This is a genomic window from Haloferax mucosum ATCC BAA-1512, assembly GCF_000337815.1.
In the GTDB taxonomy this organism is placed as follows: domain Archaea; phylum Halobacteriota; class Halobacteria; order Halobacteriales; family Haloferacaceae; genus Haloferax; species Haloferax mucosum.
This window is the reverse complement of sequence record NZ_AOLN01000010.1, coordinates 115344-173014: the sequence shown is the minus strand read 5'-3', so window position 1 is coordinate 173014 and position 57671 is coordinate 115344. Positions and strand designations below refer to the sequence as shown.

Annotated in this window: 47 protein-coding genes and 1 pseudogene (1 of these 48 only partly in view); 20 read left to right on the top strand and 28 right to left on the bottom strand. The window is 58.4% G+C overall.

Annotated elements, in window-relative coordinates:
- Positions 1-133 precede the first annotated feature (133 nt).
- Together C440_RS06430 and C440_RS17690 are read right to left on the bottom strand one after the other, a co-directional pair.
- Entirely contained in the window at positions 134-736 is a 603-nt protein-coding gene (locus C440_RS06430; RefSeq protein ID WP_008319445.1) for a TetR family transcriptional regulator C-terminal domain-containing protein, read from the bottom strand.
- Between the two features lie 96 nt (positions 737-832).
- The gene (locus C440_RS17690) at positions 833-985 is read right to left on the bottom strand and encodes a DUF7535 family protein (RefSeq protein ID WP_008319443.1); all 153 of its coding nucleotides are present in this window, start codon (positions 983-985) and stop codon (positions 833-835) included.
- Positions 986-1291: 306 nt separating this feature from the next.
- Here C440_RS17690 and C440_RS06425 point away from each other — a divergent pair, with 306 nt between their 5' ends.
- The 4 genes from C440_RS06425 to C440_RS06410 all read left to right on the top strand — a co-directional run bounded on the left by C440_RS06425 (position 1292) and on the right by C440_RS06410 (position 4753).
- Entirely contained in the window at positions 1292-2029 is a 738-nt protein-coding gene (locus C440_RS06425; RefSeq protein WP_008319441.1) for a sporulation protein, read from the top strand.
- 121 nt (positions 2030-2150) lie between these two features.
- Positions 2151-3161 (top strand): aldo/keto reductase, encoded by a 1011-nt coding sequence (locus C440_RS06420; protein WP_008319439.1) that lies wholly within the window; start codon positions 2151-2153, stop codon positions 3159-3161.
- A 222-nt stretch (positions 3162-3383) separates the two neighbouring features.
- The gene (locus C440_RS06415; RefSeq protein ID WP_008319437.1) at positions 3384-3767 is read left to right on the top strand and encodes a hypothetical protein; all 384 of its coding nucleotides are present in this window, start codon (positions 3384-3386) and stop codon (positions 3765-3767) included.
- 158 nt (positions 3768-3925) lie between these two features.
- Complete coding sequence (locus C440_RS06410) at positions 3926-4753, top strand: sugar phosphate isomerase/epimerase family protein (protein WP_008319435.1); 828 nt, start codon at positions 3926-3928, stop codon at positions 4751-4753.
- Between the two features lie 102 nt (positions 4754-4855).
- Here C440_RS06410 and C440_RS06405 read toward each other — a convergent pair whose 3' ends face one another.
- Positions 4856-6484 (bottom strand): alkaline phosphatase family protein, encoded by a 1629-nt coding sequence (locus C440_RS06405; protein ID WP_049915443.1) that lies wholly within the window; start codon positions 6482-6484, stop codon positions 4856-4858.
- Positions 6485-6740: 256 nt separating this feature from the next.
- Here C440_RS06405 and C440_RS06400 point away from each other — a divergent pair, with 256 nt between their 5' ends.
- Positions 6741-8105 carry a hypothetical protein gene (locus C440_RS06400; protein ID WP_008319431.1) on the top strand — a complete coding sequence of 455 codons (1365 nt, stop codon included), beginning with the start codon at positions 6741-6743 and terminating at the stop codon, positions 8103-8105.
- A gap of 214 nt (positions 8106-8319) precedes the next feature.
- Here the strand turns inward: C440_RS06400 and C440_RS06395 are convergent, their stop codons facing one another.
- Positions 8320-9339 (bottom strand): lipid II:glycine glycyltransferase FemX, encoded by a 1020-nt coding sequence (locus C440_RS06395; protein ID WP_008319429.1) that lies wholly within the window; start codon positions 9337-9339, stop codon positions 8320-8322.
- A gap of 543 nt (positions 9340-9882) precedes the next feature.
- On the opposite strand from C440_RS06395, the gene C440_RS06390 reads away from it, so the two are divergent.
- Positions 9883-10275: a pyridoxamine 5'-phosphate oxidase family protein gene (locus C440_RS06390; RefSeq protein WP_008319428.1), complete on the top strand. Its 393-nt coding sequence runs from the start codon at positions 9883-9885 to the stop codon at positions 10273-10275.
- A gap of 134 nt (positions 10276-10409) precedes the next feature.
- On the opposite strand, the gene C440_RS06385 is transcribed toward C440_RS06390, so the two are convergent.
- From C440_RS06385 to tenA, 3 genes are read right to left on the bottom strand one after another with little or no spacing between them, the layout of a single operon-like run.
- A complete protein-coding gene (locus tag C440_RS06385) occupies positions 10410-11939 on the bottom strand; it encodes a sodium:solute symporter family transporter (protein ID WP_008319427.1) in 1530 nt (509 codons plus the stop codon).
- Positions 11933-12697 carry a TenA family protein gene (locus C440_RS06380; protein WP_008319426.1) on the bottom strand — a complete coding sequence of 255 codons (765 nt, stop codon included), beginning with the start codon at positions 12695-12697 and terminating at the stop codon, positions 11933-11935. Before C440_RS06380 ends, C440_RS06385 begins: the two co-directional genes overlap by 7 nt.
- Positions 12694-13359 carry a thiaminase II gene (gene tenA, locus C440_RS06375; protein WP_008319425.1) on the bottom strand — a complete coding sequence of 222 codons (666 nt, stop codon included), beginning with the start codon at positions 13357-13359 and terminating at the stop codon, positions 12694-12696. The genes C440_RS06380 and tenA overlap by 4 nt, the downstream gene beginning before the upstream one ends.
- A 250-nt stretch (positions 13360-13609) precedes the next feature.
- Between tenA and C440_RS06370 the strand changes: the two genes are divergently transcribed.
- Positions 13610-14176: a TATA-box-binding protein gene (locus tag C440_RS06370; protein WP_008319424.1), complete on the top strand. Its 567-nt coding sequence runs from the start codon at positions 13610-13612 to the stop codon at positions 14174-14176.
- A 605-nt stretch (positions 14177-14781) separates the two neighbouring features.
- Positions 14782-16014, top strand: a complete 1233-nt coding sequence (locus C440_RS06365; protein WP_008319423.1) for a Cdc6/Cdc18 family protein — start codon at positions 14782-14784, stop codon at positions 16012-16014.
- A 484-nt stretch (positions 16015-16498) separates the two neighbouring features.
- Here C440_RS06365 and C440_RS06360 read toward each other — a convergent pair whose 3' ends face one another.
- Together C440_RS06360 and C440_RS06355 are read right to left on the bottom strand one after the other, a co-directional pair.
- On the bottom strand, positions 16499-16885 hold the full coding sequence (locus C440_RS06360; RefSeq protein WP_008319422.1) for a hypothetical protein: 387 nt from the start codon (positions 16883-16885) through the stop codon (positions 16499-16501).
- Entirely contained in the window at positions 16882-17745 is an 864-nt protein-coding gene (locus C440_RS06355) for a ParA family protein (protein WP_008319421.1), read from the bottom strand. Before C440_RS06355 ends, C440_RS06360 begins: the two co-directional genes overlap by 4 nt.
- Before the next feature lie 615 nt (positions 17746-18360).
- Between C440_RS06355 and C440_RS06350 the strand changes: the two genes are divergently transcribed.
- The 7 genes from C440_RS06350 (at position 18361) to C440_RS06320 (ending at position 26722) form a co-directional block, all read left to right on the top strand.
- Positions 18361-19056 (top strand): hypothetical protein, encoded by a 696-nt coding sequence (locus C440_RS06350; RefSeq protein ID WP_008319420.1) that lies wholly within the window; start codon positions 18361-18363, stop codon positions 19054-19056.
- A 116-nt stretch (positions 19057-19172) separates the two neighbouring features.
- On the top strand, positions 19173-20942 hold the full coding sequence (locus C440_RS06345) for a spermidine synthase (RefSeq protein WP_008319418.1): 1770 nt from the start codon (positions 19173-19175) through the stop codon (positions 20940-20942).
- Position 20943: 1 nt separating this feature from the next.
- Complete coding sequence (locus C440_RS06340) at positions 20944-21438, top strand: DUF2617 family protein (RefSeq protein ID WP_008319417.1); 495 nt, start codon at positions 20944-20946, stop codon at positions 21436-21438.
- A 105-nt stretch (positions 21439-21543) separates the two neighbouring features.
- A complete protein-coding gene (locus tag C440_RS06335) occupies positions 21544-22497 on the top strand; it encodes a hypothetical protein (protein WP_008319415.1) in 954 nt (317 codons plus the stop codon).
- 139 nt (positions 22498-22636) lie between these two features.
- Positions 22637-24943, top strand: coding sequence for a pentapeptide repeat-containing protein (locus C440_RS06330; RefSeq protein ID WP_008319413.1), 2307 nt, complete (start codon positions 22637-22639; stop codon positions 24941-24943).
- Between the two features lie 175 nt (positions 24944-25118).
- Positions 25119-25829, top strand: a complete 711-nt coding sequence (locus C440_RS06325; protein ID WP_008319412.1) for a helix-turn-helix domain-containing protein — start codon at positions 25119-25121, stop codon at positions 25827-25829.
- 152 nt (positions 25830-25981) lie between these two features.
- On the top strand, positions 25982-26722 hold the full coding sequence (locus tag C440_RS06320; RefSeq protein ID WP_008319410.1) for an aspartate/glutamate racemase family protein: 741 nt from the start codon (positions 25982-25984) through the stop codon (positions 26720-26722).
- A 166-nt stretch (positions 26723-26888) separates the two neighbouring features.
- Here the strand turns inward: C440_RS06320 and C440_RS06315 are convergent, their stop codons facing one another.
- The 8 genes and pseudogenes from C440_RS06315 to C440_RS06285 form a co-directional block, all read right to left on the bottom strand.
- Positions 26889-28067 (bottom strand): ABC transporter ATP-binding protein, encoded by a 1179-nt coding sequence (locus tag C440_RS06315; RefSeq protein WP_008319408.1) that lies wholly within the window; start codon positions 28065-28067, stop codon positions 26889-26891.
- Between the two features lie 3 nt (positions 28068-28070).
- Positions 28071-28958: a carbohydrate ABC transporter permease gene (locus C440_RS06310; RefSeq protein WP_008319406.1), complete on the bottom strand. Its 888-nt coding sequence runs from the start codon at positions 28956-28958 to the stop codon at positions 28071-28073.
- A gap of 3 nt (positions 28959-28961) precedes the next feature.
- Complete coding sequence (locus C440_RS06305) at positions 28962-29855, bottom strand: carbohydrate ABC transporter permease (RefSeq protein ID WP_008319404.1); 894 nt, start codon at positions 29853-29855, stop codon at positions 28962-28964.
- Positions 29856-29950: 95 nt separating this feature from the next.
- Positions 29951-31366 carry an ABC transporter substrate-binding protein gene (locus tag C440_RS06300; RefSeq protein ID WP_049915441.1) on the bottom strand — a complete coding sequence of 472 codons (1416 nt, stop codon included), beginning with the start codon at positions 31364-31366 and terminating at the stop codon, positions 29951-29953.
- Positions 31367-31599: 233 nt separating this feature from the next.
- Complete coding sequence (locus tag C440_RS06295) at positions 31600-32508, bottom strand: ABC transporter ATP-binding protein (RefSeq protein ID WP_008319400.1); 909 nt, start codon at positions 32506-32508, stop codon at positions 31600-31602.
- Between the two features lie 27 nt (positions 32509-32535).
- Complete coding sequence (locus C440_RS06290) at positions 32536-33432, bottom strand: ABC transporter permease (RefSeq protein WP_049915439.1); 897 nt, start codon at positions 33430-33432, stop codon at positions 32536-32538.
- A 183-nt stretch (positions 33433-33615) separates the two neighbouring features.
- Positions 33616-33750 (bottom strand): annotated as a pseudogene (locus C440_RS17060) (IS6 family transposase); the annotation flags it as partial.
- Positions 33751-34368: 618 nt separating this feature from the next.
- A complete protein-coding gene (locus C440_RS06285; RefSeq protein WP_008319396.1) occupies positions 34369-35499 on the bottom strand; it encodes an ABC transporter ATP-binding protein in 1131 nt (376 codons plus the stop codon).
- A gap of 171 nt (positions 35500-35670) precedes the next feature.
- On the opposite strand from C440_RS06285, the gene C440_RS06280 reads away from it, so the two are divergent.
- The 3 genes from C440_RS06280 (at position 35671) to C440_RS06270 (ending at position 38101) form a co-directional block, all read left to right on the top strand.
- A complete protein-coding gene (locus C440_RS06280) occupies positions 35671-36897 on the top strand; it encodes an aminotransferase class V-fold PLP-dependent enzyme (RefSeq protein ID WP_049915436.1) in 1227 nt (408 codons plus the stop codon).
- A gap of 49 nt (positions 36898-36946) precedes the next feature.
- Positions 36947-37654 carry a PIG-L deacetylase family protein gene (locus tag C440_RS06275; protein WP_008319393.1) on the top strand — a complete coding sequence of 236 codons (708 nt, stop codon included), beginning with the start codon at positions 36947-36949 and terminating at the stop codon, positions 37652-37654.
- Positions 37655-37726: 72 nt separating this feature from the next.
- Positions 37727-38101 carry a Rid family detoxifying hydrolase gene (locus tag C440_RS06270; RefSeq protein WP_008319391.1) on the top strand — a complete coding sequence of 125 codons (375 nt, stop codon included), beginning with the start codon at positions 37727-37729 and terminating at the stop codon, positions 38099-38101.
- Positions 38102-38250: 149 nt separating this feature from the next.
- Here C440_RS06270 and nagZ read toward each other — a convergent pair whose 3' ends face one another.
- The 4 genes from nagZ to C440_RS06250 form a co-directional block, all read right to left on the bottom strand.
- The gene (nagZ, locus tag C440_RS06265; protein WP_008319389.1) at positions 38251-39840 is read right to left on the bottom strand and encodes a beta-N-acetylhexosaminidase; all 1590 of its coding nucleotides are present in this window, start codon (positions 39838-39840) and stop codon (positions 38251-38253) included.
- Positions 39841-40001: 161 nt separating this feature from the next.
- The gene (locus tag C440_RS06260; protein WP_008319387.1) at positions 40002-40913 is read right to left on the bottom strand and encodes a carbohydrate ABC transporter permease; all 912 of its coding nucleotides are present in this window, start codon (positions 40911-40913) and stop codon (positions 40002-40004) included.
- A gap of 1 nt (position 40914) precedes the next feature.
- Complete coding sequence (locus C440_RS06255) at positions 40915-41892, bottom strand: carbohydrate ABC transporter permease (protein ID WP_049915432.1); 978 nt, start codon at positions 41890-41892, stop codon at positions 40915-40917.
- 120 nt (positions 41893-42012) lie between these two features.
- Complete coding sequence (locus tag C440_RS06250; RefSeq protein WP_008319383.1) at positions 42013-43329, bottom strand: extracellular solute-binding protein; 1317 nt, start codon at positions 43327-43329, stop codon at positions 42013-42015.
- A gap of 150 nt (positions 43330-43479) precedes the next feature.
- Here C440_RS06250 and dgoD point away from each other — a divergent pair, with 150 nt between their 5' ends.
- Both dgoD and C440_RS06240 read left to right on the top strand, forming a co-directional pair.
- Positions 43480-44631: a galactonate dehydratase gene (dgoD, locus tag C440_RS06245; protein WP_008319381.1), complete on the top strand. Its 1152-nt coding sequence runs from the start codon at positions 43480-43482 to the stop codon at positions 44629-44631.
- 47 nt (positions 44632-44678) lie between these two features.
- Positions 44679-45422: an IclR family transcriptional regulator gene (locus C440_RS06240; protein WP_049915430.1), complete on the top strand. Its 744-nt coding sequence runs from the start codon at positions 44679-44681 to the stop codon at positions 45420-45422.
- A gap of 18 nt (positions 45423-45440) precedes the next feature.
- On the opposite strand, the gene C440_RS06235 is transcribed toward C440_RS06240, so the two are convergent.
- The 7 genes from C440_RS06235 to C440_RS06205 form a co-directional block, all read right to left on the bottom strand.
- Positions 45441-46511, bottom strand: a complete 1071-nt coding sequence (locus tag C440_RS06235) for a glucose 1-dehydrogenase (protein ID WP_008319378.1) — start codon at positions 46509-46511, stop codon at positions 45441-45443.
- Positions 46512-46866: 355 nt separating this feature from the next.
- Entirely contained in the window at positions 46867-48291 is a 1425-nt protein-coding gene (locus C440_RS06230; RefSeq protein WP_008319376.1) for a PKD domain-containing protein, read from the bottom strand.
- Entirely contained in the window at positions 48288-49730 is a 1443-nt protein-coding gene (locus C440_RS06225) for a PKD domain-containing protein (protein WP_008319373.1), read from the bottom strand. The genes C440_RS06230 and C440_RS06225 overlap by 4 nt, the downstream gene beginning before the upstream one ends.
- Positions 49727-51430 (bottom strand): glycosyl hydrolase family 18 protein, encoded by a 1704-nt coding sequence (locus C440_RS06220; protein WP_008319371.1) that lies wholly within the window; start codon positions 51428-51430, stop codon positions 49727-49729. The genes C440_RS06225 and C440_RS06220 overlap by 4 nt, the downstream gene beginning before the upstream one ends.
- A 288-nt stretch (positions 51431-51718) precedes the next feature.
- Positions 51719-53341, bottom strand: a complete 1623-nt coding sequence (locus C440_RS06215; protein ID WP_008319369.1) for a glycosyl hydrolase family 18 protein — start codon at positions 53339-53341, stop codon at positions 51719-51721.
- A 960-nt stretch (positions 53342-54301) separates the two neighbouring features.
- The gene (locus C440_RS06210; RefSeq protein ID WP_008319367.1) at positions 54302-56146 is read right to left on the bottom strand and encodes an IucA/IucC family protein; all 1845 of its coding nucleotides are present in this window, start codon (positions 56144-56146) and stop codon (positions 54302-54304) included.
- On the bottom strand, positions 56143-57671 hold the 3' portion of the coding sequence (locus tag C440_RS06205) for a lysine N(6)-hydroxylase/L-ornithine N(5)-oxygenase family protein (protein WP_008319366.1). The gene runs 31 nt beyond the window's last position; only the last 1529 of its 1560 coding nucleotides appear in the window; its start codon lies beyond the right edge, outside the window — the gene reads right to left on this strand; it ends in the stop codon at positions 56143-56145. The genes C440_RS06210 and C440_RS06205 overlap by 4 nt, the downstream gene beginning before the upstream one ends.

Sequence of the window (57671 nt, the reverse complement as noted above, 5' to 3'; positions counted from 1 at the left end):
GCGTGCCATAGGTTGTTGAATATTTTGTCAGTGTATAAACTGTGGAGTGGGTGTCTGCTATTCTAGAATCGATAGGACGCGGGAGTAAAAATGAGTGCCGCGAGGGGGGAGCAGACCCAAGCGGGTCCCGGGGTCACACGCGCTCTTTGGCGACGATGCTATCGACGTATTCTGCCGCCGTCTCCCTCGCTACGTCCAGTTCGTCCGGGTCGTCGAGCACGACCGCACGAGTTCGGCCACCGTCGATGATGCTCATCAGCGCGTGCGTGGTGTGAGAGGGGTCTCGCTCCTCGAACACACCTTCGTCGATGCCGTGGTTAATCGCCGCCTTGAGAGTGTATTGAATGTACTCGTCGTTCTGTTTGAACCGCTCGCGGAACGCCTGGTTGTGTGGTGTCTGACTTCGCATCGCCAGCAGTGCGCCCAGAAGATGGAGATGGTCTTTCGGTTTGCAGAGCAGTTCGTCGAGCAAGAGTTCCAGCCGTTCCCGTGGGTCGGTCGTCTCTATCTGGTTGATTTCATCGACATAGAGTTCGATGAGGTAGTTGAGAAATGCGACGAGAAGGTCGTCTTTCGTCTCGTAGTAGTAGTGAACCGCGGCGGTCGATTTGCCGTACTCCTCGGCGATTTGCTTGATAGTGAGGTTCGTATAGCCCTCTTTCCGGAGTGCCCGATAGGTCGCCCGCATGATTTCCTCGTTCGGAGTCGCGGGGGTCTCGCCTGCTGAATCGGTCATTACCAACAACTACTCCGTGACTCGGATAACAGTTCGCAACGCGTTCGGCTATGTGGAGTCTAGTGCTCTATAGACGCCGTCGGTCGGCCGTCCCGATCAGCCCGAGAGCTTCTGTTTGAGCAGTCCGAGGAGGATAAACGGGAGGAGCGGAATGGACAGGACGAACAACCCTGCGACGATGAACGTTCCGATAAGACCCATCTCGGTGTTCGAGGAGTTATTCTGAACGGGGTAGACGGCTCGTTCCATACGCTACCTAGGTGAACTCAGCGTGATAAACTAATTGGTTAGTTAGTTAGTTTGGTGGATTTCCGTGTCCCCATTTTGACACCCTAGTTTCTAAGCCGTCCTATACCCCATATATAGCTACCTACGTGACTGACTAATTAGTAAGTTAGAAAAATAAGTAATAGGTAGTTTAGGTTATTCAGATAATTCAGAATATATGGATAGTCCGGATTTTTCAGATGATCCCAAAATAATGCACAGTGTGACCGAGCCACAGAAAAGCCACTAAGTACATTACGCCGCTGGACAAACCGTTGGTCTGCAACAATGAAGAAGGTCCTCGCAAGTATTGGAATTGGCAATGCAACCGTTGACACCGTTCTCCCCTCCGACACGGTTCGTCCGGGCGAGACGGTCGATGCAGAGGTACACATCACGGGTGGCACCGTTGAACAAGATATCGGGACGGTTCGGTTCGAACTGGAAACGCGATACCGAACAGACGAGGGCTACCGAGAGGTAGACATCAAACAGTACACACTCGCAGAAGGGCTTACCATCGAAGCCGACGAAGAAGAGACGCGATCCGTCTCGCTCGACATTCCGTACTCGACGCCCGTCACACTCGGGAACGCCGACGTGTGGATCGAAACGGAACTCGACATCAAGCGGGCCGTTGACCCCGAAGACAAAGACTATCTGAACGTCCGACCCGAACCGCGCCTCCAAGCGGTCTTCGACGCACTCGACGAGCTCGGCTTTTCGCTTCACAGCGCCGAGTGCGAGGCCGACCCGCACAGTTACTTCACGTCGAATCGGCGGTTCATTCAGGAGTTCGAGTTCCGTCCGACGTCGGGCGAGTTCAGCGGCGCACTCGACGAACTCGAAGTGATTCCGCGACCGAGCGCCGATTCGCTCGAACTGTTCGTCGAAGTCGATCGCCGGGGCGGAATTCTTAGCGAACTCGGTGACCTCGACGAGCGAACAGTCCAAACGACGATTCGGACCACGGACGTCGCCAAGGTTCGCAACGACCTCGAAACGCTGATTCGGAACAACGCCTGAATCCGTCCAACAGCAATCGGCCTCCGAACGCGACGGACGGGCTAGTGACGCACGTGCGTCACCCGCGTGCTTTCCGGCGACCGAATACTTTTGCGGGGATTTACCGTACCTACGGACGGCTATGACGACGCTCGAAAACATCGAACTGGGATTCGTTCCGCTCGGAGAGACGGGGCTACAGACGAGCGAACTCCAGTTCGGGACGTGGCGGTTCGGAAAAGAGACCGAACAGGGGAACGTCGAAATCGGAGCAGACCGCGCACACGAGTTGCTAGACGCTTACGAGGCCGCAGGCGGTCGTTTCATCGATACTGCGGACGTGTACGGCGGCGGAGAAAGCGAGCGCTGGATCGGAGAATGGCTCGAAGACAGAGACCGAGAGCGGTTCACGATTGCGTCGAAGATTTACTGGCAGATTCGCCCCGGCGACCCGAACAGTCGGGGAACGAACCGAAAGAACATCCGGCACCGAATCGACGCGCTACTCGACCGCCTCGGAACCGACTACATCGACGTGCTGTACATCCACCGCTGGGACGACGACACTCCAGCACGTGAGATGATGAAGACGCTCAACGGACTCGTCGAAGACGGGAAAGTCCACTATCTCGGGGCTTCGACGCTCCGACCGAACGCGTGGAAAGTCGCAATGGCGAACGAAATCGCCCGCGAAGCGGGATGGGAACCATTCACCGTCGCGCAACCCCGGTACAACCTCGTTGACCGCGAAATCGAAGGGAATTACCTCGGAATGGCCCGGTCGTACGGCATCGCGGTCTGTCCGTGGAGTCCGCTCGGACAGGGGTTTTTGACCGGAAAGTACACCCGCGAAGAGGGACTTACCGGCGAGTCGCGGGCCGCCGAATCCAGCCGGTTCGAGCGGACGTATCTCACAGCAGAGAACTTCGACGTACACGACGAACTCGAAGCCGTCGCCGACGAGGTGGACGCGACGCTGGCGCAAACGGCGCTGGCGTGGCTCATGCATCGACGCGGCGTGACGGCCCCAATCGTCGGCGCGCGCACCGTCGAGCAGTTGACCGAGAATCTCGAAGCCGCGACAATCGAACTCTCGGACGAACAAGTAGACCGGTTGACCGAATCGAAGGAAGGTCCGTACGCCGGGCTATAGAGTGAAACGGGAGGCTCTGTTGAAATCCACCTCACGTCTTGCGATTTGCTGAGGAGTGAGTTTCCAACAGGACCCGCGAAAACCTGTGGAAGGGCGACTCCCCACAATATCAACGATAAATGATTCTAACAGAGCCAGAGAGATGAAAAAGGAAGAGAAAAGAGACGAGGAAAAGAGAAGAGAGAGGGAAACAGAGAATAGTAGCGGCGGGGAAATCGAGGTGTGGCGGAGAACACTCAACAGACGAAAATTCGAGTCAGGTTGTTTCACTACCTGCTAATTCTGTTCGTACTCTACCTTCCCTTGGTTCCCTACTGGTACCTTCGTTCGGGACCGACACTCCTGTTGAACCCCATCGAAATGTTGGTCGCAGTGGTCAGCGGGTCGCTTCTCTTGTTTGGAGGAGTATCCCTGATAGAGAGATTCGTAAACACCAGTGCGAAAAGTCTCGTCGCGCTAAACGGGGTTGGGCTTGGATTTGGACTGGGTGCGAGTATCGGCCACTGGGTCGGGATTCCAGAAGAGGCGGCGGTTTTCCCGGGGCTGTTTGGTTCGCTCGTACTCACGGTTGGTCTATTTCACGTCTACGAGCGGTACGTCTTGTAGAACGCGTCAACTGGAACACGGCAGTCAGGGAGTTGCCGTCTAAACTGAGCGTCACAACGTTTTCGGAGAGGAGTGGTTTGCTATTGTGATGGAGCGTTATTTGCTATTGCGATGGCTTACCGATGTATTTTACTGGGTTGGAGGCCAGTCGAGAACCCGTGAAATCGAATGCCGATAGCGGAGACGGCGGAGGAGTCGATATCGACCTCGGGTTTACCGTCGGTCTCGAAATGCCGTTCGGCGAGAGCGTCAGGTGGGCCGCAGACGAGGGATTCGACTATATCGAACTCCTGCTCGACGGGAAGTACGCCCGGGAGCGAATCGCGGACAGACGAGATTCGATGCGGACGGCGCTCGAAGATGCCGGAGTTGATCTCGTCGTTCACCTCCCATTTACCGTTGACCCCGGGTCGCCGTTTACTCCGGTTCGAGAGGGGGCAGTCGCCGAGTTCGTCGCGGGGATGGACCTCGCGGCAGATCTCGGCGCGACAAAGGTCGTGTTTCATCCGTCTTCGGATGCGTGGGACATCGGCTGGTCCGACGCAGAACGCCGCGAGTACATTCACGATAGCGTAGACGAACTCGTCCCTGCGGCGGTAGACCGTGGCGTCGAACCGTGTCTCGAAAATCTCGTCTCCAGTTATTACGACGTGACGACGTTTCCGGCGTTACTGGAGCGCTACTCCGACGCCTCGATGACGTTCGACACGAGTCACGCACTCCTCACCGGGATGGACGAACAAGATATGGCGGGGTTCATTCGTGACCACGCCGGGCGAATCAGCCATCTCCACCTCGTCGATACCCGCGGCGGCGGTGACGAACATCTCCCGGTCGGAATGGGACATATCGACTTCGAAACGGTGCTGTCGGGACTCGCAGAGACCAACTGGTCGGGGACGGCGACGCTCGAAATCGGAACGGAGGATTACGATACGATTGCGCTCGGAAAGAAGCACGTCGAAGACGTGTTGGCGAGGGTGTGACTACCTGGTTGGACGTGTTACCTGCCGAGGTGCCCGAGATGCACGGTTCCAGTGCAGAGAGACACGAGTGGGTGTGTATTCCACTCGGATTTTGTATCAGCCTTATTCGAGGTATCCGAGGTTTGCGAGGCGTTCTTCGACGGCAGAGTTGTTCGTCTCGCTGACGTCCTGAACGTCGGGGTCGGGGTACGCCGTCTGACCCACCGGGTCAACGATAGGGAGCACCTGACCGTCCATTCGGTCGTCGGTCTCGACGCCGAAGGCGGCGAGAATCGTCGGTGCGATATCGAAGAGATGCGCGCCTTCGAGACTCGCCCCCGTGTCGATATCGTGTCCGACTGCGGCTACGATGCCGTAGAGTTTGTGGTTCCACGGTTCGGAGGGGTCACCGAAAACCCGGTCTGCGAGCATCGACGAAAGGAACTGGTCGAAGTTGCGCGGGACGAGGACGATATCGACTGCCGCGTCCTCTTTTGGCCCGTTGAGGTAGGCTTCGCGCGGTGCGACGTCGTCGAAGACCGGGTTCCCATCCGGGTCCGTGACCGCTTGCAGAAGTTCGATGAGTTCGGTGCGAATCGACTCGTAGTCGTCCGGCGGAACGATACCGCTCGGCTCTCTCCCTTCGAGGTTGATTCTGATACCGAGTTCCGTGCGCGAACGGAGATACGCAATCGAACGTTCGAAATCCACCTGGCGGGTGCCGGCGCTGATGATTGCTGTGGGGATACGACTTGCAACGAGTTCGTCGAGACCGACGTATTCGAGAAGCGCGCCGATTCGTTGGCTCGTCAGCCCGGTTCGGGCGAGCAGTTGTATCGCCTTTACGTGAAGACCTTGTTTGACCGACTGGGCGTCCACGCCAGCCCTGAGCTTCGAGTCACGAACAGTCGCCCACGTCGGCATCCCTTGGCCGCCGTTGACGGTTCGAACGTATCCGTGTCGGGAGAGAAATTCGTTGACGCGGAACTCGTATCCGTCGTATTCTCCCATCCCGTGGTCGCTGACGACGAACACGTTTTCGGGGCGGTACGCGTCGAGAATTGCGGCGAGTTGCCGGTCAACCGCGGCGTAGATGTCACGAACCGAGTCGAGGTCACCGGGTCGCTCGTGGAAGACGGTGTCTGTCTGTTGGAACTGAATGAATCCGAAATCTGGCTCGAACCGGTCTAGGAGGTATTGGAACGCGTCACCTCTCATGTTGACGAGTTCACAGTAGCGGTCGCTCGCCGCTTCGTCATCCGGTGACGGGTCTCGGGGGTACACGCGATAGTCACCAACCGCATCGCGCACGTCGTCTACAATTCCTGCAGGGTAGCCCTCCGGGTTCTCGGGGGCGGTGTAACCCGGAACGAGCGCGCCGTTGAATGGACGTGTCGGGTGGGTTACCGGTGCATTGACGACGACGCTCGAATAGCCGTGGTAGTCGAGAATCTCCCAGAGCGTCCGCTCGCGGACGTGGCTTCCGTTGACGACGCTCCACTCGTGTCCCTGAAATGAAAGAAAGTCGAACACCCCGTGTTTCCCCGGATTCATGCCGGTGTACAGTGACGGCCACGCGCTGGCCGTCCACGGAGGGATTTGTGATTCAAGGGGTGCGTAGGTCCCGTTCGTGAAAATCGAATGGAGTGTCGGAATTTTTCCTTCGTCGAACAATGGTCGTAAAACCGGGAGACACGCGGCGTCTAGGCCGACCAACAGTGTGTGTAGTGTTCCTGTCTGGCCGTTACTCATGGTCGTAGAACGATATTGTCGCGTTTTGTTATGTACCGTCTTCAAGAGCGGTCGCAAATCGGAAGTTAACCACTAGTGACCGGGGCGGAATCAAAGTGGCATACTAACCATTGCGGGGGATTTTGGTTCGGGCTCGCTCCATCTCGGGCGGGCACCTAACCGCTGTTTTCAGCCGCAAGCGTCGCTGTGACCGACTGCTGGGTCGCGTAGGGCGCACGTAACAAAGCCGTCAAAGTCTGTCTGTCAACACAGGAGTATGGTACAACGAAGTTCACTCGTTTCCGACCGCAACGTAACCACATACGAGGACCGACAAGCACTGCTTTCGTTCGGTGACCGGTGGTTACCGGACGTACTCGACGCGACGCTCGCGTACGCGCGAACACGAGACTACAAAGGATGGGATTACGGAGACGGGATGAGCAGTAAACTGCTACAGGCGCTCCCGTTCGAAAGCCGGTGGGTGAACCTCGCCATCCAAGAGTTGGCGAAGCGCCCGCCGATAAACATCCGGCCACTCTTACTCATCGAACAGCGGCGCAACTACAAGGGGACATCCCTGTTTGCGCTGGCAAATCTCAACGCCCATCAGTTCGCACAGGAGACAGAGCGCGAGCAGTCAACCGACTACCTGTCGGAGGCGAAAGCACTCGCCGATTGGCTCGTACAGAACCGAAGTGTCGGCTATCACGGATTCTGTGGCGGTCACAAACACGAGATACAACACCTCGAAAAGAAGGGCGTCCCGAACGACCCGGACGTCGTCTCGACATCGTTCGCCGTTAAGGCGCTTTTAGCCGCCGCACCACACGACCCGATTTACGGGCCAATCGCGCGGACGGCATCCGAGTTCGTCGTCGAGGACCTCGACTACAGGGAAGTTGACGGCGGTGCGAAAATCAACTATCACATGAACCATCCGGATACCTACTACACCCTCAATTCCGGTGCGCTCGGTGCCCGACTCCTCGTGGACATCTACGAGCAGTACGGCGACGAGGACGACCTCGAACGCGCGACTGCGATTCTCGACTTTATCGCGTCTCAGCAAGCACCCATCGGTGGGTGGACCTACAGGGTGCCCGCCTCCAGTTCGCACCTCTCGATGGACAACCACCACAACGGGTTCATCATCGATGCCTTCCTCAGGTACAGAGCCGTCACCGGGTCGTCGCGGTACGACGAGACGACCGAACGAGGGCTCGAATTCTATCGAACCGTCCTGTTCGAACCGGACGGCGCACCGAATTGGGACGAGTCGAAGGCCTACCCCCGAGATATTCACGCGTCTGCCACGGCGATAGCGGTCTTTACCGCCGCCGCCGACCTCGAAACCGCATCCCGAATCCTGTCGTGGACGCTCGAAAACCTCTACGCCGGTGACGGTCGCTTCTACTACCGAAAACACCGGTTCTACACCGCCAAGACGACGTTGATGCGGTGGGCGCAGGCGTGGATGGCCTACGCGATGTCCGAGTATCTGAACGCAGTGGTGCGAACCACGGACGGACAACTCAACGTGAGCGACGTCGAAACGAACGACGAGACGGAAGGCGAAAATCGGATAGACCAAATCGGGTCGGTCCGACCAGAGAAAGCGAACTCGAATGGGAGAGTCTGAGGGCGTATTTCCGTCGAAAGACAGTTCTGACGCCAGACGCCTTTTGGCGTCAAAACGGCTATTTCAGACACTGGAACACCTTTTCTGACGGCGAAGTTGATATTCTTGACGCAGGAATATATTTCTCGACGTCGATCAGTCCTTTCTAAGGAGATATCCGCCGGGTGTCGCTCAGCGAGAGTCGGTTCGGACTAAAAAGTAGGGAAACCCGAATCTACACTTTCTGTCGGAACGACCTGTAGAGGTGCGCGAGCGTTCGCATCCCGGCGACGTCCTGTTCGAGACTGTAGAACGGGTGGAGCGTCGGATTGAACTTCGCCTTGTACCGGTTGATACGACGGTTGTTGGCACCGACGAGGTCGTAGGTCGTTCGGCCGCGTTCTATCGCGTCGCACATGATGCGCCAGTCGAGCACGTCGTTGATGGCAACGTCGCTGTCGATATCGGTCCTGACGCCGCCCTGCCAGCGTGAGACCGTGTTTTTGTAGTCTGTGACGAGAATCCCACCTGCGAAGTCGCCGTCGAGTCGGAGCGTGTAGGGTCGGAGCTGGCCGTCCGGAAGCGAGGTGTAGAGGTCTTTGACGAACTCGGGCGACGCGTCGTAGGAGACACCCTGAGATTCGTAGCGGGCGGCGACCTGCTCGATTATCAACTCGATTTCGCGGAGTCCTCCCTCTTCGATAGTGTACGCCTCCTCGGGGGCGTTTCGGATGTTCGACCTCGCGTCGCTACTGAAGCTCATCAACACGTCCTCTTTGCCGCCCGAGAGGTCAACGTGGTACGTGTACAGCGGTGTGATAGTGTAGTCGTTCCACGAGAAGACCCGAAGGTCGTCGTAGCTACCATCGAGTCGGAGGTGCGTGTAGCGCGGCCGAGCCTCTTCTTGGACCCATTCGAGACAGCCGTCGATGAACTCGTGGTGACGCCGCTCGCGCTTCCGCTGTTTCATGTGGTCCATGTTCAGCAAAACCGGTCCGAGATACGCAACCCGGAGGTCGGGAGGCGGAGAGAACACTGTTGCAATCGGTCCTTTCGTGATTTTGAACACGGAAAACAGACCGACGACTTCGTCTCCTTTGCGTCCGACGAGTGGGTACAGTTCCGCACTGGAATGCGCCGCTTGTATTTCGAGGGCTTCGTACTGATGAAACAGGTTCGTGTGTGGAGACTGCGCTACGTACTCGTCCCATTGTTCGATGTCAGATTCGGTCGCACGTGTAATCTCGATACTCATTAGTCAAGTGACTAAACTGTCCCACCGACATGGCTTTGTTATACGCGTATTATCACTCGGATTGAGCCGACAGCGACGCGTTCCGACTCGGACGCAAAACAGCGAGTAGCAGTACTAAAACAGAAATGTACCGATTCGAACAGGAGTTTCGAATTGGAGAAGTGGTATCGAAGACAGCCGAAGAGTGGCAACGTTAGTAACTTTTCTATGGTCAATTCAGGACGGCGGTATACGACGTATAACACCAGATATGTGACTATTTCTGAGACGGAGGAACACGAGTTCCAAGCCAACTGTGAGGAGACGGAAGCAGAAGAACGGAAGCAGAAAACGACAATAGAAAACGACAATAGACGAAGGAAAACAGAAGGTACTTGCGAGACCGAAGAGACGGCGGCCGTCGTACGTAGGGAGTACCCTCGCGGATGTAAAATCATCTGAGACAAGCAGTAGAAGCTCTGTGATCCTGGATTCGAAGATTAAATACAGAGCAGTTGAACGTGCCGAAGACAGAGCTTTGGCCCGCGAACGGGTAGCAACGATATGACTGGATTATCCGACGAGGCTCTCGAACTCGTGACGAGCGAACCGCTGATGGCCCACCTCGCAACCTGCGTTGACGGACGGCCGCACGTTGCTCCCGTCTGGTTTAGTTACGACGCCGCGGCGGAGGGTATCGAAGTGCTGACGACCGGCCGCAAGCTTTCGAATATCCGTGAAAACCCGCGGGTCGCACTCTCGGTGCAGAAGGATATCGACGGGCGAGCGCAGTGGCGAGTGACCATGCTCGGCACGGCAACCGTTGTTGACGACGCCGACAAGAAACGTGAAGCGACGCGACGAATCAACCGGCGGTACGGAGCAGATGAATCCGCGTGGCCCGAAAACGAACTCGTTCGGATTTCGGTTGGGACGGCGACAGTGAAAACGTACTGAGACCATCGTGACCGGTGACCTCGGTTTCGTGGCCGGTGACCTCGGTTCTGGGGGTCGGTGTCAGAATTCGTCGGGTCCGAGGAGACGTATGAAAGTGAATAGTCGCTCCCCGGAAACTGAGAGAGTGGGTAACGTCAGTCGGACGTCTGTTGTTCGGTCGCCGAGCTATCGAGCAGTCGAATCTCTCTGGAGAGGCGGCCGAGGTCGAACGCGGCGTTCGAAAGCCGTGCGGCGATCAGCGACGCGACCATCGAGACGAGAAACGCCCCACCGAAGGAGGTGAGATACAGCGGGTCGGCAGACGGGAGGTGACTCCCGACGAGTGGGATTCCCGTGATTGCTCCCCGGAGGTCCGGGAAGTACGCGAGTCCGACAGCGAGACCGGAGAGACTGCTGGCGAGCGCCCCCGGTCCGGTGATTCGCGTCGAGTACAACCCGTAGACGAGCGGGAACGCGACGGCCGCGCCGAGCAAGTCGGCGAAGAAAAACAGCCGAAGGACGCTCTGGGCGCGCAGACTCACGTAGATGGCCGCGAGCGCGACAACGACGGTGAGTGCGCGGGAGCCAACGGCGAGTTGTCGGTCGCTCGGCGACGACAGTACTCGCGCGATGTCAGCAGTGACGAGGCTCGACAGGGCGTTGAACAGCGTGTCGATAGAACTCATCACGAGTAACAGGGCCAAGAGAACGGCCGCGAGGACGAGCCATTCAGGGAACGCGTCCTGCAGGAGGACGAAGAACGCAACGTCGGCGTTGTAGTTCGAACTCGTGACGTTGGTGACGACATCGGCGTTTCCGACGGCGACGATGCCGAAAAATGCGGTGACGAAGACGACCAGTCCGTTCGCAACCGCCGCACTTCTGAAGCTTCGTTCGACCGTCTGTTCGGAGTCGCTGGCGTAGATTCGTTGCCACCACGTCTGGTTGATGAGTTCCGCGCCGAGGATGGCGAATGCGAGTGCGAGTCCGAACTGGAGTCCGGCGAGCGAACCGAGGTCGAGCAACGCGGGGTTCGTTTCGGTGATACCGTCGAGTGCGGCGGTTGGACCACCCAGTGAAACGAGTGCGCCACCGACTGCGAGAAGCAAGAGGGGGAAAACGACGACTGCTTGGATGGCGTCGGTGGTGATACTGGCTCTGAGTCCGCCGTAGCTCGTATAGAGGAGGACGAACCCGCCGACGAGAAGAGCGGTTTGCCACTGCGGAACGCCGGCGACGAGCGAGAGTGCACCCGCGATACCAGTCAGTTCCGCGGCGAGGAAGATGAACATGTAGAGAGCGCTCACTACGAGGACGAACGCGTACATCGCGGTGCCGTACCTGGCGTGGGCGTACTCAGTCAACGAGTGGCCGTGTGGAATGAGGCGCCGGATTCGCGGGCCGAGTTTAGAGTAAACGAGCATCGGAACCGCCTCGCCGATACCGTATCCGACGACGGCGGCGATGCCGAATCCGGCCCCGGCTTCGGGTGCCGAAAAGAGCACCCAAACGCCCATGACCGAGGCAACGAGGGTCGCCGTCGTTCGACGTTCGCCCATCGAGTCGCGGGCGCTGACTAAGTCTTCGACCGAATCGACACGCCCGCGGGAGACCCACACTCCGATGCCGGTGAAGAGGGCGAGCGTTGCGACAGTCAACCCGAGGGCGACTTCGGTACTCACCATGTAGACTCACCGGATACCTCGGCCGTCGTATCGGACGTTGTCTCGTACGCCGCATCGAAGAACGCGACTTCGAGTTCAACCATCCGGCGGAACAGTCGGTCGAGGCGTTGCTGTCGGCGTGGCGAGGCGACCGCACCCGCTCGGTCGAGTTCGTCACGAAGCCAGTTGACGAACGTCGCAAAGTCGTCGGTCGCGTGAAGGTCGATCCACTCGGCGAGATAGAAACGCGACGGCGACCGATCAGCCACCTTGGTCGCCCATGTCAGGTAGACCCACTCGGCGGGGACGAGCACCGCCAGCGTCTCCGCGTAGCCTCCTTGGTGGGCGGCGCGTTCGAGGAGGTCTTCGAACGCGCGGGTCGTCGGCGTCGTAGACGGGTTTCCGTACGTCGATGCTGGAACGTCGAGCGCGTCGAACGAGCGCAGGAAGTAGTCGTCTTCGTCGTCGGTTAGCGTTCTGAGAAATTCGACGAATTTAGACTTCGCGGCCATCGTCGGGGCTTGCCCGACCGCGTGACCGAAAACGCCGACGAGTGTCTCGACGAATGCGTAATCTTGCACCAGATATCGACTGAACACGTCGGGGTCGATGTCGTCACGTCCGAGTTCGCGCGTGAATCGGTGTGTCGTCGCCGCGTCCCACTGGTCCCCCGCCCGAGCGCGGAGCCAGTCGGTAAATCTCGGCTGGTCCCGACCGGCGGCGTACTGGTCGTACGTTTCTGGAACTGACAACGGTTCCCCCGTGGTCGTGTCCTTCATAGGGGCCACTCCTCTTGTCGCCAAGCGGCGTCCCAAAATTTGTACTCGTACTGTGCGGAGGTGCGGAACAGTTCGCGGTAGCGCTCTCGGGTCGTTGGAGTCGCGGCCGCGGCCACGTCATCCATGAGGGTTTTACACCATTCGGTCAGTTCTGTGAACTCGTCGCCGGTGTACATCTCGACCCACGCGGCGTACTGTTTGTGGTCCGGAATCCCGTTGGCGGCGAGTCGCCGACCGGTTTCGTTGAATCCCCACATACAAGGGAGCAGTGCCGCGACGATATCACCGAACGTCCCGAGTGTGGCTGTTCGAACGAGAAAGTCGGTGTACGCACGAGTCGTCGGTGAGGGAGTCGTTGCCTCTAACTCGTCGGTGCTGATTCCAAACTCGGTCGCATACCCGCGGTGGAGGTCCATCTCCTCGTTGACGGTCGATTCGAGGAGTGACGCAAACGTTCCCATCGAATCGAGTGTTGGAGCCTTCGTCGCACCGAGAGCGAACAGCCGACTGTACTCGACGAGGTAGAGGTAGTCCTGTCGGACCCAATATTTGAACGGTTCCACATCGAGAGAACCAGTACCGAGCTGTTCGACCATCGGATGTGCGACGATAGCCGACCAAAACTCGTCGGCTTCGTCGTGAATCTCGTCGGTGAATGCCATGACAATGAGTCGGTGAATGTGCTGAAAAGAATTATGATGCGGTTGTATTATTTGGTTATTCGATTTGGATTCTAGAACAAGTAATATGATGAATATATAAACGAACAGAGAGTAGTTTATAAAACGGGAGTTGTAGATGAACTGGGACAGTTTGAACGGATTCCAGGATATTTCCGGAATTGAAACGTGTTGTGTACGTACCTAATTAGCCCCGTACTTTAACACAAAAGCCTGTCATATTGTTCACAAGATGTCGCGCGCAAACGTTGCGAGGTCGGTCGAAGTGCAGAATGTCGTTGCTTCGACCGAGGTTAGCTTCGAGCTCGATTTGGACCGCCTCTCACTCGATATGTCCAGCACGGATTACGACCCGGAGAATTTTCCCGGACTCGTCTATCGAACCCACGACCCGAAAGCCGCTTGTCTCGTGTTCCGGTCCGGGAAAATCGTCTGTACCGGTGCAGATAGTGTTACAGACGTAAACGCGGCAATCGAAACGCTGTTCGACGAACTGGACTCACTTGGTGTTCCCGTTCCGGACGACCCGAGTCCAACCATCCAAAATATCGTATCGAGTGCCGACCTCGGTGGAGCGCTCAACCTGAACGCGCTTGCAATTGGACTTGGTCTCGAAGCCGTCGAGTACGAACCCGAGCAGTTTCCCGGACTCGTCTACCGTCTCGACGAACCGAATGTCGTTATCCTCATGTTTGGAAGCGGTAAAATCGTGATTACAGGCGCTGAAGCGGTTGCTGACGCGGAATCGGCACTCGAAGTTGTTGATTCCGACGTTCGTGAGCTGGGACTACTTGGTTGACGTTTTGGTTGGTACTTGACTAGTAGTCGTTAGTTGTACGGTTGTAGCGAAACGGGTGACTAGGACTGCTGTGGGATTTACTCTCGCTTCTTGTAATCTAGTCGATGGTATGGCCTCAGAGTGTACACACACACACCACCTTCGCGTTTGTAACGGCTACGAGAGTCTCTAGAGTATCTGAACACACCCCCCTCGCGTTTGTAAATATAGCGGCAATATCCTCTCCGAAGTGGGTCTTCTGCGAGAACTCTCCTTCACTTATTCGTGTTACAAACGCGAGGGTGGTGTGTCTGAACGGGAACTTCGGCGCTACCGCGTTACAAACGCGAGGGTACTCCCCACCGTGTTACATCCGCGAGGGTGGTCTCCAACGACTACGTTACAAACGCGAGTGTACCCCACTCGTAGTTCTCTTCGGGAGGGTCGGCTTCACGTGTTACATCCGCGAGGGTGGTGTCTGACAGTGTTACTCGCGCGATGCCACTCTGTATTTAGTAAACGTAGATTTTGACATACATCCGTTCAGACGGCCATATCTGCCATAGTTACAAACGCGAGTCCACCCCCTCACTTTTATTATTGGTGAGTATGAATACCGAACCCATATGACATCTGACGAGGCTGGCGGGGGTGGTCGTGATCCCCTCTTTCGATACGATCAACCTATCTTTGCGAACGAGGACATTCTCAAGATTTCACACCTACCTGGCCCGGACAAAATTGTCGGCCGCGACGAGCACATGTCGAAAGTCGCACAGGCGCTCAACCCCGCAATTTTCGGTCGAGAGCCGACTCATCTGTTTATCTTTGGGAAGACTGGTTCGGGGAAGACGCTCACTGCTCGACTCGTCAGTGAGCGACTGCAAACCGAGGCGACACGGGAGGACGTCGAAGTAAAAATCGCGGTTATCGACTGCGGGGAGCAACATACTGAGGCGTCGGTTATCAAGACACTCGCATCGCAGGTCAACGATCCGTCGAAAAGCGGCATGACGATTCCCGAACGCGGGCTTTCGACCGGCGATTACTACAACCGTTTGTGGCAGGTCCTCGACACGTGCTCTGACGTCGCTATCGTCATCCTCGACGAGATAGACATGCTTCGGGACGACGAGGTTCTTCGCAAACTCTCTCGCGCAGGTGAAAACCAGAAAATAGTCGATTCACGGATTGGCATTATCGGCATTTCGAACAAGATCGACTATCCCGAAGAGCTAACTGAGCGCGTCAAATCGAGTTTCGCACACGACGAACTCGTGTTTCCGTCGTACGACGCGAATCAACTCCGGGAAATCCTCGAAAACCGTAAGGACGCGTTCAAACCCGGCGTCCTCACTGACGACGTCATCCCGCTTGCAAGCGCGCTCGCGGCACAGGAACACGGCGACGCTCGGAAGGCGATCGACATCCTCCGAAACGCTGGACGAATCGCCCGTAATGAAAGCGCCGAGACGGTGACCGACGACCACGTTCGAGCGGCGAAAGAAAAAAGCGAGGCGGACCGGTTCAGCGAACTCCTCGAAGGAACCGCCACGCAATCGAAGGCCGTTCTCTACTCGCTCGTGCTTCAAACCGGCGGGCGAAAAACCGCCGAAATCACGACGAACAAAATCTATCGACAGTATCTCACTGTCGCAGATGACCTCGATATGGACCAACTCTCTGAACGCCGGGTCCAAGAACTCCTACAAGAACTCGACTTCCTCAACGTCATTCAGTCGGAGGTACGCGGGCGTGGACGCGGACAAGGCGTTCACGGGACCCACCGACTACTCGAAGACCCGGATATTGTCAAACGAGTGTTGCTTCGGGATAGTCGAATCTCGACACTTGAATAACACTCTCACTGCGTTCGACTCATAGCGGCCGCCTAGTGGCCTGTCGATCCGTCTCTCTTCTGAGCCTTCTCTGATGGCCTTCCTCATCCCTTCCAAATTATCCATAGAATTCAAATTACCCAAATAATCTAAGGAACTCAAATAAGCAAAAGTATTTAAGAGGTTTGAATTATCTAAGTTTCCACCGAATCCACTTGGCCATTGTAATCGACCGAACACAGTTTCTTACCACCAGAAATCATCCTACATATTTTAAATAATCCAAATTATTCCTCTCCGGTACCGAGCCGGCCGCTACTCGATACGACCAATCCACGATTCGAGGCCGGTTCTCGGCTGACTCACCACGACACGACCGTGGCTCACACAACGCTCGCCTGTCCTCAGCACTCGTCTGCCCACTGCACCGTACAAAACCTAAACCAGCTGGGTTATCTATCCAACTTGAATTTCCTCAACCACCAAATTACCCGACTAATCTGCGTTATTCGCTGTCGATACCACGCTGTTCGAGTACCTGCTCAACGATTAGCTCTGGGTGCTCGGCAACGACAGACAGTGCGGCGTTGTGGAGTTCGCTCTTTTTGATGTTCTGTAGTCCGTGGTCTCGCGTGAGTTCGCGCTCCACGTCGTAGGTGATGATATCGTCAAACTCGGTTGCGACCGCTCCGAGAACGTAGAGGGCTTTGTGTACCGTTTCGTCGAACTCGAAGGCCGGGCTTTTCCGTGGGTCTGCGGGTTCGTCGGCTACGTCGGATTCGGTTTCCTCGGCTGTCGGTGCCCCGTCGTCTACTTCGGGTTCAGTGGTGGATTCTGAGTCGCTTTCGTCGCCCATCGCGGCATCGAGGTCACCGAACGGGTCGTCACTCATCGGCTGACAGCTCCGTTTTCGACGATTTGAGCGAGTTCGTCGTAGCATTCGAGTTGGTCGCACGAGCTGTCGTAGTCGCGTAGCGGCATGTGGTCTCGAATCGATGCGTCGATTGCCGACCGATGACGGATTCCAGGCTTTGGCAGGTCGTCATCCCACGTGCCGTTGTCGATCGCTTCGAAGAACGACGGGTCCGTATACGCGAACTCCGGGAGTTTCGAAGCGATATTCGGTTTCGAAACGAGGGCTTCGATGAGCCGCCGCGTCGGTCGGTCGTGGTCGATTCGGTCCCGGAGGTCGGTCGGTACCACCGCGAGAATATCGAGGTCGAAGTGCTCTCGTGCGGGCTGAATCAGACGCTTGACTGTCTTTTCGAGACCGGAGAGCGCCCCGGACTCGGGACGCATCGGCAACACCAGATTTTGCGTCGCATACAGGGCGTTGTCGTTGAGTTTTCCGCGTGCGGCGGGACAGTCCACGACAACGTAGTCGTATTCGTCTCCGAGAAGCGGATTGACGACGCGCTGTTTGAGACGCGCAGAACCCATCATCACGCCGCCGAGGTCTGACTCGACCTGCTCGATGCGGTCGTTCGAGGGCAGGAGGTCGATTTCGAAGTCGGTCTCTAAGATGAGTTCCCGGGGTTCGGTGTCCGCGTCGTCCAAGAGCACGTCTCCGAGATGCGACTCCGAGTAAAATTCCTCGCCGAACCCGAGGCCGGTCGTCGTATGGCCGTTCGGGTCGAGGTCAACGAGGAGGACGTTGCTTCCGCGGTGTGCGAGTTCGCGGGTGAGGTTGATCGAGGTCGTCGATTTGCCGATACCGCCTTTGAGTAGACAAACACTGACTGCGCGTGACATAATGGGCAGGGTATCCGTACTATCCAGATATTCGGCGTTCTTGAAATAATTATGGTTATCCTGGCCCTTTGGATGTCTTAAATAGCCTAAGAAATCTACATAATTTGAATAATTTACTGTTGCCTCGTATCTCTTTTCTTCTGGCACCGTCCAGCTTTCGTCCGCGCTAACACCCCCCTCAGCCATTCAAATAATTTAAATAATTCTAAGAATTTGGATTGTCTGTCTAGTTTGAATATTTACAGCCCCTCGAAAGAGCTGACTCAGTTGGATACCTTGTCAACCATATTATCTTGCTATTATCTTGCTATTATTTTGATATTGTCTTGTCACCTACCTCGTTTGCTCGCGTTCGGGCCACCTATTCCACACAACTCAGCGTATTTGCGTAGTCTCAACTATCTCGGTTCTCTCTAACATCTGGGCTATGCAACTCTCCCGAACTATCTGGGAAATCCAGATAATCCAAAGAATTCTAAAAGTCCAAATTATCTCATTTCATCGAACTTTACTGGGATTTCCCGGACGTTGACGAACGACTGTAACTCTCTCGACGACATTCTGAACCACAAGACTGTTATCCGCGTTATCTGATTGAACCAGATGAATACGAGTATGCGTCGCCGCAAATTCCTCTACACGTCCGGTCTCGGAGCACTCGGTGCTCTGGCCGGATGCCTCGGTAGCAAGTCCCCTCCACCGCGAAAGTCCAGCGTCGTCGCGGATTTTGAGACGAGCGATGGCTCTCTCGTCATCGACCTCGCCGACGAGACGTGGGTCATGTCCCGGTACGAACCAAACCACCAATCGATTTCAGGTGTCAGTCCGATTGGCATCGCCAGCGCCAAAGGAAAAGGCGGCGGTGTCGGCGGGCGAGGTGCCACCGGTCGCGGCTCCGGCGGATACTCGTCGGCCCCGCGAACGAAGCACGGTCACGCGTGGTTCTACGGCGGCGACTACGCCGACGATTGGTATGAAGACCACGGCAACGAAGTGTCTCGGTATGGCGTCGGTATCGCCGCCCTCGGTATCGCCTACCTTGGCTCTACGGAGGCGATGAAAGACGACGCACCGGACGCCGGTCCGGTTGCGTGGGACGAGACGTTCGACAACCCCGACGACACCGTGGCGTACGACCTCACCAGCCGAAACGAGTTCAACCGTGATGGCTGGTATCGCGTCGGTACTCACGTCGTCGGGTCGGACACTGACCACGATTTCCGCTGGGAGTGTTACGACCTCGAAGTCACCGGTCTCGGTGACGAGAAGTTCACCATCGAAGAACAGTGGAAAGTCTCACCGCGGATTTGAACACGCTCGCGGTCAGTGACTGGCCGCGACAGCGCAGTCACCAACTGCCCTGCGGTCGTCATCGCCGACGTCGCAGTCGCAACTGATGGTTCCGTCACCCCGCACGGATTTTCACGATGTCTAACACACGAACTGATACCGGAACGCTCCTGGCGCTCACATTCGTCGTCTCCTTCTGTAGCTTCGCCTACGAGTTCGTCTACTCCGAACTGCTGACGGTGATGTACGGTGGGACCGTGACACAGTACGTCATCACAGTCGGACTGTACTTCTTCAGTCTCGGCATCGGTGCGGCGCTCTCGGATGACCTCGATGCCACGGACCTCGGCGGGAACTTCTTCCGAACCGAGGTGTTCCTCGCCGCCGTCGCACCGGCAGGATTCCTGCTCATCGTCGCGCTCAACAGCGTCCGCATTCCGCAGTCGATTCCGTCGGAAGTCATCTGGATGACGGCCCGCCTTCCAGTCGTGGTCGTCGGCTTCCTCTCCGGCTTCGAACTTCCGTTGTTGACCCACATGGTCGATGAACTCGAAGACGGAGAGGCGACGATGCCGAACTGGCTTCGAAGCACGTGTGGCCAAATCCACGAGATTATGGTCTCGATTCTCGGCACGGTTTGGAATGTCAAACGAACTGACGGACGGCGAAGCGGCCTGTCGCTCGTGCTGGCGATGGACTACGTCGGTGGTCTCGCTGGTGCGGTCGTCTACGCCCGCGTCCTCTACCCGGGTATCGGGCTGATTCCGACGATATTCGTGTTGGCACTACTGAACGGCATCGCCGCGTTGGTCTTCGTGGCTCACTTCGGCGACTGGGCTTGGTGGCCTGTCGGCGGTGGCAAACGGACCTCTCGTGAACTCTCGATTGGTCACGTCTCGAAGACACTTCTCGTCGTCTGTCTCGTTCTCACCGCGTCGTACGCGGGTGTGGTTGCGAAACACGATACCGCAGACGAGCAACTGTCAGAACTCTACTTAGAACAGCAGATAGAAAACCGGTATCCACCGGGTGCGATGCGTGCAACCGTCACTTCTCAGGAGACGACCACGTATCAACACGTCATCCGGTACAACCGAACGTGGACGGGAACCGGTCCGAATCCGTACTTCACCGGCCGGACCGAACAGTGTCTTCGTTTAGGCTCTGCGGTCCAGTTATGTGAGAGCTGGGCGGACAGCTATCACCAGGGACTCGTCGATGTCCCCATGTCGTTGGTCGAACCCGGTCCCAAAACGAACGTCCTCGTCGTCGGCGGCGGCGACTGGATCGCGATTGACCACCTCCGAGAGTACGACGTCTCCGTAGACCACGTTGACCTCGACGGGGAGTTCATGCAACAGGCGAAAACGGACCCGTTCTTCCGGACGTGGCACGACGACGCCTACGAGTACGACAGGTTGAACACGACCACCGCGGACGGCTATCATTACCTTCAAGAGACGAACGAGACGTACGACCTCGTGCTTCTCGACATCCCCGGTGCGACCGACGACGACTTGCTCACACTCTATTCCGCGGAGTTCTACCGCTCCGTTCGAAACCACCTCTCCGACGAGGGTGTCGTCGCCACGTGGGGGTACTCTCCGGATAGTTACCCACAGCACCACAAAGCGTTCGTCAACACGGTCGGAACCGCTGGATTCACAAACCAACTTTCGTATTGGGTTCGTGAGGACCTCGATTCCGACGGCCAATCCGAACGCGTCGAGAAGTTCTACGTGTTCGCGCCTGGTGAGCGCCGACCGCTCACAGGAGACGGCGAAACAGCTTACGTTCGGACTCACGAGCAGTATCGAACCGTCAAATGGCACGCAGTTCCTCGCTACCGTGGCGTGCGAGTGAACTCGATCTTCCACCCGAACTACGACATCCTCGTCGATACCTAACATGCCCTCCCAACCCCACGACTCACCGACTGCACTGTACTTCGGCTACGCCAGCGAGGTGCCGAACCTGGCGTCAGTCGAAGTAAAAACCGTCCATCCGGCGACGTTGGTGGATTCGCCCGCGGTATTCACCGTCATCGGCGAGTCTCACTACGTCGGCCTGCCGTCGCTGGAGTTTCACGAACTCTGTTCGTGTAAGCCGCTCCCGTCAGAACAGACCCACGAGACACCGTTGGTTGCTGACGCCGAACACGAGTTCCGATTCGAAAGTGACCATCTCGACGCGCACACGACGGTCGAGGGGAAATCACTCGACGAGTTCCCCGGCCCGAATGAATCGAGCATCTCGTATCGGTTTGGGCCTGACGCGTGGACCACCATCCGAGTCGAACCGTCGGGGTCCGGATACGAGACGTACCACACCTATCCCGAGTACGACCTCGCGCTGTACACGAGAACCGAACTCGACCCGCATTCGAAGCACCCCGAACCGTAGCCGCAACACTCAATCGAAAGTCGCCCGCCTCAATCCAGTCCATCCAACCCTGCCCAACACAGTCCAACCTGCCCAACACAGTCCAACCCAACTCAAATCCAATCCATGACACAAAACACACAGCCTTCCTACGACGGAGACGTGACGCTCAACGGCTCGGAACAGCCACCGGTCGAACTCCGAGACCCCGCCGACGTGTTCGTCGGCGCTGAAAGCATCGACGGTGACCTCACCGTCCAAAACGCGGAATACGTCTTCACGCACTCGCCCGTAACCGGCTCCAACGCGGTCGCGGACGCCGAAACCGAAATCGCCGGCACCATCGAAGACGGATACGTCCAATCGGTCCCCGGCGACGTGCTCCTTTCGCACGCCGAAGACGTGTTTATCTCGGCCGACGCCGTCGATGGCACAGTCTCTGCTCCCGGTGCGGAAAACGTCTACTCGGACGACACCTCGCTCGCGGCCGATGCTGACTCCTACGACGTTTCGACGTTCGGTTGGGAGCAGTCGGGACGCGCGACCGACCCAGAAGCAGGTGTCTATGCGGTGGGGATGTCTCACGACATCGAGTTAGCTAACGTCCGCCGCGACGTCGAACTCTATCTCGTCGGCCACGGCCACGACGTTCGTGTCGATGGCAAAGGTGCCGAAATTTCCATCCACTTCGTCGGCTACGACAACACCGTCCACGTCGGTCCGTACCTCTCTTCGACTGTCGAAACCGAGACCGGATTCGACAACGATGTCGATGCCGAACCGTACCCGGCCGAAGACCTCGTCGAGATGTCGCGGAGCGAAGCCTACTCGAACGCCGGGTTCGGCCGAACGAAAGTGACGTTTCAGGTGCCGCACGACGGAGATGACTGGTGTTCGAACTGCGGACAGGCGGCCGAGGCCATCATCGAGCGCCACCAGCTGGAGGCGTTTTTCCTCTTCGGCCATCCCGTTTGGACCTTCGACCAGAGCACCAACCCCGCACACGAGTGCGAACACTGCTCGCCGAACGCGATTCGCGCCGAACTCACGGAACGAGAACGACGTACCATCTTCGACTGACTGTCGTCCGAAGATATATATCACACACCCCGGAAAATGAACGAAGTACGAATCTCGAACCGATATTCGAACACGACCCAACGAGATTTCGATAGGAGCCTCCCCACCGATGTCGAGAAATGAATCTACACCCGCTTTGATGTCTTCCTCCACGTGTCGGTACACGTTCGACCCGTCGATACAGACGGACGCACACCTCCAAACGACGTGGGAATGTCCCCACGAGGCCCATCCCGAAAGCGAACACTGCGTGTTCCACATGAGCCGGGACGAGCGGACCTCGCTCGACGTCTCGGGTGACGATATTGTCGAAGAACTCCGGGCGAATCTCCAGTCGTCGGACACCCGCGTCAACGAGTACGTCGGCGCGGACCTCCCGCACCTCTCGCTCACGTATCAGGATGTCAACGGTGAGACCAACCACGTGCTGAACTTCCAGCACGCGACTATCGAAGGGTTGGACCTCACGCACGGCAAACTCGAACAGGGATTGATTCTCCGAGAGGCGACCATCGGCCGGCTCAAGCTCAAGGAGGCGGTTCTCACGGGAACCGTCGATGCACAGCACCTGACCGTCCGAGACGAGATGACGACGAACGAGGCGACGTTCGAACAGGAAGTCTGGTTCGACGACGCGGTCTTTCACGGGGACGTTCACTGCGACGAGACGACGTTCTTGGCCGACACGAGCTTCGCGGACACGACGTTCCACGGCGCGGCGAACTTCCGAAACATCGAGACGAGCGGGAGTAGCCACGTGTTGAACGACCACATCTCGTTCGCCGATACGACCTTTCGCGGCGACGCGAGTTTCCGGCAGGCGACGTTCGATTACGTCACGTTCGAACGCGCGCAGTTCACTGCTGGTTCCGACTTCGAACACGTCAGGTTCGACGGCGACGCCCGATTCGACGACGTGACGTTTCAGGAGATGGCCGACTTCGACGAGGCACGCTTCGACGACGACGTCAGCTTCACCGACGGTCGATTCATGGCGTTGGCCGAGTTCCGCGGCGTCGAGTTCAACGGCGGTAGTCGGACGACACACGACGACGTGACGTTCGAGGGCGCGACGTTCGAAAGCGAGGCTGACTACAAACTCGCTCGCTTCCGGTTTTCGGACTTCAAAGATGCGGTGTTCAAAGGTGCGGTCAACTTCGACCGCGCGACGTTCACGGCGAGAGCGGATTGCCACCGCCTCCGAATCGCCGGCGAACTCAACCTCTCGCTCGCAACGTTCAACGGCGGCGTCAATTTCGACGACAGCACGCTCCAAGACGACGTCGTCGCCGAGGAGACGACGTTCGGCGGCGACGCTTCGTTCGAGGATGTCGCCTTCGAAGCACGAGCGCGGTTCACCGAGGTCAGATTCGAAGAGGACGCACGCTTCCGAAACGCGACGTTTCACGGCCCCGCCGAGTTCCGTGGTGCGCTGTTCGAAGGCGAGATGCAACATCTCGAAGCGAACGCGTCGTTCAACGAAGCCGTCTTCGAGGACGCCGCCGAGTTCGAAGCGGCGAACTTCACGACCGCCTCGTTCTGGGAGACGACGTTCCACGAGCAGTCGGACTTCCGCCGTGCGGTGTTTCACGAAACCGCCCGCTTCCGCGTCCGCAACGGCGAGCGTGACACGTACCTCGATTTCACCGACGCGACCATCTGCGGTGGGACGATTTCGCAGGTCTCCGGCGAGGCGACCCCGTACGACCTCACCCGTGCGACCATCGGCGACCTCCAACTCGAAGGCGACGGCAACGACCACGAACTACTCGACCACTTCAGATTCTGTCTCACCGAGTTCGACTGCTTCGACTTCAGCGACCACCACGGCTATCTCGAACGAAACGACTGGACGATTCACGACTTCGTCGGCAACACCGCGACCGGCCAGTTCGCCGTCGAGATGGACCACGAAATCATCGAGGAGACGTACCGAAAAGCACAGGATAGCGCGGATGCGGTCGGCGACACACCCGCCAGCCGGGAGTTCGAATTCAAGCGCTACTACTACAACCGCAAGAAGAACTTCGACATCATCATCAACGAGTACTCGCTGAACGTGTGGGCTCGCGGTAAGAAGGTCGCAAGCGCGGGTCTCAACCTCCTGATGCAGGTGACGTGTGGCTACGGAAACCGGCTTCCGCGAATCGCCATCTTCACGTTCTTGCTTCCGGCGGTGTTCGGGCTATTGTACGCCGTCGGCGGACCATTTGCGACACAAGCGGGGAGTGTTTTCGAGGCGGGTGCGGTCAACAAGACGGCACTCGAAGTCCTCTTCGACAACGTCTACTACAGCTATATTAGCTTCAGTACGGTCGGCTACGGCGATATCAACCCGATTGGTCCAGCCGCTCGTGTGCTGGCGGCGAGTCAAGGGATGTTGAACGGGCTGTTTTTCACCCTGCTCACGTTCACGCTGTTCAAGCGGGTGCTCGGTGGAAACTAACCCCAGACACACGCGCGAACGCGAGAATCGGTTTCCCACGCGGTCGAACTCCCACGCGGTCGAACGAACTACCGGTCACGCCGTCGGGTGGACCACCCACCACGCGACCGAATGACTGACTGTCCATCGCCGCGCGAACGCTACGTTTTCCTGCTCGGCATGTGTTGACTCGACAATGGCCGAATCGAAACGTGAAAAAGAACTCCTCAACCTCTCTCTCGAAGTCTGGCATCCCGACTGCTGGGGTATCGTCTCCACGGCCGAGGCGGGGAGTGGACTCGTCGGTCATGGCGCGGCGGTCGAGGGGAACTCGGCGTACGAACGCTGTACCATTTACGGAGAGTCACACGAACACGTTACGCAAGCAATCGAAGTCGCACACGAACTCTCATTTATCAACCATATCGAACCGATAGGCGGGGCCGCAAGCGAGACCGCCGTTCCCGCCGCAATCGGCCACGCGACCCAAGACGTGTTCATCGAGTACGTCGCAAACGAGGGAATCGGCTCCGCATTCTTGACGCGCGGCGTGCTCGTCGATAGTTCGTACCGAATCGAGGATGGCGTCGAGACGTGGAACCTTCTCGCGCACACCTCGCGGGAATCGCTGGGCCGACTGCTTGACGAGATCCGAGACGACCGCGACGCGGACATCTCGGTGACGAAAATCTCGCCCGCGTCCGAACCGATACGGCCACCCAAACCCGGCCGAACGGAACTGCTCACCCCACGACAACGCGAAGCGGTAAACCTGGCGCGCGAGCGCGGCTACTACAACTGGCCGAGAGAGGTGACGGCGCGCCAGTTAGCGGCCGAACTCGACGTGTCGAAGACGACGTTTTTAGAGCACCTTCGGAAGGCGGAAGCGAAGCTGATGAGTCGCTGATAGCGTCTGGTTTCTCGACCCTCCCATGGGAGGCGACACCTGATGTGCAAACGAATCGTTTGGTATCGTATGTCAGCACTCTTCGGTGCAACTGACGCTCGAACCGTGACTGAACGTTGTGAACGCTGGCGGCAGAACCAGCGGGTGATTGCATGAGTTGGCAGAGCGACGTGCTCGACGATCCGCGAACTATCGGTATCCTCGGCGGAATGAGTAGCCAATCGACGGTCGAATACTACCGCTATATCGACAGTGAAATCAACGACCGCCTCGGCGGCCACCACGCTGGCGATATCGTGATTAGAAGCGTCAACTTCGCCGATATCAAGGGATTCATCCAATCGGAGCAGTGGGACGAAGCGGGAGCGTATCTCGCCGCGGCCGCCCACGACCTCGAAGCCGCCGGTGCCGATTTCGTACTCTTAGCTACCAACACGATGCACAAGGTCGCACCGTCTATCACCGACGCGCTCGCTGTCCCGTTCGTCCACATCGTCGATGTCGCCGCCGATGCCATCCGCGCCGCCGGTCTCGACACTGTCGGGGTTCTCGGAACGCAAGCCACGATGCAGGAGGACTTCTACCGCGACCGATTCGCCGACCACGGTATCGACCTCGTCGTTCCCGACAAGGAGCACTGTCCGGAAGTGGACCGAATCATTTTCGAGGAGTTGACGAAAGGAGACATCTGTGACGACTCCCGAGACTACTATCTGGACGCCATCGACGCGCTCGTCGCGGACGGCGCAGAGGGTATCGTACTCGGCTGTACGGAAATCGAACTCCTCGTCAACCAGTCCGACAGACCGGAGATTCCGATGTTCGATACGACCGCGCTTCACGTCGAGCGAGCCGTCGAGTACAGTCTGCGTGCCGACGCAGAAGTGCGGTAACCCCCGGTGAACTCGTAACGCTATCGAAAACGGAATTTCCCGGACGAACAGGAATTCTCCGGAGGAACGCTGAACTCCCTATTGGAACAAGGACTCGACAGAGAACACGAAAATTCCCCAGAGAACACGAAACTCCGTCGAACTCCGAGGTAGTGCGCCGCTCGGCTTACTGCTGTGACTGCGACTGAACTGGCTCCGGTTCTGCGACGGTAGTTGCAGAACCCCTCGAAGTCGCTTTCTCCGCCCGCGGCGACGAGTGATACACCGCAGTTCCCTGCTCGTCGAACAGATGCAAGCGGTCTGTATCGACACCGAGGTCGATGGTATCGCCGGGCGAGATGGCACTTCTCGGTTCGGTCTTCACTTTTAGTTCCACGCCGCCAACCTCACAGTGAACGAGGAGCGCTTCCCCCAACGGCTCTGTCACGCTGACGACGGCTTCGAACGTCGCCGTGTCCGCCGGAAGCGACATCGCAAGCGAGATGTCTTCGGGACGAACGCCGAAGTGCGCCGGCGACCCAGCGATTGCTTCGAGTTCGTCCGTGGGTGGAAGTGGTACTTCGAATCCGTCGTGTTGGGCGGCGAAACGGTCGTCCTGTCCGACAACATCGACCGGGATGATGTTCATCGCGGGGCTACCGATGAACTCGGCGACGAAGCGCGTCGCCGGATAATCGTAGAGCAGTTGCGGCGAGTCAACCTGTTCGATTTCTCCGTCGTTCAACACCGCCACGCGGTCGCCGAGCGTCATCGCCTCGGTCTGGTCGTGGGTGACGTAGACGGTCGTCGTCTGCAACTTTCGGTGGAGTTCGAGGAGTTCGGTTCGCATCTCGACGCGGAGCTTCGCGTCGAGGTTCGAAAGCGGCTCGTCGAGGAGGAACAAGTCCGGTTCGCGGAGCAGTGCACGACCGATGGCGACGCGCTGGCGCTCCCCCCCGGAGAGCGCTTTCGGCTTCCGGTCCAGTAGGTCGGTGATGCCGAGCGTCTCGGCGACGTCTGCGACTCGTTCATCGTCGCCCGACCGGTCGAACAGGCCGTTCGAGTCGAGTCCGAACGTCATGTTTTCGGCCGCCGTCATGTGCGGGTACAGCGCGTAGTTCTGGAACACCATCGCCACGTTCCGTTTGTGGGGTGGCAGGTCGTTGACGACGGTGTCGCCGATGGTGAGCGTTCCGTCAGTGATCGTTTCGAGACCGGCGAGCATCCGCAACGTGGTCGATTTACCACAGCCGGACGGGCCGACGAGGACGAGGAATTCCCCGTCGTTGACGGCCAAATCAATTCCTTTGACGGCTTCGACGTCGCCGAAGTGTTTCGTGAGTGTCTCAAGTTCGATGTGTGTCATGCGTTATTTTTGTTGAATCGCAAATGTTTCGAGGAGCGGTCGGTGCAGGACGATGAGAACGAAAAGCGGCGGAAGCAGTGCAATTACTGCGCCGGCCATGATGAGTCCCCACTCCGTGAGTCCGGATTGGCTCGCGCCTTGCAGGAACTTGATGCCGACTTGGATGACCTGTTTCGACTGGTCGCTCACGACGATGAGCGGCCAGAGATACTGATTCCACGCGTAGATGAACGTAATCACGGAGACGCCCGCAATCATTCCCTTCGACATGGGAATCAGCACCTGCACGAGGAAGGCGAGCGGTCCGACGCCGTCGAGTCGGGCGTTTTCGACCAGCGACTCGGGAATCGACGTGAAGTGTTGTCGAAAGAGGAAGACCGCCGTCGCACTCGCAATATAGGGACCGGTAATCGCCAACAGGGAGTTCGCCCAGCCGAGGTCGGCCATCAACTGGAACAGCGGGACGATTCGAACCGGGACGGGAACTAACAGGGTCAACAGGATGAACGTGAAGACGGCGCGCTCGTACGGGAACCGATAGTACACGAGCGCGAGCGCCGCGAGAAGCGAGAGCGTGACCTTCCCGACGACGATGACGACCGACATCACGACCGAGTTCACCATGTACTGCATGAGGTTATACTCGGTCAGTGCCGTCTCGTAGTTCGACAGCCCGGCGCTCCCGACGCCGAGATTCGTCACCTCGTAGATTTCGGTCGTCGATTGTGTGCTCATGATGACCGCGAGGATGAGCGGGAGACCGACGAGGAAAATCGACCCGACGAGCGCGAGATGGACGAACAGGTCACCCTCGAAGCGCGCCGAAAGCGACGACCGCTGTGTCTCTTGGGTGGGTTCGGTGTGTTGTGTGGATTCTGTCTGTGTTGCCATGTGTTAGGCCCCGTAGTGTGCGTGCCGGTCGGAAAACCGGAGTTGGACGTACATCAGAAGCGACACGATACCGAACAGAATCATCGACTCGGCGGACGCTTGTCCGAGACTGCTGAACTCGAAGGCGTCGCGGTACAGTTTGAAGATGAGTAGGTTCGTGGCGTTGTTCGGTCCCCCGCTGGTCATGAGATCGACGAGCGGGAACGCCCCGAAGAACGCGTAGATGGTGTTCATCACGACGAGAAACGTCAGCGTCGGCGAGATGAGCGGGATATACACGCGGTACAGCATCGTGAGTCGCCCGACGCCGTCGAGTTGCGCTGATTCGGTGAGCGTCTCGGGTATGTTGTTCAGTGCGGCGACGAGGAAGATGATGTTGTAGCCGAGTTGCTTCCACACCGCGACGACGACGAGGACGAAAAACGCCAGCGGGCCGCTCGTAAACCAGTCGAACGTGAGACCGGTCAGCGCTTCGAGATAGTGGGTGATGATTCCGAGTGTGGGGTGCAACATGAAGAGGAGAATCGTCCCTGCGACGGCGGTCGGAAGTGCGTACGGCCAGATGGCCGCCAGCAGATAACCCGACGCGCCAGCTTTCACTTCGAACAAGAGATACGAGATGAAAAGCGAGGCGACGAGCGCACCGACGACGACGGCGGCCGCGAAGAGGAACGAGACGAGAATGCTCTTTTGGTACTCTGCGGACGTTGCGAGGGCGACGTAGTTGTCGAGACCGACGAACTGCTGTTTGGTTCCAAGAAGTAACGTTTGGAAGAAGCTCAGCCGGAGCGTCTCGACGGCCGGATAGTACAGAAAGGCGACGAGGACGACCAGCGTCGGAACCAACAGCAGGCCGGCTTGGGTCGCTGAGGTGTATGGTTTGGTGAAATCGCTCATAACGGACGTGGTGATACCGCGGTTGTGTTGGTATACGGTCGAACTGCGATGGTGGTCGAAAGCGATGCGTGGTCGAATCGCGCCGTGCGACCCGCTCAGTTGACTTTCTTGTTGTAGCTGGTGAGGGCGTCTTCGACCTGTGAGTCGATGGTCGCTAACCCGTCGCTGACGCTCTGATTCGAGTTCTGAATCATATTGACGTACCCCTCCTCGACGGTCGTACGGACCTTCGTGAACGTCCCCATGAGCGCACCGCGGGTCGCCGGCGAGTCCTTCGTCTCGCGGAGTTGGTCGATAGCGGTCCGGAAGTTGGGGTTTTCCTCGTAGAAGCCGTCGTCTTCGAGTTGCGAAATCGCCTCTTTGCGGACGGGGAAGTAGCCCGTGTTCGTGTGCCAGCGCTTCTGCTGTTCGGGCTTGGTTAGCCACGCGAGGAACTCTCCGGCGGCGGCTTTCTTTTCGTCCGAGACGCTCTTTGGTGCCCACAGCGACGCGCCGCCGATGACGACGCCTTGGCGCTTGCCGCCCGGGGTCGGAAGTCGCATCGTACCGAGCTCGAACCCGTTTTTCTTCGCACCGTCCGTCATCGGCGCGATACTCGACGTCGAATACCCGAGCATGCCCGTCTTCTGCGTCAGGAACGCTTGTTGTGCTTCGGACCACGCCTCGATGCCAGGGTTGAGATATTGCCCCTTTTCGTAGAGGTCCGTCCACCAGTCGAAGATGTTCTTCGAGGCATCGCTCTCGAAGTGTGCTTCCGTCGCTCGGCCGTCACGGCCGTTGTTGTTGTTTACGAACGGCTGGTTCTGTTCGGCGAACCACTGTTCGACGAACCACGAGTGGTTCGGCCACGTCGTTCCTTTATCGACCACACCGGCGTCGGTCAGTTCGATGGATGCGTCCATCACGCCTTGGTAGGTCGTCGGTGGACTTTCGGGGTCCAGACCTGCCTCTTCGAAGGCGTTTTTGTTGTAGTAGAAGATGGCGTTCGAGGAGTTGAACGGCATCGAGTGGAGCTTTCCGTCGATTCGGTAGTAGTTCAAAACCGAGTCGAGGTAGTTGTCGAAATCCACCTTGTCCTCGGGGATGATATCCTCGATGGGAGCGAAAACGCCGCTGTCGATTGCGAGTTGCGTCCCGATTTCGAAGATTTGCGAAATCGCCGGTGGGTTACCGGCCTGTACTGCCGACGTTGTCGCGTTCAGCGTCTCTCGGTAGCTTCCTTTCTGTGTCGCTTCGACGCTGATACCGTCGGCTTGCTGTTCGAACTCGTTTGCGAGTGAGTCGATTAGCTTCCCGATGTCACCGCCCATCGCGTGCCAGAATTTGATGGTCGTCGTTCCGGAACTTCCCGACCCGGCGGTTGTTCCCGTCTCAGTCGAACCGCCCGAACCACTCTCCCCGCCGGAATCTTGCGTCTGTTCTTGTCCTCCCTGCGAACAACCGGCCAGTCCCGCAATGCCAGCGGCACCGACGGTTCTGATGAATGTACGGCGTGTATTTCGATTTGTCATCCGACACCGGCCGGTCATTGGCACTAAATTTAATTCTTTTGAACATATCAATAAGATGTGGGATTGTGGCCACAATAGTATAACGTAGTAGTGGATATCCCTCTAGACATATGTTCCGTAGTACTGTTACAACGACCGAGGTGAGAAATCGCAGTAACAGAGAGTCTCACACATATGTCTAAATCATTAGGTGTATTTGGATTTATATTAGCGTGGTTTTGATTCTGTCTTTGTCATCTGTCGCCAGTGTAGGCAGTGAAAATTTCCTCAACAGACGGTTCCCGAACTGAGAACGTCTCAACTGTTCCCCCGGCCGATTCAATCGTTGCGAGGACGTCAATCCGTGCAGTGTCATCGCGCACTTGAACGTCGATCCTGTTGTCTGCTGTAGTGGTCCCGGTGACGCTATCGAGAGAGTCAACTGCATCAACAAGGCGCTTAGACAAGTCGGAAACAACAAACGAGACGGTTGCTTCAACACCTGCGTCCGATCGCAACTCATCTATACGGCCTTCAGAAATCAGGTGACCGTCATGAAGAATCCCGATCCGGTCGCATATCATCTCTACTTGTCCTAGAACGTGGCTGGAAAAGAATATCGTCACCCCACGTTCGTTTTCCTCGTTTACCAGATCGCGGATCGCACGTGCACCGTGCGGATCTAGCCCGGTGAATGGCTCGTCAAGAATCAACAATTCTGGACTACCGACAAGCGCCATTGCAAGCGCAAGTCGCTGTTGCATTCCTCGTGAGTACTCACCAGCTTGTTGGTCGATTGCACCTTCTAATCCGACTCGCGCAAGGAGCTTCTCTGGTGTGTCTGCAGCGCCTTTGGAATCAATAATATATTCGAGATGCTGGCGACCCGTCAGTCGGCCATAGACACTAAATCTGTCGGGGAGAATGCCGACACGTTGGTGAACGTCAACGAGGTCATCGTGCGGGTCATACCCGAGAATCTGGATATCGCCAGTCGTTGGCCGTACGTAATCCATGAGAATGTTAATCGTCGTTGACTTCCCCGCGCCATTCGGTCCAAGGAAGCCGTAGACCTCTCCGGTCTCTATCTCTAAGCTCAAGTCTTCGACAGCGGTTTCGGTTTCGTAGCGTTTCGTTAGGTCGGATATGGTGAGTGCGGGCATTGTTGGACTGAACTGTGTTCTCTGTGGTTATGCGAGGTCGGCTCGTTGGAAGACGTATCCCGAAACCAACAGTGGGACACTAATCCACAACGCGAGAATTCCAAGGGCGAGCGGTGTTGCGAGTATCGCAGATTGTGACCCATCAAAAACGAGCCCCACTACGAGAGCATTCGAAGTGATGTTCGGGAGCTGATCTGCAATAACTCCTGTAACCCACGACGCCGAATTCCCAACATCGAGGACCGAATTCGTGAGAACGTTGTACGCACCGATCGGCGTCGCGCGATGAATACTAAAGAGAAGCTCTGAGGCGGGTGGTTCGAGTGGATTGACGGGAGTGCCCGTAATGGCTGAAAAAACCTGGTAGCTAAGGAGATCGATCCAGCCGAGAATAAAGAGGATATAATATCCGAACGAAGCGGTCGCGGCTTGTAAAGATGTGTTTGCGACCGCCGAGATAGCAGTTCCGACACAGATGATGGTGAATACATAGAGAATCGATAGCAGGCTGAACAGGACGAACTGGCTCAAAGAGAAGATTCCATGTTGGATTACGCCAAGAAGTGAAACAAACACGAAAGTCACGAGAAGTGGGACACAAAGAGCGGCCGTTCGCCCAACGATTTTGCCCGTCAGAATCTCATATCGACGTTGGGGCATCCCGCTGACGAATTTGATGCTTCCAGACTCACATTCTCCGATTACAGACCGGTAGCTAACGAGTATCGCGGCAAAACCCGCGAAGAGTGTTACCGGTGTTTGGAATGCAGCAATGATTTGGTTCGGACCAAGCGCGTCAGCGACGTAGGCTGGCCCTCCGATAGAGAAGTAACTGGAGATAATGAGGACAAGACCAAACAACCGAAGCCCCTTGGACCGACTGAGGTCCGAGAACTCTTTGCGAGCTAAAGGGTACCATCGCATAGGCGAATATGTGTCTACTATCACATATTTTGTCTGGTTTATTACACTCATTAATGACAAATAGATTCGATGCCGATAGGCAACCGCTCGTACAAACATACAATTCCTATCGTGCCGACGTGCAGAAGTGATGGTTGAGCAGCGTGAACTACTCTGTTCCTCATCGTCCTCGATTGGCATTGTTCAGATTAGTTGATTCCAGTAGCATGCGAAGGCTTGCAACCATGTTTCTGCGGTGTCGGAATCAACGTGTCTGAAGTGGGTTGCGAACGATTCAGTCCGGCGTTTCAGCTCTTTGAAGACGCGTTCGACCGCATTTGTTTATATCTCCGGTGAAGGTGTGGGCCTTGTGACGGAAATCTTTGACTTCCATCTTTGTGTCGGGCCGCTCGATACGGCCCTCCGTCACGCGCTCACCTGTCGTTTCGACACATCTCCTGTCTCTCCCAGTTTTGCTCCCGTTTAAACTTACCGTGTTCTCATTTTTGCATATATACTACTATACTATCTCAGTCTAAAATCTGCTTGCGAACTTACTAATTTAGAAAATCTGAATAATTTAGATAATCTACTACTCTGTCTTTGAATATACCTGCTAGTATCGAATAGAAATACTTGTTACGTCCTGCGTGTCTAACATGTTACTTCGCAAGACTCTCAATGTAGAACCTCATACCAAATCGAATCTCGGCACCGAATTTCGATACAAACTCTCGACTTACTTTTTTATCGCTCTGGAGTATGTGGTTCTCTTCTATCTTGCATTCATTGAACAATATTATATCGCGGTATTGCCTAATATTCTGCACTTGTACGTGACTAAAACCCCGAGACGAACGGCTCATAGGACTGCCACGAGTGGGAGTGCGTAGGTTATACATAGTCCTCCGTCTACGCGCCGTCCCGCGGCAGGTGACAGCTTTCTTTGGTCTTTCCTCAGGCGTGAATGACTGGTTCTTCGTCGGCCGACTGCGAACTGTTTTTCAGCGTTTCACCTGACGCGGCGTCGAACAGGTGTAGATTCTCCTCGGGGAACTGTAGCGTGACTTCCTCACCCCGCTCGAACGTCTTTCCACCCGGAACGGCCGCGGTAAGTCGTTTGGCTCCGACGTTCAGTGTGACGTGCGACACGTCTCCGAGCGGTTCTACGAGGTGAACGTCGGCGGTAATCGGATTTTCGACGGCCGATTCATCGACGACTCGAATGTCTTCCGGTCGGATACCCATCGACACCCGACCGTGGTCGGCGATCGCTTCGGCGGTCTCGCCGGTGACGTCGTACGTGAACTCCTTGTGGACGAGTCGGTCACCTTCGGATTCGACGTTGATGAAGTTCATCGAGGGCGCACCGATGAAGCCGGCGACGAACTTGTTGGCCGGCTGGTGGTAACACTCCAGCGGCGTCCCGACTTGCTGTAGTTCTCCGTGGTTGAGGATAGCGATGCGGTCGCCCATCGTCATCGCTTCGGTCTGGTCGTGGGTGACGTAGACGGTGGTGACGTTCAGGTCGTCCTGCAACGCCTTGAGTTCGGTTCGCATCTGTGTCCGAAGCTTCGCGTCGAGGTTCGAAAGCGGTTCGTCCATCAAGAACACTTCGGGGTCACGGATGATTGCACGACCGAGCGCGACGCGCTGTTGTTGCCCGCCCGACAATTCCTTCGGATAATCGTCGAGGAGTTCCTCGATACCGAGCGACGTGGCGACGTCCTCGACTCGTTGGTTCCGTTCGTCGGCGTCGAGGTCGGTCGTCATCTTCAGACCGAAGCCGATGTTCTCACGGGTCGTCATGTGGGGATACAACGCGTAATTCTGGAACACCATCGCGATGTCGCGCTCTCGCGGCTCTAAGTCAGTTACCGACTCGTCACCGATGATGACATCCCCGTTGGTCACCGTCTCCAATCCCGCAATCATCCGAAGTGTGGTCGATTTGCCGCATCCCGAGGGTCCGACGAGGACGAGAAACTCACCATCGTGGAGTGTCAAATCGACATCGTCAACCGCAACGATGTTGTCGCCCCCTCCGGTGAACTCCTTCCGGAGGTTACGAAGCTCTAACTGTGACATGCGTTCTCCCCAACCTTTACCGTCAAACTATATAATGCTTTGTCATCACTACCCACGCGTAAGTCCCGAGAAATAGCGCTGTTGAGCCGAAGCGAACGTTTATATGCAACGCCGGTAACACAGGAAAGTATCTGGAGTCACTAACGACTCGTTCGTTTCCAGTGAGCCACAATGACAGAGCAACGTTACCGGAGTCATACAGACTCCATATACGAAGAGTTGGACGTCCCGCCAGTGGTCAACGCCGCCGGGACGAAGACACGAATCGGCGGGAGTCTCATCAGAGACGAAGCACTCGAAGCGATGAACCGTGCCGCTTCGGACTTCGTCGAACTCGGCGACCTCCAGGCGGCCGCTTCGGACCGCATCGCCGAAGTCACCGGCGCGGAAGCCGGTTACGTGACGAGCGGGGCGGCCGCTGGTCTGTGTCTTTCTGCGGCGGCGGCCATCGCCGGTCACGACGTTGCGGCGATGGATAGCCTTCCCGACACCAAGGGCATCCCGAGCGAGATACTGATGCCTCGAACCCACCGGACCGGCTACGACCACGCTCTTCGAACCGCGGGCGCGACTATCGTCGATATCGGGACGAACGACCTCCACCTCGGAACCGGCTCGACCAACGTCGAGCCGTGGGAAATCGAGTCGAACATCACCGACGAGACGGCGGCTATCGCGTACATGGAAAAGTCCTACACCAGTCCGCCGCTGGACGTTGTCGCCGACATCGCACACGACCACGACATCCCCGTCATCGTCGATGCGGCCGCCGAACTCCCGCCCCGTTCGAACTTCTCGCGGTTCGTCGAACAGGGTGCCGACCTCGTCGTGTTCAGCGGTGGGAAGGGCATTCGCGGTCCGCAGACGACCGGTATCGTCGCTGGCAAACAGGAGTACATCGAGTCGATTGCTCTCCAACACCTCGACATGCACGTCGCCGAGGCCGCGTGGTCGCCGCCGAAGCGACTCATCGACCTCGACAATTTCGCGGGCGTCCCCCGACAGGGAATCGGCCGCCCGATGAAGGTCGGAAAAGAGGAACTGGTCGGTCTCATCTACGCGCTCGATGCGTTCTTGGAGGAAGACCCGGCTGAGACCCAACGCGAGTGGCAGAGCCGCGCCGACAACATCGCGCGGGCCATCGAGGACGCCGGCTTGGCGACCCACGTCACCGGCGGGAGCGACGTCAGCGTCGCCCCCGAAGTCGTCATCGACATCGACGGCTCGTCCGATACCACCGCTATCGAACTAGTTCGCCGACTTCGTGCCGAAAATCCGCGTGTCTACCTCGGCGGCGACAAAATCGACGAGGGAGAAGTCGTTGCGAACCCGATGTGTCTCACCGACGAGGAGGCCGAGTACGTCGCCGGCCGAATCGTCGCCAACGTCGAGAACTAACAACAGAACGTAAAGTTATTTTAGTCAGTTTCTCTCACTGACAAACGCGATGGACTTGTTAGCAATAGTCGCACATCCAGACGACGCCGCAATCTTCTGTGGTGGCACGCTCGCAAAGCACGCCGCACGCGGCGACCACGTGACGGTCGCGCACATGACTCGCGGCGAGTACGGCGGTCTCGAAAGCGACACGGAAACAGAGGTTGCGACGGTCAGAAGCGAGGAATCCCGCGCCGCGGGCGACATTCTCGACGTTGACGAGGTCGAGTTCCTCGGCTTCAAAGACGGTCGCGTCCAGTACTCGCTCGAAAACCGACTCCAAATCGTGGACACGCTTCGAAAGTACGACCCCGACGTAGTCCTCACGCACTTCAAAGACGACATGCACCCGGACCACCAAGCGACCGCCCGACTCGTGACCGACGCGTACTACATGGCGTCGCTCCCGCTCGTCGAGACCGATTTCGAACCCTGCGACCCCGACAACATCTACTTCTTCGGGAAGCCCACGTCGTCGTTCGACCCCGAGACGTTCGTGGATATCTCCGGCCACCTCGATACGAAAATCGAGGCGCTCGAACAGCACGTCTCGCAGATCGAGTTCCTCGTTGACCACGGCGGTATCGACGCCGAGTTCGACAACCTCGTCGAGAGCCTTCGCGCCGAGGGGATGACGCTCGGAAAGCGCGTCGGCTGTACGGCCGCTGAGGGCTTCGCACCGCTTCACGAACAGGCTCGGGATTACCTGTCGAGCTAACGGGCGTACCGAATCCAGCACACTCGGTCCACTGAACCGACTACAACCACATCCGACTCACCAACATCCACAATGCGCGAACTCTCCACCGACGACGCACCCGCAAGTATCGGCCCCTTCTCCCAAGGTATCGAATCCGACGGCACCATCTACGTCTCCGGGCAGGGTCCTATCGACCCCGAAACCGGCGACGTAGTCAGCCAAGACGTCCGCGAACAGACGCGACAAACACTCGAAAACGTCGAGGCGGTCCTCCGCGCCGGCGACGCGTCTCTCGACGACGTCGTGAAAGCGACGGTCTTCGTCAACGACATGCGCTATTACGACCGCGTCAACGAGGTGTACGGTGAACTGCTGTCGTCTCCGTACCCCGCTCGAAGCGCGGTCGAAGTCGTGAAACTCCCCGTTGACATCAAAGTCGAAATCGAAGTGGTCGCCGAGGCGTAACCGAACCAGCATCGTCAGTCTGTTTTCTCCTCTGGATTTCGCTACAGCAATCGTATTCGTCCGGACGTTGGTTGTTATTCGCTAGTCCTTGATTGCCGTTGCCGCTTCTGGTTGCTAGTCGCTATTCGTTGATTGCTGTTCGCCAGCCACTATTCGACGCCGGGAATCGTCACTGGCAACGTCCCGGTTCCACCTTCGCCGCCGCAGAGCACGTCTGCGAGCGCTTCCAGCATCGCCGGCGAGTAGCCGTATCCCGTGACGTACGTCGAAATCTCGGGAAATGCGTTGAGGTCGTAGGGGTCGCGCACCGAGACTACGGCCAACTCGGTCGAAGCGTCGGCAATCTCGCGGACGACGCGCGCCTGTCCGATATTCGACCGCGCGTGGTACGTTGCGACGACGACCTGTTCGCCCCCGTCGAACGGGTGGTCGTACTCTTCGGCGTCCACGACGTCGTGGAAATGCACCTCGCGGTCTTCGCCGAACGCCGCCAAGAAATCGCTCGAGTCGTACCGGTCGTCTTCTGCGTCTGACTGGGCGGTCCCCGCGAAGCCGACGAGGTGAATCGGTGCCGACGGGTCGAACGGGAGCACGCCGTCACGGTCGCGGACGACGGTCACACCCGCGCTAGCGAGTTCGCGTGCGACTGTCCGCGAGTGCTCGACCGCCTCGCGCCAGTCAGCCGATGGGTCGCCTCCGCTGGCGACTCGCTTGCGTTTGTACTCTCGCACTCGCTCGAACGCGCTGTCGATGCGCGATTCGGAGAGTTCACCGGACTCGACGGCGTGGATGACGCGTTCGATGGCCTCGCGCTGGCGCTCGGGCGAGTGAGACACGAGCACCACGTCGCATCCCGCCGCAATCGATTGTACTGCGCCGTCGGCCGTGCCGACGGTGTCGGCGATGGCGTTCATCTCCAAACAGTCGGAGACGAGCAGGCCGTCGAATCCAAACTCTTCCCGGAGGATACCCGTCAGAACCTCCTTCGAGAGCGTCGCCGGGAGCGTCTCGTCGCCCGTAATCGCCGGGAAGGCGATGTGCGTCGTCATGAGCGCGTCGATACCGTCGTCGATGGCGCGGCGGAACGGGACGAACTCGACGGTCTCCAGTCGGTCTCTGTCGTGCGGAATAACTGGAAGCGACCGGTGGGAGTCGGTCTCGGTGTCGCCGTGCCCGGGGAAGTGTTTCCCGCAGGCGACGACGCCCGCTGACTGCAACCCCGACGCGAGCGCCGACCCCAACTCGCCGACGCGTTCCGGGTCGTCGCCGAACGACCGAACACCGATAACGGGATTCTCGGGGTTGTTGTTCACGTCCAACACCGGTGCGAAGTTCATCGAGATACCGAGTGACGCGAGTTCTTCACCGACGGTCTCGCCCGCCCACCTGAGTTTCGACGGGTCGCGCGTCGCCCCAAGCGCCATCTGACTGGGGAGTTGTGCGCCCCAGTCGAACCGAGAGACGACGCCCCCTTCTTGGTCGGTCGCAATGAGGAGCGGCGGTTCGCCCGCCTCGCGCGCGATGGTTTGGAGACGTTCCGAAAGCGACGCCACTTGCGACGGCGAGTCGATGTTTCGGCTGAAATAGATGATGCCACCGAGGTGGTGCGACGAAACTAACTCCGCGATGTCGTCGGTCGGTTCGCTCCCGTCGAACCCGGCGACGAACAACTGCCCGACTTTCTCTTCGAGCGGCACCGCATGGACTGGGCGCTCCGCTGTCAACACGTTGTCTGTCATTTCGACCGGACAGTCGCAGGCGACGGTCTTAGTGCTACTGTCTGACGCACACTACTGCCGCGCGTCGAACGCCGGTATCCGCGCACCGGCCGACCCACACGTGCCACGATTTGAGTCGCCGGTCGGTGCCGCGTCCGGACAAAAAAGCACCGCGAGGAGCGTTAGTGCTTGACGCTTCCCGAGGTAAGTCCCGAGACAATCGGCTTTTGGAAGAGGACGAACAGGAACAACAGCGGAATCGTCGCAACCGTCGATGCCGCCATCATCTGTCCCCAGTAGGTCTGGGTCTGCGTCTGGAACTCCTGAATACCGATTGCGAACGGCGTGACGCTGTCGGAGCCGAGCACCGACGCGAAAAGGACCTCGTTGAACGCGAGGAGGAACACGAACATCGACGTTGCGGCGATGCCCGGCGCGGCCAGCGGCATCACGACTCGGAACAGCGCGCCGAGTCGTGTACAACCGTCGATTCGTGCGGCTTCGCCGAGCGCGTTCGGAATCGTATCGAAGTATCCGCGGAGCATCCAGATTGCGAACGGGATGGTGAACGTCGAGTACAGGAAGATGAGTCCGTGGTACGTATCTTTCATCGGTAGGCCGACCCGCATCTGAATGTTGATGAAAAGCAGGTACATCGGCAGGAGGATGAGTACGCCGGGAATCATCTGCGTCCCGAGAATCGACAGTTCGAACTTCGTCTTCCCCGGGAAGTCGTACCGCGAGAACGCGTACGCGGCGAGGCTGGCGACGAGGATGGTGACGACGGTCGTCACGCTGGCAATGATGAGGCTGTTCAGGAAGTAATCGAACAGCGGGAAACGTTGCCACATCTCGAAGTAGTTCGAGATATGGAACTCGGTCGGGATGAGCGTCGGGTTCTCGGCCATCACCTGACTTCTGGATTTGAAACTGTTCATCACCATCATCCAGATGGGAAACAGCGCGAAAAGCAGTATCAACCCGAGCGCGAACCGCGAGAACGTATCGACGATGAGTTCGCGGCCGTCGGTCGTCAGTCGGAACGAGTCGGGAATCTGGCCGCCTTCGTCTTCGGTTCGGAGCGCGCCCCACATCTCAGATGGCACCTCCTTCGAACTCGCCGCCGATAACGCGCTTGTAGTAGATGTACGCGAGTATCATCGCCACGATGAACAGGATGGTACTCATCGCCGCGCCGAGACCGAACGACCAGTTGGAGAACGCGTAGTTATAGATGAACAACATGAGAACCTTCCCGGAGTCACTCGGACTCGCACCGAGTAACACGTACGGGACGGTGAAGTTGATGAGCGTCCAGACGACCATCAGGAGAACGATGACGACTGAGACGGGTTTCAATTGGGGCATCGTGATGTACCGGAACTTCCCCCACCGACCCGCGCCGTCGGTTTCGGCGGCCTCGTAGAGGTGTTCCGGAATCGACTGCAAGCCCGCGTAGAGCATAATCGCCGCCCACGGGAAGTTCTGCCACGTCCAGACGGCGGTGATTGCGAATATCGACCGCGGACCGATGAGCCAGAAGAACGACCCGTCGATGAGTCCGACCGACCGGAGGATGTGATTGATCATCCCCGTGTCGGTGCGGAACATCATCTGCCACGTCAGGACGGTCACGACCGCGGGCGCAATCCACGGAACCAACACGAGCGTTCGAGCGGCGAGTTTCCCCCTGAAGTCTCTGTTCAAGAGGAGCGCCGTCGCCAACCCGAGCGTGTAAATCCCCACGACCGACGCGACGGTGAAGATGAGCGTCTGTCGGAGCGACGTCCAGAACTCAGCGCCGACGATGCTGTTCGGATTGAATATCTTCGCGTAGTTCTCCAACCCGACTATCGGTGCGTTCCACCAGTTCGACACGTAGGCCGCGTCGAGTTCGACGAAGCTGATGTAGAAGCCCCATATGATGGGCAGAAAGTGGATGAGTCCCATCATCAAAAACGCCGGGAGGAGGAGTTTGTATGCGAATAATGTGTCGTCGCTGGTTCTGGGTAGCCGAACTTGTACCCAGTTCGGGACGGCTCTCGTGATACCGCTTTTGGCACGTTCTAACATGTGTCATCACTTCTCAACTGTCTCATATATATGTTCTCAAATTCTGGAGGGTAACCGTGTGTCTGACGCTGTCCGTCGAGACTCGTTTTCGGGGACGCTGTCGTTTCGTCGTTCTCGTCGTCAGTTCTCGCTGAGGACGTTGTTCGCCTGCTTGACCGCTTTGTCGAGGGCGGCTTTCGTGTCGCCTTCGCTCCAGTCGCCGCTGACGCCCTTCGTGAGAACGTCCGTGACGGCGTTTTTGAGCGTCCCTTCGACTTCACCCCAGCCGACAATCTGCGGGAACGTCTTTGCGCCCGGCAGAACGTTGTCGGCGAACGTTTGGTACAGCGGGCCGGAGAACTGTTCTTGGTCGAAGCCGCTTTTGATGGTCGGCAGGAAGCCGGTCATCGAGGCGATGTCGGCGTTGACCGCTGGCCTCATCAGGTACTTGAGCCACTTGGCCGCCGCGTCGGGGTAGTCCGTCCACGGGTGGATGCCAACGAGGTTGACGCCGTAGAACGTCGCAGACTGGCCGTTCGGACCCGCCGGTGGCTTGTACACCGCCATCGAGTCGCGCGTCGCGTCGCCCTCGGAGACGACTTTATCGACCGTGTTGAGCGAACTCCACGTCCCAGCGATGCGCTTGTTGATGAAGGCGCTGTCGCGGGCGGGACCGTCCCACTCGGCGGACGCCTTCGGCGCAACTTCGTGTTTCGTCGCCAGGTCCTTGTAGAAGTTGAGCGCCTCGACGGCGTTTTCGGTGTTAAACGTCGCTTCAGATTCATCGTCAGAGAGAAGCTTTCCGCCGGACTGCCACAGGAACATGGCGTAATACTGGGTGACGGCGTAGTTGTTCGCACCCGGCAGGCCGAACAGATGCTTCTCGGGGAACGTCTCTTTGAACTGTTTGCTGTGTTCGATGAGGTCGTCCCACGACGTTGGTTGCTCTTCGATTCCCGCTTCGTCGAGCATGCCTTGGTGGACGAGGTGCCCACGCGGACCCCAGAACCACGGGAATCCAGCGGTGATTCCGTCGTGTTTTGCGACGTTCGTCGGTTGGTCGTAGACGCCGTCGAGGCTGATACCGAGTTCGTCGAGGTCCATCCACGCGTCCGATTGAATCTGCTGAGGCATCCACGTCGATGCAATTTCCTCGACGTCGGGACCGTCTCGGCTGGTGATGCTGTTGAGTTGCTTTTGCTTTGCGTTGCCCCAGCCCATCGTATCGATTTCGACGGCGATACCCGTCTCTTCTTCGAACTTCGCGGCGTGTTTCTCGTAGAACTTCTCGACGCCGTTTGTTGCGAAGTGACGGGCTTGGAGCGTGATGTCCTGTTCCGTTTGGTTGGTCGTACTGCTAAACTGCCCGAGACAACCCGCTAACCCAGTTGCCGTCGCCGCACCGGCACCTGCGAGGAGTTGCCTCCGGGATACACTACGCTTACTAGTGTCTTCCATGAGACAGTACCACTATAGAAATACCACTATTTATAATTCATTGTTGTGTGTGGACGTGGTCCACGAGTTTATAACAGCTAGTCTACAAATTATCGGCCAACTGCGCCGCCACCACGACAAGTTATTACAGCATGGTCGAAATGTCGAATCATGAAAATCACCGGGTACGACCTCTACGAACTCCCTCCGCGCTGGTTATTCCTCAAGATAGAGACTGACGACGGACTCGTCGGCTGGGGCGAACCAATCGTCGAAGGCCGCGCGAAAACGGTAAAGACGGCCGTCTCGGAGATGCTCGACGGCTATCTCGTCGGGAAGGACCCGCTTCGCATCGAAGACCACTGGCAGGCGTTGTATCGAAGCGGCTTCTACCGCGGCGGACCGATTCTCATGAGCGCAATCGCGGGTATCAACCAGGCGCTATGGGACATCAAAGGCAAGCACTACGACGCACCCGTCTACGAACTCCTCGGTGGCAAGAGCCGGGACAAAATCAGGGTGTATCAGTGGGTCGGGGGGGACCGCCCCACCGACGTTATCGAGGAGGCACACCGTCTCGTCGATACGGGGTACACCGCGTTGAAGATGGACGCGACGAACCAGACGCGACACATCGAGACGGCCGCCTCGATAGAGCGAGTCGTCGAGCGGATTCGAAAAGTCCGCGAGGCGGTGGATAACGCGGTCGATATCGGCGTCGATTTCCGCGGTCGCGTCTCGAAGTCGATGGCGAAGACGCTCACGAACCGCCTTTCAGACCTCAACCTCATGTTCGCCGAGGAGCCAGTTCTCCCGGAGAACGTCGAACACCTCCCGGCAATCGCAAACCAGACCCAAATCCCGATTGCGGCGGGCGAGCGACTCTACTCGCGCTGGGATTTCAAACAGCTCTTCGGCGGCGGCGCTATCGACCTGATTCAACCCGTCGTCTCCCACGCCGGCGGTATCTCGGAGATGGTCAAACTCGCAACGATGGCCGAGGCGTACGACGTCGGCGTCGCACCGAACTGCCCGCTCGGCCCGATTGCGCTCGCGGCCTCCTTGCAGGTCGATACGCACATCCCGAACCTCGTCGTGCAGGACCACGGATTCGACATCCACTCACCCGACCTCGGGCCCGCGTACGACTACCTCGCGGACGCCGAAGTCTTCAGTTTCAACGATGGATACCTCGACACGCTCGACGACCCGGGACTCGGCATCACCATCGACGAGGAAACCGTCGAAGCGCGTTCCGAAGCACACGTCGAGTGGCACAATCCGACGTGGCGAAACGAAGACGGAAGCATCACTGACTGGTAGGCATCCCGCCACGAAACCGTTAAACCGCTCTTGTCCAACCTCGTGATATGACAGACCGGACTCGGATGCCGACGCTCTCCGCGCCGAAAAAGACGTTCGCCCTCGTCGAGGAGATGGCGGACTGCGACGGACCGGTCCGCGTCTCGGACCTCGCCGAGAAACTCGGGTACACCCGGAGTACGACCTACAAGCACCTCGCAACGTTGCGTGAACTCGGGTACGTCAGAAAAACCGGCGTGGAGTACTCGCTGTCGTATCGGTTCGTCTTGTTGGGAACTCGAATTCGCGGTCGTTCACCGCTCTACCGCGCCTCTAACGAACTCATCGACCAACTCGCACAGACGACGAACGAGACGGCCGGACTCTTCGTCAAACAGGGGTCGTACGGCGTCAACCTCTACCAATCGACCAGCGACCGCTCGGAGACGATCGAAATCGACCACTATCTCCACCGCACCGCACCGGGAAAGGCCATCCTCGCACATCTCTCGGACGACCGCGTCAGCGACATCATCGACGTCGCCGGGCTTCCCGCGCGCACGGACAATACGATTACCGAATCCGACTTGCTCGCAGACGAGTTGGCGAACATCCGCGAGCGCGGTATCGCCATCGAGCGAGGCGAACAACACCCTGAGCAGAACGGCGTCGCGATCGCTTTCGAATACGAAGACGAGATTGCCGCCGTGTACGTCGTCGGACGTGCTGACCGACTCAGTAGCAAACGACTCGAAGAAAACATCCCCGGGATGGTCCTCGGCACCGTCCGACGGACCAAGGAGCTACTCTGAGCCTCGAATACGCGTTGATTACCGCTCTGCCGGCGGCGCGAACTCGACGGCCGTCTTGATCTGTTCTTTGTTTCGCTCGAACGCGGCCGCTGGGTCTTCTGCGGGAACGACTTCGGTAACGATGTCCTCGATGAACCAGTCCGGAAGCGACGACACCGTGTCGATAGCCATCTCGAAGTGCGGAATGTGGGAGTTGACGCTCCCGACGAGGGCCTTGTTCTGGAGTACCATCTCGCGGTGGAGTCTCCCGCCTTCGACGTCGAACGACCAGTCGGCGGGAACGCCGAGAAGCGCGCCCACTCCGTTCGGCGCGAGCGCATCGACGACTTCGAACGCGTGTTTCGCGTAGCCGGTCGCCTCGACGGCGATATCGACGTGGCCGTACTCGTCCGGAATCTCGGGGACCGGCGTCTCGCGCGAATCGACGTAGGTCGCACCGAGTTTCTCGATGATGTCGATACTCGGGTCCGGCCGGTCACGACGCCCGAGGCAGTAGAGTTCGTCCACATCGTCAGCGAGACGCGCTAGCGTCAACAGTCCGAGCGGGCCGTTTCCGAGCACGAGCGCCGATTCCGGCTCCCACGTGAACGCCGACCGGGTTGCGAACGCGTGCTCGATGGCTTTCTCTGCGTTGCTCATTGGCTCGACGAGGAACCCGTTGGACGCAAGCGACGACGGAAGCTTGACGAGGAACTCTGCCGGACTCGTGAAGTACTCGGACATGTAGCCGTGAGCGTCCACGATACCGCGTTCGAGATACTTCCCGGCGGGTGCCATATCCGGCTCGCCGCGTTCGAAGTATTCGTTCGTCTCGCCGGGCGGTCGTCGGACCGTCGGGATGACGAGGTCACCCTCGTCGAATCCCGTCGTGGTCGGGTCAACGACGACGCCGATGGCTTCGTGCCCGAGAATCTGATAGCCGTCGCCCGGCGGGAAGCCGCCGTGGGTTCCCTTGATGACCTCGTGGTCGGTCCCGTCGACGCCGACTCTGAGCGTCTTGATGAGAACGTCGCCGTCTTGTGGCTCGGGCGTCGGCACGTCGATAACTCGCGGTGACTCTTCGCCGCGGTGGACGGCTATCGCGCGCATTGTTCGCTCACCCGTTCGGTTCGACCGTCTGGCACGTCGCTGACTCCGACATCCGATCTGTTCGTCCGCGTGTGACGCTTCCGGTGTCGTGACGCGGCGTCACCGACACAGAAACCGCTCGGTAACTCGTTCATCATCGCACACAACAGTGGGTTGGATGAAATACCTTCGGGTAACCGGGAGATTCGCCCACGCGAAGAAGTGTGACGGCCGGAACGGACTCCGGCGAGTTAGTCGTCAGATACGCAATCGCTCGACGATGCGCCGAAACGGGGAGACGCCGTGAGTCGGATTCGAAGTCAGAGCCGAAACCGGAAACGGGGTCCGAGGTTGACTCCGAGTTCGACTCGGGTCGTTACTCGCTCGTGAACGGAGCGAAGATGGACGAGAACTCGTACGGCGTTTGGTCGATACCGCTTTTGATGGGTGAGACCTCACCGGACCCGGTGCCGTTGTCTCGGTCGATAGACCAGAACGAAAGCAGACCGATGTCGTTGTCCTGTGCGAACGCGACCACCTGTTTGGCGTCCGACTGCGTGAACTTCCCGCCGACGTTATTCACACCGATCATCGGCGTGATACCGACCATGCTCCAGCGCTCTGTGGCCGACTTGTTGGGGAAGAGGCTCCCGAGGTCGTCGTGGAGGTTGCTCGCCGACTGGGTCACGATGTCTCCGGTCGGTTCGACCCACCCGTAGTTCATCGTCATGATGTTCACCGTATCGATGGTGACTCCCTTGTCGATGGCGTCTTGGAGCACGTCTTTGCCCTGTGCGGTCAGTCCCTTCGTTGACGTGGGAAGCGTAAAGGAGATGCTGACCTCGGGGCGGCGCTCTTGGAGCGTCGCAAGCGCCTCGTTTCGGCGCTTGACCGTGTCCATGGCGAACGCCTCCTCGTCGATGTCGAGGTGCGTCGCGCCGTACGCATCGACGACCGCCTCGAAGCGGTCTGCGAGAACCGCCGGGTCGTCGGTGCCGTCTGCGAGATACGGACCTGCCGCGCCGCCGAAGGCGATGATGACCTCGCCGCCGGCCGCGTGGAGGTCGTCGATGTAGCCGCCGACGGGCGACTCGCCGACGAGTTGGTTCGCGTCGCCGTCCCACGCCGGTTCTCCGTTCGGACCCGCGAGTACGAACGCGAGGTGGAAGTAGTTCGTTCCCGCCTCCGACGCGTGGTCTATCGGTTCCGTCCCCGAGTTCGTGGAAACGTGGTCGTAGGGCGCGAAGACGCTCGACGGCAGGCCGTCTGTCGGCGTCCCGCCACCGCCGCCATCGGCTGATTCGACCGTGACGGTCTGTTCTGTCGTGTTGGTCGCACCGTCTGCCCCCGTGACGGTGAGTTTGACCGCGTACGAGCCGGTCGAGTCGAACGCGTGGGAGATGGTTTTCCCGGTCGCGCTTCCGCCGTCACTGAACGACCAGTTGTAGCTCGCTATCGAACCGGTGGAGTCGCTCGCGTCGAACGAGACTGACGTTCCCGGCGTGACGGTCGCGTCGCTGACGGTAAACGCCGCCGTCAGGTCTCCGTCACCGCCACCGCCGCCATCGACGGGACCGATTTTAGTCCAGTACGCCGAACCGTCGGACGGCTGGGCGTTCCGCGAGGAGAGGTCGGCCTCCCAGATGTACCCGTCGTAGGTGACGCGGTCACCTTCCTGATACAGGGTCGATTCGTCCCACGCCGGCGGTGCGGCCGCCGCGGTCGATACTGCGCTCACGCCAGCGACTGACGTGACGAGTGCCGATACGTTCCGAAGATACGTTCGACGATGTTGTGTCATTGTTGGGTCGTAAACGGATTGAGGAGGGACGAGAACTCGAACGGTTCCTGTTCGATGAGAGTGCTCTCGTAGAGTTTGTCGCCCTCGCCGTTGTCGCGGACGAGTTCCCAAAACGAGAGCCACGGAAGGCCGTTGTTCTGTGCGAAGTCGAGCACCTGTTGTGCATCTTCTTGGTAGAACGTCCCGCCGATGTCGTTGACACCGATCATCGGCGTGAGTCCGAGCATACCCCAGCGCTCGGCGGCCGACTTGTCGGGATAGAGGTCGCCGAGTTGTGCGTGGACGTTCTCTGCCGCGCTGATGGCGTTTTCGGCGTTCGGCGCGATGTCCGCGCCGTAATCCATGGCCATGAGGTTGACCGCCTCCAGTTCGACGCCCTTGGACACGGCGTCTTCGAGCACGAACAGCACGTCGTTGGAGCCGTGGCTCGGGAGTCCGGACGGCATCACCGGGAGCGTGTACGAGACGCGCAGGTCTGGGTACTCTTCTTGCAACATGACGAGCGCCTCGTTCCGTCGCTGAATCGACTCCTCGTCGCGGCTGATGCGCGACTCCTCGTCGAAGTCGATGAACGTCAGGTCGTAGGTATCGACGACCGTCGCGTAGGCGTCTTTCAACTCGCTGGCGCTCGACAGCGACTCGGCGAGATACGTGCCGTTGAGACCGCCGAACGAGACGATAACCTCGCCGCCGTGTTGGTTCCGGAGTTCGGTCAGTTGCGTGCCGACGTCGAGCCAGTTGCTCGGTTCGCCAACCGTCTGACTCCCGGCCCACGCCGGCTCGCCGTTGTCGTCTGCGAGGACGAACGCGAGCGTGAAGTACTTCGTTCCGGCCGCTTCGACGTTGTCCGCAAGCGAGAGTTGGTCTTCCAGCATCATATCGACGTACGGCGCGAAGATGCTGTCCGGAATCGGATTCGCGGCGGGAACGCCGTCGGCATCGACCGTGAGTTGCCGTGTCGATGCTGTGGTGGTGCCGTCGGCGTCAGTGACGGTGAGTGAGATGGTGTAGTCGCCGGTTGCGTCGTAGGCGTGTGCTGTGGTCAGTCCGGTTTTCGTAGTTCCGTCGCCGAAGTCCCACTCGTAACTGTCGATGTCGCCGGTCGATGCGCTGGCGTCGCACGTGAGTTTCGCTCCGGGTTGGACGAACGTCGCACTCACGTCGAACGCGGCCGTCGGCGGGTCGCCCGCGTTCTCGGCGGGTTCGATTCCCGTCCACACGTTGGCGTCTGTGGCCGGTACGTCGCCTTTCGTCCACCACTCCGCCTCCCAGACGTAGGCGTCGTGGACGACGCGGTCGCCGTCGGTGTAGACCGTATTCGGGTCCCACTGTGGGTGGTCGGTGGCCGCCGTCGCCGACGAGACACCGACAGTGGACAGTCCGGTAACACCCGCCAGCCCCGCGACAGACCGGAGTATCGAACGTCGATTCTGTTTCATTTGTTGGCGTTGATGGTGTCGAGGAGGGTACCGTTGTAGTCCTGCGACAGTTCCCAGAACATCACGCCGCCGAGTCCGCGGGACTTTGCGAGTTTGACCTTCTCCTCGATGGATGCCGGGTCATCGTAGCTGATGAAGATGCCCTTCTCTTCGTTCCAGAGCCACGGCACCTGTCCCTGTTCGTTGACATTCTTCTGCCAGCCGTCGGCACCTTCGTAGTTGTTTTCGAGGTCGCCGTAGTCGAACGCGCCGGTGTTCGCCTGGTCGGGTCCGAGGAGGTCGTTCCACGTGCCCGGTGGGATAACCTCGTTTTGGTGCTTCGGGTCGCCCTGTTGCCAGTCGGCAAGCGAGAAGGTGTCCCAGATACCGTTTTCGACCTTACAACCGCGGCCGTAGAACGGCAGGCCGAGAACGAGGCTCGCGGGGTCTTCGACCGGTTCGCCGTAATCTTCCCACTGCATCCAATCGACCCAGTAGCCCTTGTTCTTCCAGATTTCGAGCGTCGTCTCGACGCTGTACTGTTGGGCGTCGCCCGACGGCGGGTAGTCGTTCGGCGTGCCGTATATCGGCGCGTTCAGCCCCGCGGTCTCGTGCCAGACGCCGGTGAAGTCGTACGCCATCATGTAGATTTCGTCAACGACGCGTTCGACTTCGCGGTGCTTGATGAGCGAGGCGTTCCAGTCCGACCCGCCGTTTGCGACAGAGAGGTAGTACGTCCGTCCGTCTTCTTTCTCCACGGCGTCGAGTTTGTCACGCACTGCCTGGAGCAGTTTGACGTGATTCGCCGGCCCTTCGGCACTGCCGCACTCGCAGACGCCACGGTTCGGACCGGGGTGTTCCCAGTCGATGTCGATGCCGTCGAAATCGTACTTCCGCATGAGTGAGACGGCAGTCTCCGCGAACCGGGTTCGGTTCGTCTCGTTTTTTGCGGCGTCTTCGAAGCCGGGTGAGAGCGCCCACCCACCGATAGAGAGTTTGAGCGTCGTGTCGGCGGCCGGTCCTTGCTTGAGGTCAGAGAACGACTGGAGCAGACTTTCGTGGTCTACTTCGCTGTCCGGGATGACGACACTGCCGTCCGCCTTCACGTTGAGGAACGCGTACAGAACGTCGGTTACCTTGTCGAAGGGGATGTCCTCGGGGTAGTACTGGTACTCCTCGTTGCCCTTCCAACTCGGGTAGTAGCCGACGATACTGAACTCATCGGACGGGGCGTTCTGCGAGACCGTGACCGTTCTCGTCGTCGAATCGGTTCCGTCCGCGTTGCTGATGGTCAGCGTGATTGTGTATTCGCTTTCGGAGTCGTAGGTGTGGGACGCGGTCTTTCCGGTGCCGGTCGTGCCGTCACCGAAGTCCCACTCGTAACTCGTGGGGCTTCCGCTCGACCCGCTCGCGTCGAAGACGACCTCCGACCCGGGTTCGACGTAGCCGTCGCTCGCAGTGAACGATGCCTTCAGGCCGCCGCCACCGCCGGCCTCGCCGATCTGTTTCCACATGTTGGCGTCGGTGGTCGGCTCGTCGCCTTTCGTCCACCACTTCGCCTCCCACACGTAGTCGTTGTGGGTGACGCGGTCGCCGCCTTCGTACGCGACGTCTGGTTGCCACGCTGGCGGCGTCTCTGCCGATGCGGTTGCGCTCGCGCCCGAGAGGAGTGCGAGGAGGCCTGACGTATTCCGTAGGTAGTTCCGTCTGCTCTGTTTCATGGTTGAACGTCGCCCTCGTCAGCGGGTCGTATCCCAGCAGAGGCCACCACTTCCGGGGCGGTATCCGGCGCCCCAACGGCGTCTGCCGATTTACACGACCGCACCGACTCGCTGGCGACGGGTACCGTACCGAGTAGCAATTATTAAATATTTATGAAAAATAAATTTTAGCATACTATAATTGGATTTTGCGGCCGCTATTCGACGCCTCCCGCCGTCCGGGACGCGTCGCAGTCGGCGTCTGTACTGCTCGTGAGTCGGGTTCCGCGAGTGTCGTGTGCTTCCGTTTTAGAGGTGTTCGAGAACCGTGTCGAGTAGCACTTCGTTTTTGTCGCCCGAGAAGGCCCAGAACATCAGCCCGCCGATATCGTTGTTGACGGCGTAGTCCGTCTTGATGCCGACCGACTTCGGATTGTCGTAGCTGACGAGCACGTCCGAACTCTTCGAGTAAATCCACGGGACCTTGGCCGTGTCGTCCCAGTAGTACTCGTATTCGGAGCTAGGTTTGAGGTTCTTGTTGATGTCCCAGAACTCCATGATACCGTTGTCCTGTCCCCACGTCCCGTCGGGCGACCCATCGAAGGACTGGTAGAGACCACCGTTGTCGCTACTTGCGACGTTTCCGAAGCTTCGGCCGTAGAACGGCAGTCCCATCGAGAGTTGTGAGCTATCGAACGCGGTGTTCGCCCAATAGCTCATCGCGGCATCGACGTTGAAGTCGGCCGCACGCGGGGATGGGTCGTTCTCCTTGAAGTACAGCGGACTCTGGTGGTTCGTGTATTCGTCGAAGGCTCCGTGGAAGTCGTACGTCATGACGTTCACGAAGTCGAGCAGACCGGTGTTCTGCTGGTGGTCAAGCCCTTCGTTTTTCTTCGGGTCCGCGGACAGCGCGGTCGTCAGCAGGTACTCTTGGCCGTCTTCTTTTTCTGCGGCGTCGAGTTCGGTTCTGACCGCATCGAGCAGGTCGGAGTACCGCTTTTTGTCGCCGTCGCGGACGTTGTTCCCGGACTTTCCGCCACCGCCGGGATACTCCCAGTCGATGTCGAGACCGTCGAAGTTGTGCTTGCGCATGATTTCGACGGCGGTCTTTGCGAACCGCTGTCGGTTCGCTTCGTTCTTCGCGGCGTCCGAGAAGTACTTCGAGTCGTTCCAGCCGCCGATGGAAAACAGGAACTTGGTCGTCGGGTCGTCAACGAGTTCGTCGAATCCGGTGTGGTCGTGCCACGATTCGGGTTCGAGGACTCGCATCGCCGCGTTCTCGCTGATGTAATCGACGGTCCCGTCCTGTTTCACCGTCAGGAAGGCGTAGTTGACGTGTGTAACCTTGTCCAGCGGGATGTCGCCGGGGTTGTACTCGCGGTCCCACTGCGCCCACTGCATGTAGTAGCCGACGACGCGCTTGTCTGTCGGCATGCCGCCGTCGCTCGCGGTGATGACCTTCGTCGTCGAACCGCTCGCGCCGGAGTCGTCGGTTACGGTCAGCGTCACCGTGTACTCGCCGACCGAACCGTAGGTGTGCGACGTGGTTTTCCCGGTACCTGTCGTGCCATCGCCGAAGTCCCAGTCGTACTGGGTGGCTGTGTCGCCGGACCCGCTCGCGTCGAACTGGACGGTTTCACCGGGATTGATGACGAGGTCGCTCGCGGTAAACGACGCCTTCGGGCCGTCGCCGCCACCACCGGCCTCGCCGATCTGTTTCCACATGTTGGCGTCGGTGGTCGGCTCGTCGCCTTTCGTCCACCACTTCGCCTCCCAGATATAGCCGTTGTGAGTGACTCGGTCCCCGCCGGTATAGGTCGCTTCGGGGTCCCACTTTGGGGGGTTCTCTGCTGCTGCGGCCGTACCCGCGCCACCGAGGAGCGCGAGCAGGGCTGACGTGTTCCGTAGGTAGCTTCGTCTGCTCTGTTTCATGATTCGGGCGGACCGTCCGACTGCGCACTCATGTGTGCAGTATTGCCGAACGTATCCTGTACAGTGATTGTCTGACACACTATAATAATTCTACGGCCAATGATATTTTATCCGACATAGGCTCAATGTTTGAAGCTCATATACCGCCAGTATTCGACCGACTGCGTGCCGATTCGGGTGGTCGTATTCGCACTTGCGTCGTCAATGATTTCGTAATAGTAACAACTCATTCTCCTCGGCTTCCGGTTCCATTTTACTCCAAAAGCAGTCTACTGGTCGTTAAACCTCCGAATTACCTATTTTTGGTGCTTTGTTTTTCCACGAGCTTATCGTGTGGCTTCATCCCGTATCTCCCCGCTCCTCGACATTCTGTTTCGTAATGCGAACGCCCGTTCGGATTCTATCGTGTCTTGCGATTATCGAGCACCCAGCGAAGCCGACCGACCACTCCATTACGGGCATACTCGTGTAATGGGAATCGTGTCCGTTGGTGGTTCCTTCTTGAGTTCGGCGGCTGGACCCGTTGGTTTGAGACGAGCGTTATTCGGTATCCGAACATCTCTATTACAACCATACGCGTGTAATTAGCCACCTGAACTGGAATTCTCTCCCGTGATTTGATTGTCATACGCTTTTGGCCACTCGTCTCTGGTTCCCCAGTCCGTACGCAGTTCTGTTCGATTTCCATTGGCTATTTTCACTACCGAGTTAGAATCTACATCAGCGTGAAAAACAGCTACGCGGCTACTCGAAAATGGCCATCCGTAGACCAATCACTGCGTATTCTACCCTCGAATCAAAATAGTGTGCTTAGTGCTATTAATGTGCCTGCTTGTCTCATCCGTTGGCATATTGGTTCAATTGGTCCTATATTGTTTTCGAATATCTGGGTATTATTATGTAAGTTTTAAAAATAAGGGTTCTCGGTGTCTCCAGCGAACTATACGTTCGAACGCTCCGCTACTCGTTTGTCGGTCCCGTCTGAATCGTCGGTTCGATATCCGCAAGCGCGTTCGAGACGGTGCCGTAGGACTCGACTTCGGGTGGCGCGTGGTCGTCGCTGTAGCCGTATTCGACCAGTCGGTTCCGGTTCAGACAGAGTTTTTCGTACTCTGGTTTGAACAGGTCGAACAGGTCGAATCGCGCTTCGAGTTCCGGGAACTTCGATTGGTACTCCTCGATAGTCGCTCGAACGTGCCGCCAGAGCTTGCGCTCTTCGTACCCCTCCCGGCGATTGAGCAGGTCCGCGACGTAGCGGAGCACGCAGACGAACAGCGTGCCGACGATGTGCTGGCACATCCCCTCGGGGGGACGCTGATGGATAATCTCGTCGTGTTCGTACAAGCCGTCCGGCAGTCGGTCGAGTTCGGGAAGCCAGACTTCGCTGACTGCGATTTCGTCCACGTAGTCTTTGATGGCGAGCCGCGTCGGCACTCCATCTCGCAGGATGAGCATCGTGTTCGTCCCGTGGGGCATGAAGACGAGTCCGTACTTGTAGAGATACTGCAGGAGCGGCGGGAGCAACACGTCGAAACACTCCGACAACCACTCGTCTACGGAGCACCCGGCGCGCTCGGCGAGTTTCGAGACGATTGGTCTCCCGTCCGTGTCTTCGTGCATAAGCGCCGACAGCGGGAGTACCTGCTCGTCGTCTTCGACGAGTGATTCGACGCTCTCGCGCCAGACCGCGCCCAATAACTCGTGGTACTGGTACGGCGCGTCTTCGAGTTGTGAGAACTTCGGGTGGTCGTAGTTGATGCTCGCAATCTCCCCCGGTAACACGAGATTACAGTCGTCTCTGAGGAACGAATCGCCGTCTCGAATCGACTTCACGTACTCCGTGACCCGCGGTGCTTCGAGCGCCTGCGTCCCCGGCAGACCCCGGTAGACGATGGTGTTTAGTACTCGAATGGGGACTTTGACGTGCGGCTTTTCGGGGTCTGAAACGTTCGTGAGCGTCCGCACCGACTGCTGTGGGAGATACGTGTTCGGCCCGGTTCCGAGCGGGACGATTGCATCGGTCGCAATCTCATCGGCGAACAACTGGCTGACGGTGTTGTTCCACTGCCACTCGTGGACAGGGAGGTAGTAGTACGAAGCCGGGTCGTGACCCTGATTGCGGAGTCTGTCGGCGAACTCCGCGGTCGTGTCCCCGAGTTGTTGGTCCAGGAGCGACTCGTAATCGAGACCGTCCACGCTTCGGAAGTCGGCGACCGCTCGATGAACGGCGACCCACACGAGCGACTGTGGGTTTTTCAATTCGGGCGCGTACGACCGGTAATCGTCGTAGCCGAACCCGATTCGACCTTTGTTGATAGTGAACCACGGGTGACCCTCCATCTCCCCTTCTATCTCGGGGTAGTCCATGTCGAGGATGCTCTTTTCGACACCAGACTTTCGAGCGTCGATGTGCGCGTCGGCGAGGAGCGTGTTGTTGTACTCTCGAACGAGGTGGCTCGCCGTTTCGGGCGCGACGCCGAGTGATTCGCGGGCATCGAGGAGGAACTGTACGGCGTCGGTCGCGTCGGTCCACTCGCTGTCTTCCTTGCGCTCGATGCTCTCCAACTCGACACGGTAGCTATCGAACGGCCGCGACATCGCCTCGAATCGATAGGCGACGTCGTCGTAATCGAGTCGATACTGCGTCCACTCGCCGTCCTCGCGGTCACCGTCGCTCTCCCGTTCGGTCGGTTCGAGCAACTCCTCGTAGAGGAACTCCTCGATCATCTTGGCGAGCAGTTCGCGGTTGACACCGGTCCACCGCCCCGTTTCGAGCGCCGTCGTAAGTGTGTCTCGTCCGTTCATCTTTGTCTCTCCATCGAGGATGTTATCTGTGTGTCTCGTCCGTCAACTGTTTCGAGGAACTCCTCGACCGCGAAGTCTTGGAAGACCGTATCTTCGTCTTCCGGGTAGACGGTGCGGTCGCAGAGTTGGTTCACGATATGCGCGTTTCGGTAGCATCCTAGCCCGAGGTCAGGCGCGCCGACCCCGTGGGTGTGCAGTTCCGCGTTCTGGACGAAGATGCGGCCCGTCACGTCGTCGTCCGTCCGGAGGCGGTAATCTTCTGTGACGCAGTATCGGCCCTGGTCGTCCCACTCGATAGCGGATTCGAGCGGCGACAGAAAGCCGGGTGTCGGTCGGTGATAGCCGGTCCCGAGAATCACGACCTCGCTGTCGTGGGTAAACCGCGTTTCGGACTGCCACTGCTCGCAAACGAGGAGATATCGCGGGTCAGTCTCTTCGGTGCGGTCGCCTCCGATACGGTCGATATCGGTGACTTCCGTCATCGCAAACAGCCCCACGTCGGGGTCACGGTCGCCGATGGACCGCCGGTAGAGCATGTCGTAAATCTCGGCGCTGGTGTTTACGTCGATGCCTTTGTACAGCAATCCTTGCTCGGGGTACAACTCGTCGCGGGTCTCCTGTGGGAGGTCGTTGAAGTACTGCGTGTACTCCGGCGTGAAGTGCTGTAGCCCGAGTTTCGAGTACTCCATCGGGAAAAAGCCCGCCGACCGAGTGAGCCAATCGAGGCGGTAGTCCGCGTCGGCCTGCGCGTTGAGCAGGTCCAAAAAGACCTCCGCCGCGCTCTGTCCCGACCCGATGACGGTAATCGAATCCGCGTCGAGACAGCGGGCCTTGCGATTTCGGTAGGCGGCGGTGTGGAACACGTCACGCTCTGGGTGGCCGCCGAGGGCGTCCGGAACGTGCGGGCGACTGCCAACGCCGAAGATGATGTCCTCCGCGCGATAATAGTGCTCTTCGCCGTGGTCGGGATGGCGGGCGATGACCTCGAAATAGCCGCCGCCGGCGTCGGCCGCATCGCCACCGTCGCTGGCGTCGTCGCCACTGCCAGAATCGCCGGAACCGTCTGCGCCGCCAGTGTCGCTTACGCTGTCGTTGCCCTCACACCATCGGATATCGGTCACGCGTCGCTCGAACCGACACGACCCGAGTCGTTCACTCACCCACTGGAGGTAGTCGTTGTACTCTCGGCGAGGAATTTGGAACCGCTCGTAGAAGTAAAACTCGTAGATGCGGCCGGTCTCGCGGAGGTAGTTCAGATAGCTGTGCTGACTCGTCGGGTCAGCCAGCGTCACGAGGTCGGCGAGGAACGGCACTTCGAGTGTCGTCCCCTCGATGAGCATCCCCTCGTGCCACGCGAACTCGGCGTCCTGTTCGAGGAAGACGGCATCGACCTCGTCGTCGGCGCTGTCGAGAAGCGCCGCGAGACCGAGATTGAATGGGCCGAGACCGACGCCGAGTACGTCGTGAACGGGTGTCTCACTCTCCTTACTCTCGGAGCCATCTTTCCTTCCACTCTCACCCCCGT

Bases quoted from the DNA above. Each gene is read 5' to 3' on its own strand.
- C440_RS06430 (WP_008319445.1), bottom strand. From the start codon at position 736: ATGACCGATTCAGCAGGCGAGACCCCCGCGACTCCGAACGAGGAAATC.
- C440_RS17690 (WP_008319443.1), bottom strand. From the start codon at position 985: ATGGAACGAGCCGTCTACCCCGTTCAGAATAACTCCTCGAACACCGAG.
- C440_RS06425 (WP_008319441.1), top strand. From the start codon at position 1,292: ATGAAGAAGGTCCTCGCAAGTATTGGAATTGGCAATGCAACCGTTGAC.
- C440_RS06420 (WP_008319439.1), top strand. From the start codon at position 2,151: ATGACGACGCTCGAAAACATCGAACTGGGATTCGTTCCGCTCGGAGAG.
- C440_RS06405 (WP_049915443.1), bottom strand. From the start codon at position 6,484: ATGAGTAACGGCCAGACAGGAACACTACACACACTGTTGGTCGGCCTA.
- C440_RS06400 (WP_008319431.1), top strand. From the start codon at position 6,741: ATGGTACAACGAAGTTCACTCGTTTCCGACCGCAACGTAACCACATAC.
- C440_RS06395 (WP_008319429.1), bottom strand. From the start codon at position 9,339: ATGAGTATCGAGATTACACGTGCGACCGAATCTGACATCGAACAATGG.
- C440_RS06390 (WP_008319428.1), top strand. From the start codon at position 9,883: ATGACTGGATTATCCGACGAGGCTCTCGAACTCGTGACGAGCGAACCG.
- C440_RS06385 (WP_008319427.1), bottom strand. From the start codon at position 11,939: ATGGTGAGTACCGAAGTCGCCCTCGGGTTGACTGTCGCAACGCTCGCC.
- C440_RS06380 (WP_008319426.1), bottom strand. From the start codon at position 12,697: ATGAAGGACACGACCACGGGGGAACCGTTGTCAGTTCCAGAAACGTAC.
- tenA (WP_008319425.1), bottom strand. From the start codon at position 13,359: ATGGCATTCACCGACGAGATTCACGACGAAGCCGACGAGTTTTGGTCG.
- C440_RS06370 (WP_008319424.1), top strand. From the start codon at position 13,610: ATGTCGCGCGCAAACGTTGCGAGGTCGGTCGAAGTGCAGAATGTCGTT.
- C440_RS06365 (WP_008319423.1), top strand. From the start codon at position 14,782: ATGACATCTGACGAGGCTGGCGGGGGTGGTCGTGATCCCCTCTTTCGA.
- C440_RS06360 (WP_008319422.1), bottom strand. From the start codon at position 16,885: ATGAGTGACGACCCGTTCGGTGACCTCGATGCCGCGATGGGCGACGAA.
- C440_RS06355 (WP_008319421.1), bottom strand. From the start codon at position 17,745: ATGTCACGCGCAGTCAGTGTTTGTCTACTCAAAGGCGGTATCGGCAAA.
- C440_RS06350 (WP_008319420.1), top strand. From the start codon at position 18,361: ATGCGTCGCCGCAAATTCCTCTACACGTCCGGTCTCGGAGCACTCGGT.
- C440_RS06345 (WP_008319418.1), top strand. From the start codon at position 19,173: ATGTCTAACACACGAACTGATACCGGAACGCTCCTGGCGCTCACATTC.
- C440_RS06340 (WP_008319417.1), top strand. From the start codon at position 20,944: ATGCCCTCCCAACCCCACGACTCACCGACTGCACTGTACTTCGGCTAC.
- C440_RS06335 (WP_008319415.1), top strand. From the start codon at position 21,544: ATGACACAAAACACACAGCCTTCCTACGACGGAGACGTGACGCTCAAC.
- C440_RS06330 (WP_008319413.1), top strand. From the start codon at position 22,637: ATGTCTTCCTCCACGTGTCGGTACACGTTCGACCCGTCGATACAGACG.
- C440_RS06325 (WP_008319412.1), top strand. From the start codon at position 25,119: ATGGCCGAATCGAAACGTGAAAAAGAACTCCTCAACCTCTCTCTCGAA.
- C440_RS06320 (WP_008319410.1), top strand. From the start codon at position 25,982: ATGAGTTGGCAGAGCGACGTGCTCGACGATCCGCGAACTATCGGTATC.
- C440_RS06315 (WP_008319408.1), bottom strand. From the start codon at position 28,067: ATGACACACATCGAACTTGAGACACTCACGAAACACTTCGGCGACGTC.
- C440_RS06310 (WP_008319406.1), bottom strand. From the start codon at position 28,958: ATGGCAACACAGACAGAATCCACACAACACACCGAACCCACCCAAGAG.
- C440_RS06305 (WP_008319404.1), bottom strand. From the start codon at position 29,855: ATGAGCGATTTCACCAAACCATACACCTCAGCGACCCAAGCCGGCCTG.
- C440_RS06300 (WP_049915441.1), bottom strand. From the start codon at position 31,366: ATGACAAATCGAAATACACGCCGTACATTCATCAGAACCGTCGGTGCC.
- C440_RS06295 (WP_008319400.1), bottom strand. From the start codon at position 32,508: ATGCCCGCACTCACCATATCCGACCTAACGAAACGCTACGAAACCGAA.
- C440_RS06290 (WP_049915439.1), bottom strand. From the start codon at position 33,432: ATGCGATGGTACCCTTTAGCTCGCAAAGAGTTCTCGGACCTCAGTCGG.
- C440_RS06285 (WP_008319396.1), bottom strand. From the start codon at position 35,499: ATGTCACAGTTAGAGCTTCGTAACCTCCGGAAGGAGTTCACCGGAGGG.
- C440_RS06280 (WP_049915436.1), top strand. From the start codon at position 35,671: ATGACAGAGCAACGTTACCGGAGTCATACAGACTCCATATACGAAGAG.
- C440_RS06275 (WP_008319393.1), top strand. From the start codon at position 36,947: ATGGACTTGTTAGCAATAGTCGCACATCCAGACGACGCCGCAATCTTC.
- C440_RS06270 (WP_008319391.1), top strand. From the start codon at position 37,727: ATGCGCGAACTCTCCACCGACGACGCACCCGCAAGTATCGGCCCCTTC.
- nagZ (WP_008319389.1), bottom strand. From the start codon at position 39,840: ATGACAGACAACGTGTTGACAGCGGAGCGCCCAGTCCATGCGGTGCCG.
- C440_RS06260 (WP_008319387.1), bottom strand. From the start codon at position 40,913: ATGTGGGGCGCGCTCCGAACCGAAGACGAAGGCGGCCAGATTCCCGAC.
- C440_RS06255 (WP_049915432.1), bottom strand. From the start codon at position 41,892: ATGTTAGAACGTGCCAAAAGCGGTATCACGAGAGCCGTCCCGAACTGG.
- C440_RS06250 (WP_008319383.1), bottom strand. From the start codon at position 43,329: ATGGAAGACACTAGTAAGCGTAGTGTATCCCGGAGGCAACTCCTCGCA.
- dgoD (WP_008319381.1), top strand. From the start codon at position 43,480: ATGAAAATCACCGGGTACGACCTCTACGAACTCCCTCCGCGCTGGTTA.
- C440_RS06240 (WP_049915430.1), top strand. From the start codon at position 44,679: ATGACAGACCGGACTCGGATGCCGACGCTCTCCGCGCCGAAAAAGACG.
- C440_RS06235 (WP_008319378.1), bottom strand. From the start codon at position 46,511: ATGCGCGCGATAGCCGTCCACCGCGGCGAAGAGTCACCGCGAGTTATC.
- C440_RS06230 (WP_008319376.1), bottom strand. From the start codon at position 48,291: ATGACACAACATCGTCGAACGTATCTTCGGAACGTATCGGCACTCGTC.
- C440_RS06225 (WP_008319373.1), bottom strand. From the start codon at position 49,730: ATGAAACAGAATCGACGTTCGATACTCCGGTCTGTCGCGGGGCTGGCG.
- C440_RS06220 (WP_008319371.1), bottom strand. From the start codon at position 51,430: ATGAAACAGAGCAGACGGAACTACCTACGGAATACGTCAGGCCTCCTC.
- C440_RS06215 (WP_008319369.1), bottom strand. From the start codon at position 53,341: ATGAAACAGAGCAGACGAAGCTACCTACGGAACACGTCAGCCCTGCTC.
- C440_RS06210 (WP_008319367.1), bottom strand. From the start codon at position 56,146: ATGAACGGACGAGACACACTTACGACGGCGCTCGAAACGGGGCGGTGG.